Consider the following 57,671-nt stretch of genomic DNA (forward strand, 5'->3'; position numbering starts at 1 on the left):
CATCTACAACTATTGTGTGAAAACCAGCAAGGGCCGAGACATAGGCAATGCCTCGCCCCATTACACCAGCCCCCACGACCACAATCTGACTAATAGTCATGGTACACCCCTTTCTACTGATTTATTAAGGACTTTTCAATCATCGTTCTATAAGGCACATAACGTATATAATGCGATGTAACTTTTGGTTTCACCTAATGGAAATATTGTTGATAGCCGCTACGGCAGAACGCTTCGCTTTCCGCGGGCACGGCCTCAGCTTCCTCAGAAGCAAAAACCGCTTCTTCCGGGATCTTCGGACTCGTGCTGTTCCCGCAGGAGTCTACGCATTCTGCCTCCGCTGTTTAAGTGGTTCCTATTTTGCGAGAATATACATCATGAAACTATGATTATTGATTGAATAATAATCACAAATATATCAGCGGAGGAAATACATGGAGACTCCTGCGGGAAAGCGAAGACGCTGAGACCCCGCAGGGAGCGTCCTTTGTGAGCGAGGAGGCTCAGCGCGAGCCCGCGGAAAGCGAAATGTATTTCCGTAGCGAGTTATATGCACCCAACAATCATTTTTAGTTACGTCGCATAATATATCTTAAGCGATATTGAATCCGCAACAACACTTACGGATGGAGCCATTGTTAGACACCAAATGGATTTAATGGTTTCGAACCATAGTAGGATAGTACACTTTTATCTTCCATATATAAATCAAGCGTCTCGACACTTAGTTCTCTACCAAACCCAGACTGCTTGTATCCACCAAACGGCGTTCCAGGAAAAGCAGAGAAAGGACTATTCACCATAACAATTCCCGCTTCGATTTGGTGGGCAACACGTGTCGCTCTCGCTTGATTTGTCGTCCAAATCGCAGATCCTAATCCATATTCGGTATCATTTGCACGTTTTATTACTTCTTTTTCATCAGCAAACTTCTCCACTACTACTACCGGACCAAAAATCTCTTCTCGTACCGCTTTCATTTCTGGAGATACATCAGTAATAATCGTAGGTTCATACCAATACCCATTCTCAAATCCTTCTATTTTCATTTCCTTCCCACCAGTTAAAATGGTGGCACCATCTTCAACAGCTGATTGTACATAGGAATCAATCTTTTCCAGTTGTGCTCGACTAATAATCGAACCAACGTGTGTCCCTTTATCAAATGGATCACCGAGTTGCAGCTTTTTCGTCTTTTCTACAAACCCTTCCATGAAATCGTCATAAATGGACTCATGTACAAACATACGTGAACGTGCTTCACACGATTGTCCCGTATTAAAGAAGATTCCGAATAATGAACCTGGTACTGCTGCCTCCAAGTCTGCATCTTCAAAAACGATATTCGGTGATTTACCTCCCAATTCAAGTGTCAATCGTTTCAACGTTGAGGAGGCTTTCTCCATAATATCTCTACCAGTTGGGGTCGATCCGGTAAAGGCAACCTTATTTACATCTTGATGTTGGACTAAATAATCACCGACAACCTCACCTGAACCTGGAATCGTATTTACGACACCTTCTGGCACCCCTGCTTCATGGCAAATTTCATTTAAAATAATGGCTGTGATTGGTGTTAAACTAGCTGGTTTGACAACTACAGAACAACCCGCTGCAATCGCAGGCGCAATTTTCCACGCTGCCATCATCATTGGATAATTCCAAGGTATGATTTGCGCACAAACACCGACAGGTTCCTTATGTGTATAATTAAAAAATCCATATGGCATGTTATTTACTTCCCCACGATGACCAACAATAGCCCCCGCATAGAACTCAAAGTCTTCAATCGACTGATTGATCTGAACCTGAGCAGCACCAACCGATTTACCACTGTTTAACACTTCTATTTCTACCAATTCTTTAAAGCGCTCACGCATAATTGCTGCGATTTTATTTAAGACACGTGCTCGTTTTCCTACTGGATACTTTCGCCATTTGCCAAAATCAAACGCATTGCGAGCAGCTCGCACCGCTTTTTCTGCCTCCTCCTTATTTGCTCTGGCAACGGTTGCAATTGCCTCTCCTTTTGCAGGGTTAAACGTTTCAAAAACTTCGCCATTGCTATTCTCGACTCGTTCCCCGTTAATAATCATCGAATAATGGTCTCGCTTCATTGTTCCTACCTCTGTTATTCCCTCTTTTGTAACTGTTTGTGACATCTGTTTTACCTCCTTATATTCTCTAAGAAAATGAATCTTCACATAAGATTAGCTACCAGAAAATCTTGCTTTTCTTTTTTCAGCAAATGCTGTCAGTCCTTCCTGATGGTCATCTGACATACCAGCAATTCTTTGTGCATGTGCTTCTTGTTCCAAAAAGGTACTTATGTCATGATTCATGCTGTCTAACATATATCTTTTGATTAAAGAAAACGACTTGGTAGGCAATGCTGCTAATTGACTAGCAAAGGTTTTTCGTTTCTCTTCCCAATCTGATGGTTCTACCAGCTCCGAAATTAACCCCATTTCCAAAGCTTCTTCCCCTGTAATCGGCTTGCCTAATGTTGCAACCTCTAGCGCCTTTGAATATCCAATAATTCTAGGTAATAGGTACATAAATCCAGAGTCCGGAACTAACCCAACATTCATAAACGCACTAACCAATTTCGCTTGTGATTTCATCATTCGAAAATCAGCCGCTAATGCAAGACTCATTCCAGCTCCAGCTGCGGTTCCATTTATAGCTGCTATAATTGGCTTCGGTGTTTGTTTCATTGCTCGAATCATTGGATGATAACGCTCACGCAAGAAATCTGCGTGATTGGTAGATTCTTCTACATCCACTAAGTCTTGCCCCGAACAAAACGCTTTCCCTTCCCCCGTTACCTCAACACATCTGACACTCGAGTCTTTTCCCGCCACTTTTAAGGCGGTCGTTATTTCTTTATTCATCGCCTCTGTCATCGCGTTATATGCAGATGGCCGATTTAACGTAATTGTGGCAACCTTATCGTTCACCTCATATCTAATGGTTTGAAACTCCACGATTACACCCCCTTAAATGAAGGTAACCGTTTTTCTTTAAAGGCTTGCATACCTTCTTTTTGATCGTGAGAAGCAAAGGATAAATAGAAGTTTTTCCGTTCCAATTTCTTCCCTTCTCTTACAGGTTGATCCTCCGCAGCATAAACAGCCTCTTTAATTAACCTTAGCGATATAGGAGCCTGTTCAGCTAGTTGATTTGCTAGTCTCATAGCTTCCTCTTCAACTAACTCTGGTGCTACGATTCGATTAATTACTCCATAATGCAACGCCTCTTGGGCTGACATTGGTTCTCCTAACCAGATCCATTCCAGCGCCTTGCGTCTACCCATCGCTTTCGTTAAAAATTGCGTTCCACCAGCACCAGGCATCACTCCGAGCTTTACTTCTGGAAATCCAAATTGTGCATTTTCTGCACCAATAATTAAGTCACAGTGAAGTGCAAGCTCAAATCCCCCTCCTAAGGCAAAACCATTAACTGCTGCAATGGTAGGCTTCTTCACATTGCTAATCTCGTCCCATATAGCAAATGGGTCTAAAAATTCTAAGGTAAGAGGCGTATCATCCATCATCTCATCAATATCTGCTCCTGCTGCGAAAGCTCGCTCATCTCCCATTAATAGGATGACTCGAATCCGATCGTCTTGGTCAAAGGATTTTAACTGACCTACAATCTCATCTACCATTTGCCGATTTAACGCATGTAATGCTTTGGGGCGATTGAATTGAATGATTCCAACTTTCCCCTCCTGCAAGACCTTAATAAATTCCTTATTCATCTATTTCCTCACCAATCATTAATGTGACAATGTCACCAGCAAATTTCATCACATCTTTTCCTGATGCCTTCCCCTCGTCTGTTTTCATCGCCTTTTGTAAGGAATCATGATCATCATAAAACATCTCACAAAGCAAGTAGTACTCACTCTTCCCCATTGGTGAACCTAAAATTTTGGTTACCTTCATATCTCGTAACCCAGGAATTTTTTTCGTAATAGGTGTATGCGTATTAAAATAGTAGTCATCAAACTTTTCTTGATCCTCCGGTTGCTTGTATAAAGCGATTAATTTAACCATTTTTAAAACTCCCTTTTAAAATTTATGATTTGGAATACGAAACTACTGGCTTCATAGCCTCAAAAGGATTTCTACAAGCGCTGCAATACAATATACTGCGACACGCCGTAGGGCCAAAAACATTTTCCATTGATGTATAGTCAGATCCACAAAATGGGCATTCGACAGTCCATTCATCACCTTGGTGGTAATTTTCTGGTGGTGGTGATATCCCATGTTTTTTTAATTGATTCTTTCCATGCTCTGTAATGGCTTCTGTAGACCATTGGTAATCAAAAGTAAATTGCACATCACAAACTTTTACCCAACTTACGTCTTCTACTGCTTGTTTAACGTTGGATTCAATTATTTCTAGTGCCGGACATCCTGCAAAAGTAGGTACCATAGTTATAAAGACATTATTTCCTACAAGATGAATATCATGAACCATTCCAAGGTCCAGTACACTAACAGAAGGAAGCTCAGGGTCATCCACTTTCTTCAATACGGAGTGAATTTCATTTATTCCTCTTTCTCTGAACATTGCTTTTCCCTCCCATCTGTAAGAAGTACTTACCAAAGTGAATAACCTTCATTTTGCATGCAATAAAAGCTCTAATCTTTTTACCATATAGCTGTTTTATCACTGTTATAGACTTCTGCGAAGGTTTCTAAAGCTTGCTCCAAATCCACTGTATGCTCACCATTTCTTCCATTGCCATATATTTGTTTGAGAGGCTTATTCGGTACATTCGTAATGGTATTGGTTACTTCTTGTAACCATTTTCCCTTCAACTCCTCACTACTTGTGATTATTGCATGCCTTTGCATATCTTCCGCACAATCTCCTAGCTCCAATACATCTCCAAATTCATCCCATGCCTCGACAATTCGCAGTTCCATTCTCTCCTGCGCCTCATCCGTAGATTTCTGAAGCTGCTTCATCCACATTTTCCAATGGGCTAAATGATAGGTTTGTTCCATTAAGGCTTTCTTTGCTACATTAGCTAACGGTTTATAGGACCCATCTGAAATCGCTTCCAATTTAATCTGTTTAAACGTTTCATAAAAATAATTACGAACAACAGCTAGCGCCCAATCAAAATACGGTTCTCCATGATAAGCACCTTCACCATTCCGTTTTTCTAAATAACATCCGTTTTTTCTGTCCTTCGGTTGACGTTCATGGGCCAATACATCTGCCTTTCCTTCCCCAAGTTGTTCAAGTAGCTCATAGAACATTACCGCATGCCCCATTGTATTCTGTGTGATGGATGAATACGCAACATCCTCCTCAATATGGGGAGCAAGGCCTAGCCATTCGGAACCGCGGAACGAGATAATAAAGTCATCATCAGCAAGTTGATAAATTAGTTCCGTCACTGCTTTTAAATAAGAAGGATCCTGTTTCGCTTGTTCGGCTGTTTCAACTAGCTTCACTTTTCCCCCACCTCTTTCCAGGATAAAATCTCTTTTTCATCCAACATCCCCTGTTCTTTCTCCTTCCACTTCTTTCGCAAGTAACCATACCCCTTCGTAGTGCGATAATCCTTATTGTCTATACGTTTTGTCCATTGTTGCCTCTCCTCACTCGTCATTTTGCGTATGTCTGTTTGTTTTACAACCCATACATCAAGTACTTCTTCACGTCGCATAAAGTTTTCCTGGGCCATTAGTAAGGCCATTTCTTCGTTTGGTGCCAGCAAACTAAATTGGTGCTGCATACCTGCTTTTTTCCCCCGTCTACTAAATACCTCATAAACTTGGTAAAAGTCTGCTTCTTTGGTCATTCCTTCTCCCCCCTTTTCTCCTAGGACTCTACTGTTTTAGGAACTAACGCTTGTCGTACCCAGCGGTTATTTTCATAAGCGATTTCTCGCAAACGCAAACGTTCTTTTGACTTCGGACCTTTATTACGGATAATTTGTTTAAATTCATCCCAGTTTGGTTGCTCGTATATCCATTGTTGTTTTTCCTTATCATAATGAACAGTTTCATCTGGCACGGTTAATCCCAATGAGAACACACGAGGTAAATATTTATCTAAAAACGCCTGCCTTAACTCTTCATTCGTACTTTTTCGCACACGATATTTAATCATAATATCTTGTTTGGAAGACCCTGTTGTTGCAGCAGTACTAGGACCGAAAAACATTAGCAATGCCGGCCACCAACGATTTAATGATTCTTGTAAAATATCTCGCTGGTATTCTGTCCCTTCAGCTAATGCCATAATAATGGCCTCCCCATGTTGAGCATGGAATACTTCCTCCTGACAAATACGCTGAAGTGCTCGTTGATAAGGTCCGTAAGAGGCATCAAGCATATTCGTTTGCGACATAATGGCAGCTCCATCAACCAACCAGCCAACCATACCAGCATCTGCCCAGGTTTTCGTTGGCATGTGGAAAACATTATGAAACTTCAAATCTCCTGATAATAGATCCTCGATAAGATCCTCTCGCGTTTTCCCATATGGCTTCATTAAGTCTTCGGCAACTCGTAATAAAAGCTGTCCATGTCCCATTTCATCTTGAACTTTGGCCATAATTCCTAATTTCCTGCGCAGTGTTGGGGCTTTTGGAGTCCATTCCTTCTCCGGTAATGCACCCATAATCTCACTAATTCCATGCATTGATATGAGCTTAATGAGTGCTTGCCGATACTCTTCTGGCATCCAATCATCTGCTTCAATCTTTTCTCCAGCTTCAATTCGAGCCATAAACTGTTGATACTTATCCTGGTCTTTTTCCACGTAGGCAGTTGTTTTGGAATCCCCATCCTCCACATAGTTATACATCCCAATCTCCCCTTATCACGTTTATGTAACGTTATACTAACAAAATGTTATATAATATTCAAGAATAAAACTAATATTCTAAAAATAGTTTACAATGACAAAGTGTTGTTTATATTACACAATTTATTCTCCCCGTAAAATTTTTATTATAAAATTTATCCCAAAATCTATAAAAGTTCGTGATTCTTTATTTAATCTGTAGTAGACTAATCTTTACATACAGTTAAAGAGTGGGATTAAGAACAGAAAGGAATAGTTATGGAAAAACAATTCAACACACGATCAATGATTTTCACATTATACGGGGATTATATTCGCCATTATGGCAATGAAATATGGATCGGTAGTTTAATTCGATTGCTTAAAGAGTTTGGTCATAATGAACAATCGGTTCGTGCTGCAATTTCACGCATGAGCAAGCAAGGATGGGTTCAATCTGAAAAACGTGGAAATAAAAGTTATTACTCGTTAACCGAACGAGGAAAGCTACGTATGGAAGAGGCTTCTAAGCGTATTTATAAATCGGAAACTCCGACATGGGATGGCGCTTGGAGAATGCTTGTATATACGATCCCTGAAGAAAAAAGGCATTTGCGAGACGAACTAAGAAAAGAGTTAGTTTGGAGTGGGTTTGGGTTACTTTCTAACAGTTGTTGGATTACTCCTAATCCACTTGAAGAACAGGTACATAGTTTAATAGATAAATATGAAATTGGTTCATATGTTTCTTTTTTCCGTGCTACATATGAGGGTATGAGTACGAATAAAGAGCTAGTGGAAAAGTGTTGGGATCTAGAGAATATGAATGAAAGATACTCCCAGTTCATTCAAGAATATAGCCAAAAATACATCCTTGATAAAAACAAATTAGAAAAAGGAGAAATGAGTGACGGCATTTGCTTTGTTGAATGTGCATTACTGGTACACGAGTATCGTAAATTTTTGTTTATCGATCCAAGCCTCCCACAAGAATTACTTCCAGATAAGTGGTTAGGTGATTCTGCTGCTACCTTATTTAACGATTATTATCAAATGCTTGCAAAACCAGCGAAGCATTTCTTTGAATCAGTCTTTGAACAAGGAGTACCAATCGGGAATTAAATACAATCAAGAATGAGAATACAACTTGCTAAAGCCCTACATCCTCAAGGTTGTTCCTGCCACGGAACAGCCTCTTTTTTTCAAAAAAGCGCTTAAATTCTTGTTTCCTTAGGATAACTCTATTTCCCCGTTCGACAACACCCCTCCATATAACAATAAATATAACCTTCGATTAAAATCAGTTATATATTTTACCTGTTGACAATTTTTTATTGTTTAAATATTCTTTATATAATAATAAAATTACATTCGTATTAATAACGTTATATAAATAACCTTGTTATTTGTGGTTAATAAGTTGAAAATGATTACGAAAATGTAGGAGTGAATTGGAAGATGAAGGAAAAAGTGTATGATATTATAATCGTGGGAGCAGGCCCAGTTGGATTATTTACTGCGTTTTATGCTGGAATGAGAGAGGCAACTGTGAAAGTAATTGATAGTATGCCCGAAGTGGGTGGTCAGCTAGCAGCATTATACCCAGATAAATTCATTTATGATGTAGCAGGTTTTCCAAAGGTAAAAGCAAAGGATTTGATCGACCAATTACATCAACAGGCATTAACATTTTCTCCATCATTTTGTTTAAACGAATCCGTTCTAGAAGTGGAACGATTGAATAACGAAATGTTCCACATTCAAACTACTAGTAGTTCACACTATTCGAGGAGCATTATCATTACTGCTGGTGCCGGGGCATTTCAACCTCGAAAATTAAAGCTAGATAATGCCTCGCAATTTGAGGGAATATCCTTACACTACTCTGTAAAAAATCTTAAACAATTTCAGGATCAACGTGTACTCCTGTGTGGAGGTGGGGACTCTGCTGTAGACTGGGCATTAGCATTAGAACCCATTGCAAAGGAAGTAATCCTTATCCATCGCCGAGATAAGTTTCGTGCCCATGAGCATAGCTTAACCCTCTTAAAAGAATCAACTGTAAAAATTCGAACCCCATTCGAGATTGAACAACTCTTTGGGAAAGGTGGAAAAATGGAGCAAGTATCCATTAAGGAAGTAAAAGGTGATCAACATGACTTACTAGACATTGACGCTATCATCGTGAACTTTGGTTTCATCACCGATATTGGTCCGATTAAATCTTGGGGATTGGAAACAGAAAAAAGTTCTATTCAAGTGAACAGAAAGATGGAGACTAACATTCCTGGAGTTTATGCAGCTGGAGATATTTGCGGTTACGACGGTAAACCAAAATTGATTGCAACCGGATTTGGTGAAGCAACGGTTGCTGTAAATCACGCCAAGAAATTTATTAATCCCAAAGCAAAGATTAATGTTCATAGTACACACTTATTTGCTTAGTACAAATCTAGGACTTAAGTAATACCCAAGGAAAATTCGTATCAACTCCCCGAATTTTCCTTGTTACGTAATATGATCGTTTCGTTAGGTAATAGTTTTATCTTTATGGAGAAATAGTGTTCCTCCAAATAGAAAACCGCTCCGGCATTCCTTCGCTTCTCGTAGTGTTATTGTGAAACGTTTATTTTTTCTACTGGAACCCCTTCTTTATCAACAATGCACGGTAATTTCTTTCTCAGTATTTTTTTCATAGCAAGTTTCGGAATTCTAATTAGCTTAGCTTAAACAAAAGAATGATTCTATTTATTATTCATGCAAATACATATTTAATATTCTTTTTTCAGAAATTTTTCAGAAACATTCTGTTAAACTATGATATGATAGAATTAGGAATTTTTTCCTACATGGGATAGAGAGGAGACCTAGCATGCGTGTAAAACTATTTATTATTCTACTGTTTCTAACATCGCTTACAGTTGCAGTTACATCTGGCCAATTGATAATAGAAACGAAAACATATGTAGTGGCGCTTGGCTTCTATTGGTTGTTCTCTACACTTTATTCCCATTTAGCAGTAATTGTTAAAAAAGGAAATGTCTCCATGGATTATGGTGTGACATATAGTATTTCTATGGGTATATTTGCTGGGCCACTAGGAATTTTCATTCTTGAAACCCTTTATCGTTTTACCGTATATATCATTCGAAAAGCAACAAAAACTGCCGATGAAGAGGAGTTTTACCATTCTCTTTATAATATTGGCTCATTTGCTTTAAATAGCTCCATTGCCTATTATTTGTTTCATACAATATATCCTATCTTTGAAACGGTACCACTTGGATTTTGGATAGTTATGATCATACTAGTTACGATCATGTCGTTATCTTCAGACATATATCTGATTATCTTATTTTCACTTATGGGAGATATCAAAACGACGAAAGATGCGATTGACTTTATTAAAAGTAGAAGCATATTAGATATGGGGAAAATTATTTTCTCAAACGGATTATTACTTATGTTCTTACAGTCCGAACAATGGGAAATGTTAATTGGACTTTTCCTATTAAATTATCTTGTTAGCAGGTCCTTTATGGAAAAAAATCAGAGTATACAGCATAAATTGGAACGGGATAAATTTGAACAAATGGCATACACCGACTTTTTAACCGAAGTTTATAACCGAGCTTACATGGATAAAACAATGGTCCAATTAAATCAATCTGGTGAACAGCTTGGAATTATTGTTACCGATATTGATTCCTTTAAACGTATTAACGATACCTATAATCATGCTGTTGGTGACCGTGTCATCCAACATTTTGCCGCAACAATTCAGAGTTACCTTGATGATACTGATTTCCTATTCCGAAGTGGTGGAGAAGAATTTACAATTTTCCTTAGAAATCGAAGTTATCAAGAATGTGTTACCCTCATCGAACAAATGAAAGATGGTATTATGCATAAACCAGCAGCTGCAGAGTATAAGTCGAATGAGATTTTACTTCAGCATACCGCCTCTTTTGGACTATATTACTATAAAGCTTGTGATGCAATGGATATCAAAAAAGCATATGTTCATGCTGACAATTTATTATTAAAGGCGAAGGATTCAGGTAAAAACCGTTTAGTTTCCAAAAACGGACTAACTGATTTACCGTTATCTTTACGTTATACTACGAATAATTAGCTCGATATCAGCTCTTCAGAGTGGGGAATGGGATACATTAATCATGCAATATTTTCTCCCCACTTTTGCTGTACTGCAAATTGCTTCCGTTTACTGCAAATGTTTCGGAACTTGTTTATCATGCCCTTTATTGGTTACTTCGGTAAAAATGTCGTCTTCAATTTTCTTTTGATCGATTTGTTGTTTCATTTGATTAATTTGTTCACTCATCTCAATTATTTTTGCATTTGTTGGAATTTGCGCGGACACTTGATTAATTAAATCAATTAGCTGTTTGAATTCTTTTTTTGTTACCGGTTCCGCATCAGGTTTCAATTTGAAACCCAGTTGGCCGTTTGGTTCCAATGTGGCATATTGCACATCTTCAATTTTGGTTACGTTTCTTTGACGCAAATTTCCTTCCAATTGATCTACCGTTAAACGTACCTTTCTTAAATTCTGCTCATTTAGTCTCCCATCTTCAATGATGACTTTCGAATTACCTGAAATGAACTTCTCAAATGGGTTGCCTTTTATTTGCAAATATTCCATGAGTACTAAAGTGATTACCAATACCCCTCCAGCTCCAACTGTTCTCCAAATATTTTCTCCAGCAACTGGTTGAATAAGTAATGACCCGATTCCAATCATGATAACCGTTTGTGGTAATGTCATTTGAGAAATAGACTTTCTTCCTGCCACTCTTAATAGAATCGTACCTGCGACAACTACCACAACAGCTTTCCAAATCCAATCCAAGTCCATCTTATCTACCCCTTTACAAATTCTATAAGGATAGTTTCTCAATATAGGGATTATGTATGCATTAGATTGTTCAAGCACGTGTTGGTAGCCTTGTGCCTGCGTTACCTCGGCACAAAGGCGGTGAAGTTTACTCGTTGAAGTTCCTTAGCTAGTCTCTGGGCGCTGGGCGATGAAAACGCCACGTCCTGTCCGTCGAAGCTGGACGTGGCTGTTCCTACCAATAATTTATCCACAGGGATTTAATTTTATAATTTCCTAAGAAAGAATAAAAAAGGGTCGCCCTACATAAGGCAACCCTTCTCTTTATCCTACATTCTTCTTTTTAATTTGCTTACTACGCAATTGTCCACAAGCCGCATCAATATCCGCACCATTTTCCCAACGAACTCCACAGTTAATTCCATTATCTTTTAAGATCTCAAAGAATCTCTGGATTGATTCCGAATCACTACGTTGATATTGGTTATGCTCTTCGACGGTATTATACGGGATCAGATTCACATATGACAGATGACGCTTCTCTTTTAAGAGCTTAGCCAATTGTCGTGCTTCCTCCTCATGATCATTAACATCTCTTAGCATAATATATTCGTAGGTAATCCGACGATTCGTTTTTTCTAAATAATAATCTACTGATTTCATAAGCTTTTCAATTGGGAATGCTTTGTTGATTTTCATGATACTTGTGCGTAGCTCATTATTCGGCGCATGCAAAGAAATAGCTAGATTTACTTGAAGCCCTGTATCAGCAAATTCATAAATCTTATGCGCTAAGCCACTTGTAGAAACCGTAATATGTCTTGCACCAATATTCAACCCGTGGTCTTCATTAACAACTTTAATGAAGTCTACAAGGTTGGTAAAGTTATCAAATGGTTCGCCGATACCCATAACTACGATATGACTTACGCGCTCATCTTTTCCTTGAGCATCCAAATGTTTTTGTACCTTCATAATTTGTTCTACGATCTCTCCGCTCGATAGATCACGCGTTTTACGCAATAAACCACTAGCACAGAACGTACAACCAATATTACAGCCTACCTGTGTTGTAACACAGACAGATAGTCCATAATTAAAACGCATCAATACGGTTTCAATTAAATTACCATCATCTAAGCGGAATAAGAATTTAATGGTTCCATCTTTTGATTCTTGTTTAATTTCTTCATCTAATGTTTCAAGAACAAAATTTTCTTCCAACAGAGCGATGGTTTCTTTATTAACGTTCTTCATGTCTGAAAAGCGATAAACACGTTTTTTATAAAGCCAGTTCCATACCTGGTCTGCACGGAATCTTTTTTGACCATGTTCTTCTAGCCAACTTCTTAATTGTTCATATGTTAATCCATAAATGGATGTTTTACTCATTGTATACCCTCGTTTCCAATAAAGTGAATCTTAATCAGTGGAAAAAATAATACTACCTATCTATACTACATAAAAATTGCCCATGTAGCAAACTGTTTTTTAAAATTTAAGCATTTATCAAAGCTCTCTGATAAAAAATCCCTAAAGCTCAGGTAGAAATAGAGAAGTAGGATACATTCCTATAGATGCTCTTTAACTATCCAGCAAAAAATAAACCCGTCCACAGACGAGTTTATGATTCCATTCGCATAGGAAATGGAATTTACTTATTATACCTTTAGCAGGTAAATATTTCCCATTCTAATTCCAGATTATTTTCTCATAAGATTAGAGTTCCCAATATCATCCTTAGATATACCTGTCGAATCTTTCTAGGCTTTTATACTAATTTTCGCATCTACCTCCACCTATGGTAAATCAGTTGCTCCCATTAAATATCGGTCACACTCACGAGCTACTTCTCTTCCTTCATTAATGGCCCAAACAATTAAACTTTGACCACGTCGCATGTCTCCTGCTGCAAAAACTCCATCCACATTTGTATGATAGTTTCCATACTCCGCTTTTACCGTAGAGTTTGCGTCACGCTCAATTTTTAGTTGGTCAAGCAATCCTTGTTCAGGGCCACTGAATCCTATTGCGATTAACACCAAATCTGCTGGCCAAATTTTTTCTGTTCCAGGTATTTCTTCACGGTATCTATTGCCATTTTCATCAAAGCGTAACCTTACATTTACCGTATGGACTTCTTTGATTTGTCCATTCTCGTCACCAACAAATTTCTTTGTCATTACTGCATAGGCACGAGGGTCATCCCCTTTTTTGCTAGCAGCTTCTTTATGTCCGTATTCAACTCGATGAATGATTGGATATTGTGGCCAAGGATTGGTTTCTCGATCTCGAACAGATCCTTTCTTATCATAGATGTCAAACTGTGTTAAACTCTTGCAGTTATGCCTTACCGCAGTTGCTAAACAATCCGTTCCAGTATCTCCACCACCAATTACAATCACATTTTTATCTGTAGCAGAAATATAATTTCCATCTTTCAACTCTGAATCTAGTAAACTTTTCGTATTTGCCTGAAGAAAGTCCATTGCCGAGTGTACACCCTTCAAATGGCTTCCCTCTACCTGTATGTCCCGATGTACGGTAGCACCACCACATAAGATAGTAGCGTCGAATTCTTTTTCCAATTTAGAAACTGGGTAGTCTTTACCGATTTCTGTATTGGTTACAAATGTGATCCCTTCTTTTTCTAGTAGTTCCACACGACGTTTCACAATGTCATAGGGTAATTTCATTTCTGGAATTCCATACGTTAATAATCCACCAGCTCGATCATTTCTCTCAAACACGGTAACCAAGTGTCCTGCTTGATTTAACTGTGCAGCAGCAGCCAGCCCAGCTGGACCAGATCCCACTACTGCAATTCGTTTACCAGTTCGTTTCTTCGGAGGTTTTGGAACCACCCAACCCTCCTCAAAACCTTTTTCAATGATAGAACGCTCAATCGTTCGTATGGCAACAGGCGGCTCGTTTATCCCTAATACACAAGCTCCCTCACAGGGGGCAGGACATGCTATACCCGTAAACTCAGGGAAATTGTTCTTTTCTTGCGCCCTTTCCAATGCTTCCTTCCATTTTCCCTCGTAGACTAATTGATTCCACTCTGGAATAAGGTGATAAACGGGACAGCCAGTTGTTACCCCATTAATTTCCATACCAGAGTGACAGGTCGGTACGCCACAACTCATACAACGTGCGCCTTGGATTTGAATTTCCGTTTCCGTCATAGGTGCTGTATAATCCTTCCAATCCTTAATTCGAACGGAAGGCTCTCGTTCTTTTCGTGCTTGACGTTTATATTCCATAAAGCCGGTTTGTTTTCCCATAAAAAGCCCCCTTCACTCTCATTAAGCTGCTATTTTCTTTTCAATTCGCATTCAGGTTTTCAGTTCCATTTTTTCTTTCTTAAGCTGTACTTGTCTTGAATACGTTCTTACTTCTTTAAATCCGTTTTTACTTTCCTCAAATGCAATCATTTCTGCATCAGATTTCTCGAAACCACGATCAAGTAAAACTTGAATTCTAGCTTGTATTTTAGCGTATGTTTTTGGAATGATACGGACAAATTTGCCTACATATGATTCCCAATACGCTAAGATCCTCTCAGCATGAGCACTGTTCGTATATTCTACATGCTTTTTGACTAAATCATATAATTCTCCAATTTCTTGGCGATCGGCCAATGCTTCCATTTTTACTAATTCGGTGTTTACGTTTTGACGAAATGCATTGTCTTCATCCAGCACATATGCTACTCCACCAGACATACCCGCGGCAAAGTTTCTACCAGTTGAACCTAAGACAACAACTTTACCACCGGTCATATATTCACAGCCATGGTCTCCTACCCCTTCGACTACAACATGAGCCCCACTGTTTCGCACACAGAACCTTTCTCCAGCAATTCCTCGAATATATGCTTCACCAGAAGTTGCTCCATAAAATGCTACATTCCCAATGATAATATTCTTTTCTGGGGGAAAAGTCACAATAGGATCAGGATGTACGATAATTTTCCCTCCAGATAATCCCTTTCCAACAAAGTCATTGGCATCCCCAATTAATCGCATTGTCATACCTTTAGGAATAAAAGCACCGAAGCTTTGGCCAGCAGAACCATTAAAGTTCAACTTAATTGTATCCTCTGGTAGTCCTTTTTCACCACATCGCTTAGTAACTTCGCTACCCAATAATGTACCTGTTGCACGGTGGATATTGCGAATTGCTGTAGTAAACTCAACTTTCTTTTCGGTTTTAAATGCATGGCTACAATTCGGGATAAGCTCTTGATAATCCAATGTTTTTTCAAGGCCATGATCTTGTTCTCTGACTGCATAACGGTTAACATGATCAGCTACATCTGGCTGATAAAGTAGAGCAGATAAATCAATTCCTTTTGCTTTCCAGTGATCAATAGCATCATTAACCTCTAGCACATCCGTGCGGCCGATCATTTCGTTTATCGAACGGAACCCTAGCTCAGCCATAATTTCTCGTGCTTCTTGAGCTATAAACCGCATAAAGTTCACCACGTGATCTGGATCCCCTGCAAATTTTTTGCGTAACTCGGGGTTCTGAGTCGCAATACCAACCGGGCAAGTGTCCAAGTGACAAACCCGCATCATGACACAGCCTAACACTGCTAATGGAGCGGTTGAAAAACCAAACTCTTCTGCACCAAGCATAGCAGCAATGACAACATCACGTCCTGTCATCATTTTACCGTCTGTTTCAACAGCAATACGATCTCGAAGGCCATTTAACAATAGGGTCTGATGCGTTTCTGCTAAACCAATTTCCCACGGCAACCCAGTATGCTTAATACTTGTATTTGGCGCAGCACCAGTACCACCATCATACCCACTAATCAGAACGTGATCTGCTCTTCCTTTCGCAACACCAGCAGCAATTGTTCCAACTCCTACCGCTGAAACAAGTTTCACACTTATTCTGGCAGTTGGGTTGGTATTCTTTAAGTTATAGATTAGCTCTGCTAAATCCTCAATCGAATAAATATCATGATGTGGTGGCGGTGAAATTAGCTCCACTCCTGTTGTTGAGCCACGCACCTCTGCAACCCATGGATAAACTTTCTTTCCAGGTAAGTGGCCACCCTCGCCTGGCTTTGCGCCTTGAGCAACCTTTATCTGTATTTCATCTGCATTCACTAAGTAATGACTAGTAACGCCAAACCTTCCTGATGCCACTTGCTTAATGGAACTTCTTCGTAAATCTCCATTCTCATCCGGGGTAAACCGATCCGGTGATTCGCCACCTTCACCAGAATTACTTTTTCCACCAATGCGATTCATGGCAATAGCTAGTGCCTCATGTGCTTCCTGGCTGATTGCTCCATAAGACATAGCCCCTGTTTTAAACCGGGCACAAATCGAATCGATGGATTCAACTTCTGTAATTGAAATCGAATTTCTTTTTTTAAATGTTAATAAACCGCGTAACGATTGGAGGTTTTGCTTATCATCCGTTAGTGAATCTGAATATTCCTTAAAAAGATCGTAGTTTCCACTTCGACAAGCATGTTGAAGCTTAAAAATGGTACGTGGATTGTATTGATGATCCTCCCCGTTCTCTCGGTATTGATAGTCATCCCCGACAGCTAACACTTGGTTTCCGCCTCGATATTCTTTAAATGCTTGTTCATGTCTCATAAGGGTTTCCTTCTCAATGAGATCCAATCCAATTCCACCAAGACGTGATGCTGTTCCGGTAAAATATTTTTCAATTACATCACTTTTAATTCCAATCGCCTCAAAAATTTGTGCTCCTCGATAACTTTGAATCGTAGATATTCCCATCTTTGATAAAATCTTGATAATTCCGTCTGTTACGCTCCAAACGTAATTGCCAATTGCTTTTTCTACGGTTATATCTCCAATGTCTTCATTACGCACGAAACCATTTATTGTTTCATATGCAAGGTATGGGTTAATCCCTTCTGCACCATATCCAATTAGCGTGGCAAAATGATGAACCTCCCTAGGTTCTCCAGATTCCAGTAGGATACTAACCTTTGTCCGAACTCCACTTCGTATTAAATGATGATGCAGTCCTGATACGGCTAGTAATGCTGGCAACGCTGCTTTTTCCTTATTGACACCACGATCTGTTAAAATTAAAAAAGTTGCTCCGTCTTGTATCGCTTGATTTGCTTGTTCAAAAATACGCTGTAAAGCATTTTTCATAGAGCCTTCCTTTGCATCAAACAGGATGGATAGACTTTGCGAGGCATAAGACGCTTCTGTTAGTTGCCGTATTTTTTCTAATTGATCATTTGTTAATAGCGGTGTATCGATCCTAATGTGCTTACAACTAGCTGCAGTTGGATTTACTAAGTTTCCCTCTGCCCCAATTGTCGTACTAGTCATTGTTATTAATCTTTCCCGTATCGCATCTAAAGGTGGGTTGGTTACTTGGGCAAATAATTGTTTGAAATAATTATAGAGTAACTGCGGCCTCTTGGATAATACCGCTAAGGGGGAATCGTAACCCATAGAACCAATGGGATCCTTGCCATCTGTAACAAGCGGCTTAATAATTTTTTCAATTTCTTCTCTTGTATATCCAAATGCAAGTTGCTGCTGTAGCCTTTCCTCCTGATTAAGGGAAGGGCTCATCTTTTTTGTCTTTGGTAGGTCTTCAATATGCTTTAAATTCGTTAACCAATCTTTGTACGGATGTTCCGATGCAACTTGTAACTTTATATCCTCATCTGGAATGATGACTCCTTTTTCCAAGTCCACCAACAGCATTTTACCCGGTTGTAATCGGTCTTTATATAAAATGTCATCTGCAAAGATATCTAACGCTCCAACCTCAGATCCAAGAACAATCATTCCCTGCTTCGTTACATAATAACGTGCTGGACGCAGCCCATTCCGATCTAAACACGCTCCTATTTGTGTTCCATCCGTATACACCACAGCGCTTGGTCCATCCCAAGGCTCCATTAAAGTACTATGATATTCATAGAAATCTCTTTTTTCTTCTTTAATAGATGGATCATTCGCCCAAGGTTCAGGAATCATCATCATCGCTGTATGTGCAAGGGATCGTCCTGATAAATGCAAAAACTCAAAGGTGTTGTCAAATATAGATGAATCACTTCCGTCAGCATCCATGATTGGCAGGATCTTTTGTAAATCCTCTTCATTAAAATTATCTGATTCACATAGCTGTTCTCTAGCCCGCATCCAATTTACATTACCGCGTAATGTGTTAAATTCCCCATTATGGATCGTATAACGATTTGGGTGGGCTCTTTTCCAACTGGGGAAGGTATTCGTACTAAATCGTGAGTGAACGAGTGCTAGTGCGGATTTAAAGTCGGGATGGTTCAAGTCAATGTAGAAGGAATCTAACTGTTCTGGTACAAGCATTCCTTTATAAACAATTGTACGGGTTGATAAACTACTAATGTATACATCTTCGTATTCCGGATTTTTCGCTACTTCTTGCTCAATACGTTTCCGAATGACATATAATTTGCGTTCGAATGCCATTTGGTCTGGAAGTTCCTCAGACTTTTGAACAAATACTTGACGTATTGTTGGCTTACTTTTTGCAGCAACCTTTCCTATGAACGATTCATTTAATGGAACAGGCCTCCACCCTAAACATGTTTGCCCTTCTTCTTGAATGATTGATTCAACAAGCTGTTTACATTCCATTCGCATATCGAGATTGTTCGGCAGGAAAAACATCCCCACTCCATATTCTCCTTTTCTCGGAAGGTGGATGTTTTCTTTTAAACATTGTTTCTGAAAAAAACGATTCGGAATTTGCGTTAAAATCCCAGCGCCATCTCCAGTACTCGTATCTGCAGACTGGCCACCTCGGTGCTCCATATTACATAGGATATTAATAGCGTTTTGAACAATGTTATGTGTCTTTTTACCATTTATATTTGCGATCATCCCAATTCCACATGCCTCATGTTCAAAATCTGGATGATATAATCCCTGTTTCTCAGGGTAGCCGTTTCGTGTCATCACAACAGCTCCTTTCCATGGTTATAGAAGGTGTGTCCATTTCGAATCGAAAATGAACACACCAAATCAAATAACTAAAAATTAGCAATTTAATTAAGTATACCATAAAATCCATCTTTACACAAAATTCAGAAATTTATATTTATGCTTAATCCTTTCATCACAGCGATTGTAAACGCTACCATAGGGTGGTGGAATATTCAAACTTTCTTAATATTATTCATTTGTTTCTTATAGGTATGGATAATCTAGATTAACTTTTTACATCCTATCCATGAAGCAGTTCATTAGACTACATTAAAAATTAGTCGTATCATTTTAATGAGATTACATTTACTAACAATCTTACTTATTGTAAGTATCCTATAGGAGTGAAGAAAATGAATAAATCCTTTCAAAATATACCTTTATCCGTTTTGGATTTAGCCCCTATTAATGAGGGAAGCAATCCAAGTGAATCCTTTAAGAACAGTGTAGATTTAGCGCAGCATGTTGAAAATTGGGGATATAATCGATACTGGCTTGCGGAGCATCACAATATGCCTGGTATCGCTAGTTCTGCTACCTCTGTCATTATGGGACATATTGCCGAAAAGACAAATCGGATTCGAGTTGGGGCTGGAGGTGTTATGTTACCTAACCACGCTACACTCGTTATTGCCGAACAATTTGGAACCTTAGAATCGCTTTACCCTGGAAGAATCGATCTCGGATTAGGACGTGCTCCAGGTAGTGATCAAGCTACTGCCTATGCACTCCGTCGCACATTAAATATGAGTGTAGAGGATTTTCCGATGCAAGTAAACGAACTACAAGATTACTTTTCGGATGAACCAATATCTCGGGTAAAAGCAGTTCCAGGTCAAGGGTTGCATGTCCCGATTTGGCTCTTAGGGTCAAGTGGATTTAGTGCACAATTGGCTGCACAAAAAGGATTTCCATTTTCATTTGCGAGTCATTTTGCACCAGGGTATTTATTTCAGGCATTGAAGCTTTACCGAGATAACTTCCAGCCATCGGAGCAACTAGATAAGCCATATGTAATGCTTGGTGTAAATGTAATTGCAGCAGACACGGAAGAACAGGCAAAATATATCGCAACTTCTCAGCAACAGCAATTTTTAAGTATACGAAAAGGGAATCCAAGTAAACTACAACCACCTGTTGGTAACCTAGAAGAGCGATACTCACCACTGGAAATTGCTGCATTGAGTGAAACACTCGACTCTAAAACCACTATAGTTGGGGATAAAGAGATGGTAAAAGATGGGCTTGAAAGCTTCATTAACGAAACAGCGGCAGATGAATTAATTATTAGTTCTCAAATTTACCATCACAAAGACCGCCTACGTTCCTATGAAATTGTGTCTGAGTTAATGGATTAAGAATATAAGAGTAAACGAAAGCCACGATCCCATTTTATTTTGGAATCGTGGCTTCTTTACGTTATGACTCATGCTTACTTTTTTCCTTTAATAATTCCTTTACTTCCTGCAGTTCTTTTTGAACTTCATCTAATTTAATATCGGTAGGCGATGGCGTTTCCTCTCTATTCGCCTCTTCTACGTTACCAACAACAACACCAACAAATAGGTTCACGATGACAAACGATCCAACCAATATGAACGTGACAAAGTACCACCATGAAGCAGGGTCAGCAATCAATATCGGTCGCATGACTCCACTTGCCCACGATTCTAAGGTGATAACTTGAAATAGCGTTAATAGCGAATCGTGTAATGAACCAAAGTATTCTGGAGCAATGGAAGCGAACATCATTGTACCGATTACCGCGTAGATATAGAAGAATATTCCAAGCAAAAGCATAATTGTTCCCATCGAGGGGATCGTTTTGATTAGTGCATTAACCATTTTCCTTAGAGAAGGTATTACAGAAATTGCTCGTAGCACACGAAGAACGCGTAAAATCCTTAATACAGTTACATAATGGCCTCCAACTAATAAGTGACCACTTGCAACGATAACAAAATCAAACACATTCCATGGATCTTTAAAGAACGATCCGATTGATTTACTTCCGATTAGACGAATGATGATTTCAATGGTGAAAATCCAAAGTAGAATTTGGTCCACCAAAAGAAACCAATCTTTAAATCTATCAATAAAGTAAGGGTATGTTTCTAACCCCACTAATACAGCATTCACAACAATTAAGCCGACAATCACATTGGTAAATAGAGGATTTTCGGATAGTTGGGCAGATCTTTTTCTTATCGTAGACATAAGTTACGTTTCCTCCTTACCAATCTATTTTACTTACTTTTATTCATTCTGTCATCTGAATCATTTATTTATCTCAAACAATATTTTTATGAGCTTTTTTTACTGCTTATGATCAGATTTTTGTCGAATAGGAGCACATTGTCTTCTTTTATGAGCGATTTTCTCGATTTATGAGCTAAAATGAAAATTTATGATCAAATTCCCTGTAACCACCACAGCATAAACAATCCATAAACATCCAGCTTACCAAACAAAAAGACTAACTGGTCCGCTAACCAATTAGCCTTTTCTATAAGTATTTTACAATTATTATTTACCCTTTTACACGACTTGCAACGTCCACTGTGCGTTTAGCTTGATGCTTCACAGCTGCTTCTACATCTTCGACCATTTTTCCATCTTGACTCTGCGTTACACTCGTACCGTATGGGTTACCACCCGCACCAAACAGAACCGGGTCTGTATAGCCAGGAGGAACGATGATAGCACCCCAGTGCATCATCGACGTGTATAAAGAAAGAATTGTTGCTTCTTGCCCCCCATGCGGGTTTTGCGCTGATGTCATTGCGCTTACTACTTTATTTACCGTTTTACCGGAAGCCCATAGCCCACCTTGCGAATCAAGAAATTGCTTCATTTGCGATGCAACATTTCCAAAGCGTGTCGGTGTACTAAATATGATCGCATCCGCCCATTCAATAACATCAGGTGTCGCTTCAGGAACATCTTTTGTTGCGTCGTGATGTGCTTTCCATTCTGGATTTTGAGCTATTGCTTCTTCAGGTGCTAGCTCAGGAACTTTTACTACTTTCACCTCTGCCCCTGATTCTTTCGCCCCTTCTTCTGCCCATTTCGCTAGCTGATAATTTGTACCAGATGAGCTATAATAAATGACTGCTAAATTTACATTTGCCATGTTTTTCGTCTCCTTCGTTTTTTTATTAGGAAGGATTTTCTAGAAATCCATGGTAAAAGTTTCTCCTAGTATCGGTTATTTTATTCCCATCTCACAAAATGGCTTCCTACAATATCTATTCATTTAAGTGAGCTAGACCTACAGCGATTTGGGTACCTACTACAGCATTATTTTTTACCAACGCAATATTAGCATCCAAGCTTTTTCCACCGGTTAATTCTTTTACTTTTCCTAGTAAAAATGGTGTCGCTTCTTTACCTTTTATACCTTTTTCCTCTGCCTCTTGCAATGCTGAATCAATCGCACGCTTAATCACATCTTCAGGCATGGCATATTCTTCTGGAATTGGATTTGCAATTACGGCGCCTCCAGATAGGTTTAAATCCCATTTCGCTTTTAATGTGGTAGAAATCTCTTCTACGGAGTCGGCACGATAATTTACGGAAAACTCACTCGAACGCGTATAAAATGCCGGTAATGTATCTGTTTGATAACCAAAAACGGGTACACCTTTGGTTTCTAAATATTCCAATGTTAAGCCAAGATCTAAAATGGATTTAGCACCAGCGCAAATAACAGCTACATTCGTTTTTGCGAGCTCTTCTAAATCTGCAGATATATCCATCGTAGTTTCTGCTCCTCGATGTACTCCACCGATACCACCGGTTACAAAAATAGCAATATCGGCCAGTTCAGCACAAATCATTGTAGCAGCAACCGTGGTGGCACCTTTTTGCTTCGTCGCTAGTAAATACGGCAAATCACGGCGAGATGCTTTGGCGATATCAGAACTATTTCCGAAAGATTCTAACTCTTCATCGGAAAGACCGACTTTAATTTTTCCATCAATAATCGCTATCGTAGCAGGAACAGCTCCATTATCTCGAACAATTTGTTCCACTTCACGTGCTGTTTGTACATTTTGTGGATATGGCATACCATGTGAAATAATTGTTGATTCTAGTGCTACAATCGGTTTCCCTTGTTCTTTTGCTTCCCTTACTTCTTTTGATAATTCAAGATAATTTTTCATGATAATTCCTCCATGTCTTTAAATAATTGATCCGATGATAAATTCTGCCTAACCGTAAAAGGAGATTGCAATGTCTTTGCTGCATTTGCAATTCCTGCCTTAGCACTATCAGGAAGCGATTTTCCATCAAGCCAAGCATAGATGATGGCGGACGAAAACGCATCTCCCGCTCCAGTTACATCCACGATTTCTTCAAGCTCGATTGCAGGAATATGATAAATACCCTCTGAATCATTCCCAATCATGACTCCTTTAGCTCCATTTGTAATAACCACATTTTCTACCCCATGGGATAACCATTTCTCAACGGCCTGTCTCCATTGATCATTGGATTTAAGTTCTATCGAGAAATAGGCCTCTGTTTCATCACGATTCGTAATGAGCCACGTTAATCCATTTAAATCCTCCGGCAATCTCTCCATTTTAGGAGCAGATACCGCTACGAACACAACGGGAATTGACTGGTTCCGGGAAAATTCAATTAAATAATTTAACGCTTCTTTTGGACAATTTAAGTCAACCATCAAACATGCTGCTTGGCTCATCTGAGGAGCAAGATTTTTTAAAATATCAGGTGTGATTTGTTCATAAATGTCCATATCAGCCAACGCAATAACTAACTCACCAGACCTATCTAAAACGGCAGTATAGGACCCGGTAGCTTCCTTTGTAAATTTAGCTACATAATCTACGTTCATATAAGGGGAAGATGCTTGCTCAATGAAGGTCCATTCCGCATCAGATCCACCCGCTGTAACTAGAATAACCTCTTTCCCTAAACGTCCTAAGTTTTCCCCAATGTTGCGCGCGACTCCCCCAGCATTTTGTGTTGAATGAACTGGATTCGAAGTAGCAAATTTAACTTCACCGTTTATATAAAATTTTCGATCCACGTTAGCCCCGCCTATGCATATAACGGGATTTTCTTCATTTAAAATATATGCCTTCCCGCGTATATAACCTTTTTTGACGAGTCCAGATATCAAATTAGCTACAGACGGCCTCGATAACTCTAGCTTTCCTGCTAGTTCTTGTTGAGAGATAAACGGATCACTTTTAATTAATCGTATTACAGATTGTTCATTGTGGTTTAATTGCTCCCACTTATTTTCCGTCACTAGCATCACCTAAACTTTTGTTTATTTTTTAAACTTTTGTTTATAGTTTAGCGTAAATCATTCCTTTAGTCAATGTCTAAAACGACACGATTTCAACATTGGATTAGATTAGGAATAACAATTTTCCAAACACGAAAAACCTTGGCTATCGTATTCATGTTACGAAATCCAAGGCTTTTCTTTGTAATGAACAAGTATTTTATTGCTCTTCTGCTCCATTTTGATGAAGTGGTGGTGGGACTAACCAGCCCTTCTCCTTATTAAGTCGTAGAAGCTTCATTGCAAACGTCGCTTTTTGTGTATGGAATTGCCCAAACATAGATGCAATGTCCTCCCGGATGCACTGCCCCATCGCTTGACTACATGTAACCAATCCTGCTGCTGTATCAGCGGATAACGTTGCCGCAATTTCAGGATCCATGGCACGTGCTCCGGTTGGAATATCTTCTAATTCTGCTTTTGGACGCTCAGGCGGAGTAGGAGGTAAACCAACACCATTCTCTTTCAAAAGTGTTTCCATTTCTTGAATATGCTGTTTACCCATATCAATTGCCTCATCCATAAATTTTATTAAATCTTGATCACCTGCGTGATTTCGTAATGTTTGATGGCCAACAACCATCCCTTTCATTGCATGTACTGCAGCCCATACCCCATATACCTCACCATAGTGCATTGGCTCATCTTTTGGATTACCACTTAATATACCCATCTCTTTCCTCCTCATCATGTTTTCCACTATTTTCTAATAGCTCATCCTTATAATCCCTTTATTACATTGTTTTATACTGTAATTTTCGATTTTTATGAGTGGTCATCTCCACAAAATGAACGGTATAATGGAAGAAAGTATTTGTTGTTGGAGGTGAGTAAATGGATATCGAAACCATCCTTTCCAGGTTAAAGAACAGAGAACCATCCATATTAGGTTATGAAGAACTAAAAAAGTCAGCTGTATTACTTCCTCTCGTAGAGGTAAATCGAGAGACTCATGTATTATTTGAAGTACGCTCCATGAAATTACGAAGCCAACCTGGAGATATATGTTTTCCAGGTGGAAGAATTGATAAAAAAGACATGTCACCAAAGCATTGTGCTGTCAGAGAAACGACAGAAGAGCTGGGGATAGACAAAGGAATGATTAAAGATATCCTGCCACTTGATTATATTGTCTCTGATTTTGGGAGAATCATTTATCCTTTTGTAGGAAGAATTACCAATCCTAATATGATCATACCTAATGAAGCCGAAGTAGGGGAAGTTTTCACTGTACCGCTTCACTACTTTATGCACACTCCACCAGAGTCATACAAAGTAAACTTCCAAGTTATTCCTGAGGAAAACTTCCCTTACGAATTAATTGTTGGGGGGAAAGACTATAACTGGCAAGTACGACATATTCATGAATTATTTTACAAATATGAGGATCGTGTCATATGGGGATTAACCGCCAAAATATTAACGCATTTCTTGGATCTGGTTAAAACAAAATAAAAGACCGACGATTGAAGCTGTAAGTTCCTGCTGAATAAGTAAGGATAGGGATCGAGAAGGTTGAGGTAGCTTCGTTTGGAGGGGCAATCTTTCTTCTAAGAAACATTTATTTGCGTCCCGTCGGAATGCTTCACGAAATCAGCTTGTAGACTTGGATGAATACTAATATGAATGTATCCTCTGAGTAACATAATCAAGCTGACAACATTTCAAAGAACTGGGTGACTTCGACGTTCAACACAAGGCGTGTTGGTATTTAGTCGAAGCTTCACCTTTCTTAAAGAATCAATTTATCTAATTATATTCACCTTTCTTTTTATCACTCTAGCCAGCCCTTCTCTTTAGACTTAGCAATTGCTTCAATCCGATTACTTACTCCTAACTTATCTAAAATCGTGGATACATAGTTGCGAACTGTACCATTTGATAAAAATAATTGTTTGGCAATTTCTTTTGTCGTTTTTCCTTCCGAGATCAACTTAATAACTTGCTCCTCCCTGTCTGTGAGAGGACTTTCTTGCTCATAAGCTAAATCAACTAGCTCTGGGGCATAAATTTTCCTACCATTCATAATAACACGTATTGAATCTGCCAATTCTTCACTCGGACCATCCTTTAATAAATACCCACTGACATTTGCTTTTCGTGCTCGTTCGAAATAACCCGATCGTGCAAACGTTGTAAGAATGATAACTTTACAAGGGTGGTCCCTTAATTCCTCCGCTGCATCTAACCCACTTTTAACTGGCATTTCAATATCCATAATACAAATATCTGGCTGATAGTGCTTCACCAGCTTTAAAGCTTCATCCCCGTTTTTCGCTTTCCCGACAACTTCGATATCTTGTTCTAAGTCAAGTAATGATCCCAACGCACCTAATAACATTCCTTGATCTTCTGCAATAACAATTTTAATCAATCTCACCCCTCCTTCGATTCTTGAATAATTGTTGGGACCTGAATCGTCAGCCTCGTTCCCTTTAAATTTGATGAATAATCTAGATTGCCATTTACAAATTCCAATCTTTCTTGCATTCCTTCAATCCCATGTCCTTTGTTTTCTTTATCTTTATCAATACCTATCCCATCATCTTCTACATGAATCAAGAGTTCTCCTTCTCGATTTTCAAATGATACCTGACATAAGGTAGCTTTACTATGCTTGACTACATTTGTAATTGCTTCTTTTAGGCACATGCTAAGTACATTCTCGACTAATAAAGGAATATTGGATAGATCCAATTCCCCTATTACTTTGAATTCCATCTGAGCTGCTTCCACTACCTGCTGGACTCGCAATACCTCATCCTGTAGTTTTGCATCTTTCATATTGGAGACTAGTTCTCGAACTTCTTTAAGAGCGGTTCTTGCCGTTTGATTGATATCATTTAGTTCTTGCAACGTTCTCATTCTATCAATATCTACGAGTTTCTTCGCTAAATCACTTTTCAAACCAATCAACGATAATTTTTGCCCTAATGTGTCATGTAAATCTCTTGCAATACGTTGCCGCTCCTCTACGACCATTAATTGAGAAATTCTCTTATTCGCATCTGCTAACTGACCTTCTAGCTCTTCTTGTCTATTCCGGCTAAACAAACTAATGGGCAAAAGGATAACACCAATAATGGTTAGTACAATAAATGGGAGCTGAGAAAAGAATGATTGGCTTTGAATAAAAAAACCAACCGTTACAGCAGCTATTGATGTTGTTAAATGAATGATATATAGCGTGATAAAACCTGCTTTATTTTGAATATTTCCTATGAAAAAGGCTAAAAAAAGCGCAAAATAAACGTACCCAAAATACAATGTCATACCGATGCTGATTGCCATCTCCATTCCTACCGAAACATAAACCGTCCACCCTTTTTTGATGAAGGATAGTCTATATGTCGTAAAGAATAAGACAATCATAATAATACCGATGATAATTTCAACAGCAACAGATGATCGAATGATAAAGTAAAATGGAAGCAGGCAAAAAATGATCCATGCATATAAGCTAAGTCCTGTATTTTTCGGGAAAATATGATACCAATTCCGCATTCGCCAACCTCCCTTAACCGCTGCAAGTCTTGTATATATTCAGTATAACAAAGAATACATAGATAAAACCCTCCAACTGCACCAGTGAAGGGTAATTCCTGTTTTCAAAAAGAATATTTCTTTTCAAGAAAGAATTTTAATGAACCGTTGATGTATGATGCGTCATAACTTAAAAATTGGTATTCCAAATAATAAGCTGATATCGGCAAAATTAAACCGTCAATGAGAAAATGCAAGATCCATCTATCCATCATAGGGGCAAAATAGCGGAACCACGATCCTCATCAATGACGAGGTGGATCCTCATTCCGCTAAATCGCCGATATCATTCTTTTGGAGCATGGTTTTGGATCCTCATTCCTTTATTCACCTATATTTAGTAAAATTTACACTGATTTATGACTAATAGAGGAACGAGGATCCTCATTCACCTGGTTTGGGCTGTGTTTTTGTCATTTAGCGGAACCTCGATCCTCATCAATGACGAAGTGGATCCTCATTCCTTTATATATAAGCTCAGGCAATCGGCGGAAAGCGAAATGTATTTCCGTAACATTATATGCACCCAACAATCATCTTTGAGTTACGTTGCATTTTACCCATAACACGCAATAAACAAAGGGAAATATTTATTTTTATTAATAACTTGGGTGGTTTGGTTTCATTTGTACATTACTTTTTCTACTACGTAAAATAGCTTTTACTTCTTTAAAGCTTATAAATGACTTACTTGCTTCGTCATAGAGACGAAACCGAATTGATTTCAAACTCGAAAGCAGAGTTATTGTTGTTGCTTTTTGAAGTGGTGGAGTAGAATCATGGGCTTTTTCTAGGTGATAATTAGGTACCCTTGGGCTTAAATGATGGACATGGTGGTATCCAATGCTTCCGGTTATCCATTCTAACACCTTCGGAAGTTTGTAATAGGAACTCCCATCCACAGCAGCTTTTACATAATCCCATTCCGCTTCGTTTTCAAAATAAGAGTCTTCAAATTGATGTTGGACATAAAACAACCATATTCCAAGAAACCCTGCAATAAATAGAATAGGGGCCTGTACAACAACAAACGCTTGCCAACCTATTACCCAAATTAAAATGGCATATATACCTAAAATAGATAAGTTAATTACATACGTATTAAAACGTTCTTTGCGCTTTGCACCTTTTCGATTAAAACGATTTGATATCAAGAATAAATAAATTGGCCCGAGTCCAAACATGACAAATGGGTTTCGGTAGAGACGATATACTAACCTCTCCCAAAATGACGCCTCGACATACTCTTCGACAGTCATCACCCATACATCTCCAGTTCCACGCTTATCCAAATTGCCACTTGTAGCATGGTGGATTGCATGAGCACGTTTCCATTTTTCAAATGCAAAATGCGTAATGATACCAGTTATTGTGCCCAGAATCCGATTTGCCTTTTTATTTTTGAAAAAGGACATGTGTGTACAATCATGAAAGATGATAAAAATACGAACAACAAAGCCTGCTGCTACAACCGAAAGTATTAGAGACAGCCAAATAGAAATCGATAGACTTTGGTAGGACAGAAACCAAAGAAGGAAAAATGGTGGTATCGTATTTATTAACTGAAAAATACTTGCCCTTGTATCGGAATTTTCAAACCTTGAAACACTTTTACGAAGTTGTGCTTGTTTTTTTCTACTCATACGTTCCTCCTAATAAAGAGAGTTTTCTCACTGATTACTCTTATTTTAGGAAAAAACAGCACTAAAAATAAGTCATATTTGTCAGGAATTATATATGACAAATGTCATATTTGCTATTAAGAGACCGTCTTTTGAGTTTTTACCGGATGGTCCATAAACTTAAAATAAGGTAGCAGTATACCAATGAAAGATACCAAGCAAATGATTGTACCAATAAGAATATATAATGGGCGAATTCCCCACCATTCACTGAATAGACCACCAACCAAAATCCCAAGTGGCATCATTCCACGTATAATTAACAGCCGAACCGAAAACACCTTACCCATTAAATGATTAGGTACAGTTTGCTGGCATAGTGTCGTATTATGTACATTAAAAAAGGCAATAACGACACCCGCAATAGTTTCTGTGATAATTGCAAAATCAATCGAGTGGGTAATCCCTAAATTTATGTACGTTAACCCTCCGATTACTAATGCCCCCAGCATCATTAATCGTCTGCTAGAAACCAATATTTTTCCAACAAGCAACGTCCCCACAACATATCCTAATGGAAACCCAGCCATAAAATATCCATACATTGCATAATTTTCACCCAGTATGTCTGTAACGTACGGTAAATTAATCACCATGGTGACACCCACACCGAACTGAACAAAGGCGAGAAAAAATCCTAACCAAACTATTGTACGTTGTTTAAAAAAGTAACGGATTCCTTCGTTAAACTCATCCACCCAACGCTTCCTGATTGTGCTCTTTTCCCTTCTTTCGTTCACAAATAATACGAGAAACCCACTTGTTACTAGTAGAAAACAAATTAGAAATAAGGTTGTTGATATCCCGATATACTCGATTACGATCCCAGCCGTTACAGGTGCCATAAATGTCATCAACCGAACCGTTCCATCGACATATGCATTAGCCTGTATTAATTGCTTCTGCGGTACAATTGTAGGGAGTATGGCTTGATTTGCAGGAACATAAATCGGGGTAATCAATCCGATTAAGAGCTGGACTACATAAATATGCCAAGGTACTAAAACATCTCCTAAATGAGCCAGTAAAGGAAGTACAAATATTAGCCCCCTACTCCATAACGCTATAATCATTACCCATTTTCTACTCCACTTATCAATGTAAGGACCTATCACAAGTTGGAGGACTAGTGAGGGTAAAAAGTATAGTAACCACATACTCCCTAGAGCCATTGTTGAACCAGTTAACTCATAAACTAATAAGGAATTACAAAAAGTACCGAAAGCTCCACCGAGTTCCGAAGTAGCATTCCCAATCCAAATAAAAGTAAACGACCTATTTTTAAAAACTCGCACAAGAACACCTGTTTCTATCGTTTTATATTATAGTAACATAATAGAGCTAAGAATAAATTATATTTTTCGAAACTTTTAAAGTTTACAACCACAGCTTCTCCTCAATAGACTTTGACAAGGGCGTTTCAAACATAAGTTATCAATGGTTGAAGATCCATTCACAGTTGATGAAAAATGCGACGTGGATCCTCATTCCGCTAAATGGCCGAAGTAGTTCGTCTGGAGCTTCTTTTTGGATCCTCATTCCTTTATTTACCCTTTTCTAGTACATAATTCACTGATTTATCTCTAATAGTGGAATGAGAATCCTCATACCCCTTGTTTGATTAGTTTTTTGTCACTTAACGGAACCTCGATCCTCATCAATAACGACGTGGATCCTCATTCCGCTAAATGGCCGATATCATTCACCTGGGACATGGTTTTTAGTTCCTCATTCTGTTTGTCTAGTCCTCACAGTTTTTCCTCCGTCTTCTAACTTTCTAAAGAAACAAAGTAATTAATGCGAAATAGTTACATCTTTGGCATGAAAAAACTCCAAAAAAAATCCGATCGAATTCGAATTCTAATAAAAGAATTTCAAATCGATCGGATTCCCTTTAGTCTAAAGCCATTCTACCTGCTATTGCTTTACAATGGAAACAATATTTTGTTCACTTTGTGTAATTTCCCCTTCTTTAAGAAGCTTGATTTCTTCGCCCTCCTGAAGGTTTGTAAACACAATTGGAGTGATAATTGATGGTACATTTTCTTTAATATAATCTAGGTTAACTTGTAATAATTTTTGTCCAGCTTTAATTTCTGCGCCTTCTTCAACGAAGGATTCAAAGCCTTCACCATTAAGTTTAACCGTATCAATACCGAAGTGAATTAATATTTCACGTCCTGAATCAGATTGAATACCAATTGCATGTTTTGTTGGGAAAACATTTACTACCTTTCCGTCCACTGGTGAAACTACGGTATCATCCATTGGTTCGATCGCAAAGCCATCTCCCATCATTTTGCCTGAGAATACTTGATCAGGAACTTCCGTAATTGGTAATAGCTTACCTTTTATAGGGCTTGCTAAGTTAAATTCAGCATTCTCATCAACGGTTACTTCAGCTTGTTTCGGTTCTTCTTTTCGTGCGCGAGGTGTTTTTCCACTAATGATATCTTGAATTTGTCCTTTAATGGAGTCAGATTGTGGTCCGAAAATAGCTTGAATATTATTTCCGACTTCCATTACCCCTGACGCACCGAGTTTTTTCAGTCTATTCTTATCTACATTATCTTTGTCATTGACAGATACACGTAGACGCGTAATACATGCATCTAGATGAGAAATATTCTCTTTTCCGCCTAGACTTTCTAATACTTCATATGGTAGATCTCCAACTTCTCCTGCCTCTTCTTCTCCTTCAACTTCTTCTTCGCGACCAGGAGTTGCTAGGTTAAATTTGCGAATTGCAAATCGGAATCCAAAATAGTAAAGGAAAGCGAATCCAATACCAACCGGAATAATTAACCAAGCATTTGTTGATAGTCCCCAGTAAAGTACATAGTCGATGAAACCACCTGAGAAGGTGAAACCTGCTTTAACATTTAGTAAATCCATAATGACAAAAGAGAAGCCTGCAAAAATACTATGGATTAAGAATAATACAGGTGCAACAAATAGAAATGCAAACTCAATTGGTTCTGTAATACCTGTTAAAAAGGATGTTAATGCTGCAGAACCCATGATTCCCGCAACTTTTGCTTTGTTTTCCGGCTTCGCTTCGTGATAAATAGCAAGTGCTGCAGCCGGTAAACCAAATAGCATAAACGGGAACAAACCAGCCATAAACGTACCTGCTTCTGGATCTCCTGCAAAGTAGCGTGTCATATCTCCTCGTACAACATCACCTGCTTCGTTAACAAAAGAACCAAATTCATACCAGAATGGTTGGTAGAAAATATGGTGCAATCCAAATGGAATTAACATACGTTGTCCAAAACCAAAAATGAATGCTGCAATGGTTGAACCTGTTTCTGTAGCTAATACAGAGAACCAGTCAATAACATTTTGAATTGGTGGCCATACGAAAAAGAAAATAACTCCAAGTAAAACCGCAGTTGCTGCTGTAATTATTGGTACAAAACGCTTCCCAGCGAAGAACCCTAAGAATTGCGGCAACTGAATATTATAAAAGCGCCTATACAATATCGATGCAATAATACCCATAATAATTCCACCGAACACACCCATTTGTAGGGTTGTGATCCCTAGCATCTCAATTGTTTCAACACCTCTAGCTTCAGCCATGATCCCCATAGTTACATTCATAATTAAGAAACCAATAACTGCTGCTAAACCAGCTACACCATCGCCGTCTGAAAGACCAATTGCAACACCAATTGCAAATAGCAATGGCAAATTATCAAAAACAATTCCTCCCGCTTGAGCCATGATTGGAATATCCAAAACATTTTCATGTCCAATCCCAAGTAAAAGCCCAGCAGCAGGTAATACGGATACTGGTAACATTAATGCTCTACCAACCCGTTGTAATAGACCAAAAGCCTTTTTAAACATGTTGTTTCCTCCTTGATTTTATATTCTGTTAAGGTATATGGTTATTTATTCCCGACAGCCAGTAAATTACTTAAAAAGCAAAAAAGACATGAGCAAAAAAAGATCTGATAGTTAAAATAGGATAGAAGAATCCCATCTACTAACATAATCTTTCTTCACTCATGCCTGAATTTAATCAGTTACACGTAAAGATAGTGTATATAAAGTTTTAACCTATTAAACGTTGTAAATGAATGGTTAAGTAAACTACCTCTGATTCATCTACTGGTTTCTGTAAGGTTTTCTGCATTACCTTAACGATTTTCCAAGCTAGATTATAGCATAGTGGATATTCCTTTTTCAACACATTTGCTAAGATAGTTTGATCTTTTGTGTAATTGCCGCTTGTTGCACGATCAATCGCATGGCGTATATGTTGTATAAGCCGATAATAATTGATCGTTTTACGATCAATTTTAATTTCCAATCCTTCTTCCACCATTTTAATAAGGTGGAATACCAGTTCAGAGTATTGATTAATCTCACTCACTTTTCTATCCGTTACCGAGCTGTGAATGTGTAAAGCAATCAATCCGATTTCTCCTTTTGGCAGCTCTACTCCACTATATTCCTTTATCATTTCTATAATATCCTTCGCAATTGAATATTCCTGTTGATATAAAGCTTCTGTTTCCACTAAGAAAGGATTTTTTATAAAAATCCCTTCCTTCGCTCGCTTGATAGCAAATGCAATATGGTCAGTAAGCCCAATGTGAATATGTTCATTAACGATTTTCCCCATTTTATTCTCAATATGACTCAGCACATCATGCATAAATGGTATAAAGTCTTCTTCGATATAAGGCAATAATTGTTTATATTTATCCTGCTCAGCTTGATCTTCTAGCCGGAACACCTTCTCTGCTGCTTCTGGGTCTACCTTCTGCCCTTCTTTTTTATTAAAACCAATTCCCTTACCAATTAATATTACTTCTTTATTCGTAGTGTCTATTGTGATAACTACATTGTTATTTAAAGCTTTTTTGATCCGCATCTATGTCACCTTTTCCAATACTTGCCTACATGTAAACGATTCATTTTTCAAGTATAACAACTAAATAATAAGATGTCGAAAAAGAGAGAAAAGCGCAAGCGCCCTTGACAGAGACGTACGGACTGGGACTGCGGTTACTCGTCCCACCGAAAACCTTTTGCGCCTGGTGATGCCAGGTTGCTCCATGTTGCCACGGAAAGTGGCTATTTTATAATTTCCCATGCAGAAAAAAGGCAACTAGATACGATACTAGTTACCTTTTCAGGACTATTGCCAAGTCACCTCAACGGGAAGGATAGGTGAAATTTTCTCAAGAAAGTTTTCCCTTTCCTCTTCGGTCATCCATAAATGAATAACCCCCTCGTCCTCACTTGTTCGAATAAGACGACCGATTCCTTGTCTTAATCGCAATAACATATATGGTAGTTCCACTTGCTCCAATGGATGTTGAACATGCTTTCGCTTTGCCTGGAAAACAGGATCTATTGGAGGGAAAGGCAATGACGAAATAATTACCTGGCTTAATGACTTACCAGGAACATCTAGCCCTTCCCACAAATGGTAGGAACAAAGCACCGTACTTTCATCCAATTGAAAAGATTTTACCGTTTCACTAATTTCTTGATCGCCCTCGTATACTATCGTAAACGGAAAATCTTCCTCCTTGGCCCAAGCTCGAAAGTCATTCATTTCCTCAGCGGTTGAAAACAAAATTAACGATCGCCCGTTATTGGAAACCAATTGATCCCTCATCTTTTCCCACTTATTCCCGTCATCCAAATGACCGTAGATTCTCATTTTATCCTCATAATTAAACGGAGAGGAAACCGTAAAGGAATCATACCTTTGAATCCCTAAACTGGTAGCCAAATAAGAAAAATCATCATCTTGTGCTAGTGTAGCAGATGAAAACACAAATGGTATATCCTTGGAAAACACTTCCGTTTTCAATACGTCCTCTACTAAACGTGGCATCATTACTAATGATGTCGTCGATTCGTTTTCTTCGATCCAAAAAATCCCTTCATCACTTTTTAAGAATATAGAGAGTCCATGGAAAAAGAACTCTAAGTACTCCTCTATTATTTTGATATGGTATTCATCAATCGTAAACATTTCCGAATCAAATACGAGTTGATCAAGTAATTGTTCGACCTTTTCATACAATCCCTCAGCCATCTCTACCATTTCATCGGTTATTTGCAGCTCTTTTCGTTCCGAACCCGCAACCGGGATAGATGATGCAATTAGGAAGTCGAACCAATCATCATGTTTCGCTAAAATATCTTCCATCAATACGAGGGACTCCTCTCGCACATCTTGCCCCATATAGCCAGTAAGTACTTTTTCTAATGTTTCCACATTGAAACGGTATGTTAACCCTTTTTGGGCAGCAAACTCCAATAAATGTCCTTCATCAAAAATCACCGTGCTTGCTTCTGGAAGCAACGGAATTTGACCTTCTCGTTTTCGAGAATCCTTTGTCCACACATGTTCCATATAAAAATCATGCGAGCAAATAATTAAGTCTTGTGCATGTCGATAATATTCCCGATTCAGTGTTTGTCCACTACGATGTCTCCAATCACATGTTGAGCATTGCTGCAAAGGGTCCCAAGCTATTTTCTCCCATGTTTCATCGGATACCCACGGATACTCCTTCCTGTCCCCATAGCGCTCAAACGACTTTTTGGAGGCGCTATTGTCGAATACGTAATCAGGCACTTGGTCATGTACACGGATCACGTCTTCATCATTTGTTTTATCAACGAGTGTATCGAGCTTGCGGACACAAACATAATTTTCTCTTGCCTTTGCTAGCCGAACATCAATAGTTAACCCTAATGCTTGTTCTAACTTTTCGATATCTCCACCTTTTTTTACAAGCTGCTCGATTAAGGTTTCATCAGCGCAGGAAACAATCGCGGGACGCCCTTTGTAACGTGCATAACAAATTGCATAAAGAAGATAGACAAACGTTTTACCTGTTCCGACTCCCGCTTCTGCAAAAATGGTTCGTTTATGTTTAAATGCCTGTTCTAGCTGAAAAGCCATAAAAATTTGTTCATCCCGCAATTCATAGCCTTTTCCAGGCAATATGTCATAAAAAACGTCGCCAACGTAGTCACCTAGTCGGTCGAAAAAATTTTCTGTTTTGGATACCGTAAAAGGTAATGCATTTGTTTTAGTCATGGAAAACCCCTTCTTCAATCTAACGTCAGCTCTATATTATACGTTAATTGTTTCACACCTGTCACATGATTAAACTAATTATGAAAAGATAAACGTAGCATTCTAATTTATTTTTTCATGAATTATCGCTAAAATAAAGGTAAGAATTATTTTTGCACTCTCAGAGAGGTTGTTCTGTTTGGATATATCAATCGGTTCATTACTATTTTTATTTGCTGTCATGTTATTAACTGGTGTTTTAGCAACGAAATTTTCCACAAGACTTGGGCTACCTGCATTGGTTTTGTTCCTTATTGGGGGTATGATCCTTAATAATTATTTGTATTTTGATAATGTTGAACTTACACAATTAATTGGGATTATGGCACTAATCATCATCCTATTTGATGGTGGTACCCAAACAAAATGGGAAAATATACGTCCTGTAATTGGTACGGCTAGTGTACTAGCAACACTTGGGGTATTACTTACTAGCGCAATTGCTGGTTTAGCAGCCATGTACATTCTCGACTTCTCCTTGCTTGAGGGACTACTCTTTGGAGCAATCGTTGGTTCTACGGATGCTGCCGCTGTTTTTTCGGTTCTAGGTAATAAGAATTTCAATCAGCGTCTTACTGCTACACTGGAAGCTGAATCTGGTTCGAACGACCCAATGGCTGTTTTCCTTACTGTAGCTTTAATTGAATTAATTCAACTACCAGACAGTTCGATTTGGATTGCAATCGGAAGCTTTTTTATTCAAATGGGGCTAGGACTTATACTAGGTCTCTTACTAGGAAAAATTACTGTATTTATTATTAACCATATTAAGCTTGATACCTCAGGTTTGTATCCGGTTTTAGCCATGGGTGCTGCGGTCTTCACCTATGCAGTCACCGATTATTTAGGTGGAAGTGGATTACTCGCTGTATATGTAATGGCTGTATTTGTTGGCAATAATGATCTAACCTATCGATTTACCATTATTCGCTTTAACGAAGGTTTCGCATGGATGATGCAAATTGTTATGTTTACCTTGTTAGGTTTCTTAGTATTCCCGACCGAATTACTTGATGTTGTTTGGGAAGGTATCTTGTTAGCAATTATCTTAATGTTTGTTGCAAGACCAATTGCGATTTTCATTAGTATGGTAATCATGAAATTTAATGTAAAGGAAAAATTATTTATTTCTTGGGCTGGCTTAAAAGGTGCTGTACCGATCGTACTTGCTACGTATCCAGTTCTAGCTGGTTTAGAAAATAGTAATTTAATGTTTAATGCTGTATTTTTCGTTGTGCTTTTTTCAGCTTTAGTACAGGGCACTTCGTTATCCTGGTTGGCAACAAAGCTAGGGCTTACGATTAATGAAGAAGATGCTGCCATTCCTAGTCTTGAGCTTATCCACTTAGGCACTACGGAATCTGAAATTATGAAGCTAACCTTAACGAAGAAAAATGCTGCCGTCGGTATTGCACTTACCGATTTAGAATTACCAGACGATACGCTAATTATAGGGATCACTAGAGGGAAAAAGTTAATTACCCCAACCGGGAATTCCGTGATCAAACATGGAGATACTTTATTTGTATTGAGTGACAAAGAACACCGTGAAGAAGCTAAGAAAGTCTTACTTGGATAATAGCAGGTGCCAGGCACTTGTCGAATAATTCGACAAGTGCCTGGCACCTATGTTTTAACGTTATATATAAATCCCTTTGTTGAACAAGCCAACTTTTGCAGAGCTTTCAACAATCCTGCCCAACTTCGATTCCATAATTGTACCCCCATACAATTATAGAAGTTACTTCAATTGATTTGCATTCTCCACTTCGCGCATGGTACCTTCCTTCATAAATCGATCATGCCAAGAGAATGCCTTTTCCAGCACATGCGGAGTCTGCCCACCCCGTTCAAGTGCCTCTTGGTAATATTCCCAAAGCTGCGCACGATAGGTTGGATGTGCACAATTCTCAATAATTAGTGGAACACGTTCCCTTGGTGCTAAACCACGAAGATCCGCATAACCCTGTTCGGTCACAACAACATCCACATCGTGCTCGGTATGATCGATGTGAGAAGCAAATGGAACAATACTAGAAATATCCCCATTTTTAGCAATTGACTTTGTAACAAAGATCGCTAATCGAGCATTTCGTGCAAAGTCACCAGATCCTCCAATTCCATTCATCATTTTTGTACCAGTAACATGAGTCGAATTCACGTTTCCGTAAATATCAAACTCCAAAGCCGTGTTAATGGAAATAAGACCAAGACGACGAATGATCTCTGGATGATTCGAAATTTCTTGAGGTCGCATCAACAATTTATGTCGGTAGTTTTCGAAATTAGAAAACACTTGCTTCATTTTTGGTTCGGATAATGTAATCGAACAGCACGAAGCAAAGCTGACTTTTCCAGCATCGATTAAATCGAATACTGCATCTTGCAATACCTCTGAATACACTTCCAAATCTTTAAACTCCGAATCTACCATTCCATGAAGGACCGCATTTGCTACCGAACCAATACCTGATTGTAATGGTGCTAGTTTCTCTGTTAGTCTTCCTGCTTCTATTTCCTTACGCAGAAATTCTAATAAATGGTCCGCCATAACTTTCGTTTCTTCATCTGGTGGTACAATGGTTGATGGAGAATCGGTTTGATTGGTGAACACAATCCCTTTTATCTTTTGCGAATCAATTGGTATTCCCTTTACACCAATACGATCATCCGCTTTGGTTAAGGGAATCGGATCACGCTGCCCCTGTTTTCCAGGACTATATAAATCATGTAACCCTTCTAGCAATTCTGGTTGCGCCGTATTAATTTCCACAATAATAGAAGTTGCATTCTCAGCGAAAGCCAATGAATTTCCAATGGAGGTAGATGGGATAATCATTCCATCCTCCGTAATAGAAATCGCTTCCAAAATTGCATAATCAACTGTTTCGATCACTTTTGCCCTTAGAAGTTCAGATGTATGTGATAAATGATGATCGACAAATAAATGATCCCCAGCATTTATTTTCTTTCTCATTGTCGGATCTGCTTGGAAAGGTAATCGTTTGTTGATAATTCCAACCTCAGCAAACATTTTATCCACATCAGATCCTAGGGAAGCACCAGTAAACACATTTACTTTGAATTCTTCTCCTTTATTTGCGCGTTCTACCAACGCTGTTGGCACCGCTTTCACATCACCTGCACGAGTAAATCCACTTAACCCCAAAGTCATACCATCCTGGATCCATGATGCCGCTTCTTCTGCAGTAACAACTCGATCCTGTAATCGAGGGTCTTGAATGCGATCATAACTTTTCTCCATGCCCCATCCCTCTTTTCATACAGTTTAGAATTATTTTAACGTATGTAATGATGAGATAGGAGAAAGAGGAGTATTTAAGAAAATTTTCGTTTGAGCAACGATATATAACGGATAAAACAGCATAAAGTGCATAAGGCGTGCTAGCGCCGATAAAGCGACAGGACGTTGCCTGCCAGTTATATACAGGATAAATGTTAAAAACCAAGTAATTTTCGGAAATAACTGGAATAAGATTGACTTACTGGAATTCTTGTTTCATCATTCATTTCTAAAATAAATGTTGAATGTGTATCTGGATGTATTTCCATTATTTGATGGACATTTACGATAAAAGAACGATGACAACGAACAAACATATCTGGTGGTAAAAGATATTCAAATTCTTGTAGCGAATTTTTATGTGTACCAGCAAATCCGTTCGATACGACATGTGTCTTTCGATCCTTCACTTCAATATAATGCACTTCTTGAAAAGGGATAGGTTTCCAACCATCCTGCGTTTTTAACGTTACAACCGATTTCCCCTCTGTAAACGCTGGATATATTGCTGTAACACATCCCTCTAGCTTTCCATCATTATGAAACGGAACTGCCATACCATGATATGGCACCCCAAATATATTGCGATCAATAAACTCCGAAACTTTTTGCTCGGAATCTATGGCCTTATAGGCGATTGTTCCCTTTTTTACTGTATCACCTGACCTAATCTTTAAGTCTACACGCTTGCTGGGCCGATAATAAACATACTCCTTCGTATTTGATACAGCTATTGAAATCTCATCTGAAAATAACTCCCCAATAACATCTAACAATGCCGACATCGTTAATTGATTCATCTAATCCCCCTTTGTTCAGCAAGGGTGCCAGGTACTTGTCGAATATCCGACAAGTGCCTGGCACCTTTTCTTACATTTCTTGTAGTTCTAAATGGAAGGTTCCTTTGCTGTTTTCTTCGTATAGATTGGTAATTGATGTAGCGTAATTACTAATTTTCGCTTGAAAGCTGAGATTAGAATCTGGAACTTTTACATCAAAGTTATTTTTATATAATAGGGTTGTCACATCATGATAGTCTTCATGTGATACGATAAAATCAATTGTTAGCTTATTTACCTTTCGCCCATCCTTCTCTACGAATTGATGCATTATTTGTTCCGCTTCTATTTTAAAATCATTGATAAATAGGTTTTGCTTCATATTAGTCTACCACACCTTTTCTAACTATTTCGTAAATGTTTCCGGCATCACAGCTGCAATAACTTCTCCTTTTACACAGCAAACTCCTTTTGCGTATACTTCTGTAATTACTTTCCATTTCTTTGGATGAATTTCTTCAACCGTACCAACTGCTGTTAACGGAGTCCCTTGTGGTGTAGGACGAATATAATCCACATGCAAGGAGGCTGTTACAAATCGAGGTGGTTCCACTCCATCACCAGGTTCATGTCCATTTTTACGATGCAAGGCCAACGCTGCCGACCCCGTACCATGGCAATCAACCAGTGATCCAATTAGTCCACCATATACAAACCCCGGAATCGCCATATGTTCCTTTCTTGGTTGGTAAACTGTCATTGTTTTCTCTCCATCCCAACCCGTTCGAAGCTTTAGCCCTGCTTCATTCAACTTTCCACATCCATAACACCATGAATAGTCGTCGGAATAATCATCTTGAATCGCATGAACAATCTTCTCAGCCATCCTAATTCCTCCTCTTTTTGTCCAGTATAACACCAATGACTACAACCATCACAGTATGTGACACGAGATCCCTTCTTGTATAACATCATTTTCAACCACTTCCATACTAGTCAAAGCGCATCTATTTCACCTAATTACAGTCGACCATTACCTCCTTCTCTGAAAATAATTCAATCGATCGTATAACAGTAAATATTATTATTGGGGATTCTCGTACTCCATAAGAATGATTCCATCTATCGCTGAATAAAGTAGAAAATGAAAGCGAGGTGATAATGATGTATTATTCTCATCCTTACATACGTTCCAACTCAAACACGCAGCAAACCAATCATTCTATAAATGTGGTTGGGGAAGGAATGATCTCTGTTGAACCTGACCGAGCGATTGCTCTATTAGGTGTTGTTACGGAGGATAAAAATTTGAGTCAAGCACAAAGGAAGAATGCGGAAAATGCAACAAACGTCATCAACGCACTTCTTCAACAAAATGTTCCACGTACAAACATTCAGACGTTTGATTATCGGATAAATTTGAATTATGACTATAAAGAAGGGGAGCAGTTATTCCGCGGCTACCAAGTAACAAATCTATTACAAGTAATTATTGAACCTGTTGACAGAATGGGGACGATCGTAGACATAGCTGTTGAAAATGGGGCAAATACCGTTCGAAATGTCCAAATAACGGTTGCCAATAAAGAACAATTCTATGAAGAGGCATTAAAAAAAGCTGTAGAAAAGGCTCAGGTAAAAGCTAGTATTATCGCACAGGAGATAGGGGTAAGCATTCGTGCCGTACCGTTTAAGTTAAATGAAGTACCAACACGAGAGGATGGCAGACCACGTCCAATGGTGTTAGGGGTATCAACCGAAAACACAACAACCCCAATTGAAGCTGGTCAAATGCAAATCACAGCACAAGTCGAAGCCGAATTTAGATATTAAAGAAGGAACAATAGGAAGGGCCAGTCTCCCGGCCCTTCCTTACCCATGATTATGATGATGTCCCCAAAAGAAGTCCTCTTTATTTTCTTCAAAAGGGAAAATTTTCAATTCCTTCGCTTTATCTACATGCTCAGCAAATATTTCATCTAATAATTCATTTGCATCTTTACCTTCCGTTTCAATTCCTAGTTGAACAGCCGAATTATATATCTTAGCTTCATGGATTTCTTGTACAATTTCATGGGTATCCTTCCCATCTGTATCTACACCATATACTTTTGCTTCTTGTTCAAGCTGTGCTTGCATTACTGCTTTACGTAGTTCATCTTGGTCTTTCCCTTCCGTATCTACACCCAGCTCTTCCGCCTTTTGCTTTAACTTCGCATCATAAACTTCTTCAGCTAATTCTTTCGGCTCTTTCCCCTCTGTCTCAATCCCTAACTCTTCTGCCTTTTCTTTTACCTTAGCATGATGTACTTCCTTACCTAACTCCTTTAAATCTTTTCCTTCTGAATCAATTCCATATTGCTCTGCCGCTTCCTTCAACTTTACTTCTTTAACTTCTTTTGCAAGCTCCTTTAGGTCTTTCCCTTCAGGGTCTATACCAAGCTCTTCAGCTTGCATCTTCAACCAGCCTTCATGTTTTTTTAGGTGGCCATGTTTGTCTTTTTGATCTTCTTTTTGTTCCTCATCTTTTTTAAAAAAATCGAACAAACCAGCTTCCTGATCTTCATTTGCAAGAGCCTGTGAACCCTGCCATGTCATTCCGAAAATCAATGTAAAAGCCAACGTTAGCATGAAGCGTTTTGTCATTTCTATTCCTCCTATTTTCCATATGTATATTTTCATTTGGTAGTATTTCCAAAAAGTGAATAATAATGAAATATTTTTACCATGAAGCAAAATAATTTATGAACTATGTCTAGTCTTCCTGCTATTTCTTTGGTAATCTGTATAAAGGGGAAGTTAGTAAGCGTTTACGGTATGCCCGGTTACTGACACTATTTTTTCAACAGGGATGGGGGTTATTTCATGAGAAATATCGTTATTTTAGGTGGTGGCTACGGGGGATTAAAGGTTGCTACTGGATTATTAAATCAAACTTTGCCAGAAGATGTACAAATTACTATAGTAGATCGAAACCCATATCATTCTTTAAAAACGGAATTTTATGCCATTACAGCCGGGACAGTCGCGGATAAAGAAGTCCGTATGGAATTCCCTACTGATGATCGGATAAAATATGTATTTGCAGAAATCAATTCGATACTTATTGAAGAACGCAAAATACTGTTCACTGATACTAGTGAAGTAGTAACGTACGATTACTTAATTATTGCACTGGGATGTGAAGACAATTATCACGGGATAGAAGGCGCAATGAAATACACAGAAAGTGTTCAAAGCCTTGCAAGCGCTAGAAAAGCCAGTGTCGCCGTTGGTAATTTAAAGGCCTATGGTAAAGTTACCGTTGTTGGAGCAGGTTTGAGTGGAATTGAAGTTGCTTCAGAAATCCGCGAAAGTAGATCTGATTTAAATATTCGTTTACTCGATCGAGGAGCATCGGTTTTACGAGCATTCGACCCTCGTATTCAAGCCCATGTTGAAGATTGGTTTACAAAAAATGATGTAGAAGTCCTTCACCATGCAAATGTAGATTACGTGGAAAAAGATGGCGTATGTAATAATGGGGTATGCTATGTGAATGATGTTACCATTTGGACTGCGGGTGTAAGGCCGAACTATCTTGTAAGGGAACTACCATTTGAAAAAGATAATCAAGAAAAAATTGTTTTAAACGATTTTTATCAAGTGCCAACTCACGAAAATATTTATGTTATTGGCGACTGCGCATCCTCAGAACACTCTCCTAGCGCTCAGCTTGCAGGCGGGCAAGGTGAACAGGTTGCTACCATTCTTTCCTCAGTAATTAGTGGAAATGAGCCTAAGATGCCTAAACCACTTAAATTAAAAGGAACACTCGGTTCCTTAGGAAAGAATGACGGATTTGGAAATATGATGAAACAACCATTTACTGGATTATTGCCACGATTAGCGAAATCCGGTGTACTATGGATGCATAAACGCCATTAAATGAATTGAATTCACTTATAATTGCAAATAAGAAATTAGCTTGTGGTCCAAAAAAACCACAAGCTTTTTTAGTTAAGGGGGGGTTAGATTCACTTTGATTAAACCTGTACCCTAATCCGAATTCTCTTGTTTACCTTCCCTATTTTTACCTGTCATCAATAACGTCAGCGGTTTCTCCGACCCTGTAATTAGCTTATACATGAGGGATGACGTAAGTTTATAACTGTTCTCTATTTTTTCCGCAATAAAGGTTGTTCGTTCAAACAAACTCGAGCGAATATGATCAATCTGACGGAACGTTTTTTCCAGCAACGCTTCTTGATTTTCATAACGATTTAAAAGTTGATCCTGTTTTTCGTTATTCTGAGATAATTGCTCCGTTAATTTCTCTTGTAGTTCAAAAACTTCTTGCAATTGATTGGCTAGGTCTTTATAAGCTATTTGATAGTTATCAAGATGACTATGAATCTCTTGGTTAGATTGGCGAACGTGATCAATTTGATCCAACATTTCAGCCTTCGTAGCATCATTTTCTTCCATATAGCCTTGAAGCTTTTGATTATTAGACTCTAACATAACTAACCACTCCCGCACGTTATGTTCAAATTCTTCATGCTTAGCACTGCTCCGTTGTAATTCGTATAGTTTCATTTGGACATCTTTCCATTTAGCAGCTTCTTGATATTCAAACTTACGATGCCTTTCTTTTATAACATCCAAGCTTTTGGTCAGTGATTGATTTAGTTTTTGTTGCTCTTTTATTAATTCCGAAAAATAATCGGTTTGAAAATAACTTTGGTTCGGTTCTTCTATTTCATCATTCTTCTGAAAAACACTAGGATGGTCGCTTTTATTAATAAAAATACCCATAGGTGACATCCCCTTAATGTACTTTTATATATAGCTTATGAAGTTCACGATGGTACGGGACAGTAAACCAGTTTAAATTGGGAATTTGGGCCATAGAACTATCCATTTAGAAGCGTAACTAACTGCGTTTATATTTCCGAATATTTTAAAAGAATGTTATAATTACGATATACACAAGCGAACAGCTACACTTCATCACACCCCTACACGCTCATTTTTTCTGAATTATCATTTATTTTTCCTTTTGAAACATCTGAAAGGTGGTCATTCATGGACAGTATTAAAGAAACGATAATAGAGGTCGTTTATTCGATTTTACCGTTAACGGTTGTTATAACGATTTTACAATTCACGCTAATTTGGCTACCTACTGAGGTTTTCATCCAATTCCTCATTGGTGTAGTTCTTGTTGGCCTCGGACTTGTACTATTTTTATTAGGTGTTAATATCGGGTTGCAGCCAGTCGGAGAAATGATTGGGTCCGCTTTATCTAAAACGAAAAAATTGTGGATGATTGTTCTTTTTGGGGTTGTTTTAGGTATCGTAGTAACTATCGCTGAACCGGATGTCCGTGTTCTATCTTCGCAAATCGATAATGTTTCTGGAGGCGCTATCCCGAAAAGCGTCTTAATCTTATCTGTTGCATTAGGAGTCGGCATCTTCGTTGGACTCGCCATGCTACGCATTATATTTAATATAAGTATTGTTTACATTTTAATAACTGGATATGGTTTTATTTTCCTCTTAGCAGTCTTTACGCCTTCTACCTATGTTCCAATTTCCTTTGATTCTGGTGGAGTAACAACAGGTCCATTGACAGTACCGTTTATTCTAGCTTTGGGTGTTGGTGTCGCCTCTGTTTTGAGGGGTAAAACTGCTTCGAAAGATGGCTTTGGTTTAATTGCTTTAGCATCAATTGGTCCAGTCTTATCTGTACTCCTGTTGGGAGTGATTTACGGATGAACCTACACATTTTCGAAGGTTTTTCAGACGTACTTATCGAAGTTTTACTTGCACTAGCACCCCTTGCAGCTTTGTTTTTAATCTTTCAATTTTTCCTATTAAAAGTTAAATTACGCAAGCTCCTTGATATTGGAATTGGATTTTTATTTACATTTTTAGGACTTTCCCTATTCCTCCAAGGTGTACATGTAGGGTTTATGCCAATTGGTGAATTGATGGGAGAAAAACTTGGAAGTTTAGACTATACATGGATTCTAATCCCAATCGGGTTTGTACTCGGGTTTGTTGCTATATATGCCGAGCCTGCCGTTAGTGTCTTAATCCGCCAAGTAGAGAAAGTTTCCGGTGGATATATTCCACAAAAGGTTTTATTGTATACACTATCTATTGGTGTAGGATTATCAATTTCCCTTTCTATGGTTCGTATAATTTTTGGCTTTTCCCTATGGTTTTTTATTGTACCAGGCTATATAATAGCACTAGTTATGGTGAAATACTCCTCCAAAACCTTTACATCCATTGCATTTGATTCTGGAGGGGTTGCTACAGGACCAATGACAGCTACCTTTATTTTAGCCATGTTTGTAGGAATTGCTTCCGTTACAGAGGGACGTGATCCTCTTCTTGATGGATTCGGAATGGTAGCACTGGTTGCATTGGCTCCAATACTATCTGTGCTAACACTCGGAATTTTATATGGCAGAAAGGAGAAGGGTCAAGATGACAGAGAAGCTACGAGGTCAAAAGTTAATCGTTACAATCGTTAAAAAAGATAAAGCCAAAAAAGTAATATTGGCTTCGAAAAATGCTGGTGCTCGTGGCGGGACCACATTACTTGGTCGGGGTGTTCGTCTCAATGAAAAGTTACGGGTATTTGGAATACCTGTTGAACGAGAAAGGGCGATTATCTTAACCCTTGTTTCCGTTGATATTTTTCCTGATGTCATGCAAGCAATTACAAATGCAGCGCATTTAAACCAGCCAAGACAAGGTATTGGATTTGTTATAGATGCGAAGAAGGTAACAGGAATTTGTCATTTATTAGGAATGGAGATCGATGAAAACGACAAGGAGGTTGAGCCAACAATGAACGAACAAAGTGTTCTGTATGATCTAATTGTTACCATAGTTAACCGAGGAGACTCAGAGCAAGTTGTCGAGGCCTCCAGAAAAGCTGGTGCTGAAGGTGGAACAATTCTAAATGGCCGAGGTACTGGTGTCCATGAAAAAGCGAAATTGTTCAACATTCTGATTGAACCGGAAAAAGAAGTAGTATTAACGTTAATTAGTAGAGATAAAACAAAAAATGTTTTGGATGCGATAGAAGTAGATGCAGAGTTGAATCAACCAGGAAAAGGAATATCCTTTGTTTTGCAAGTTGAACAAACGGTTGGTATAAATCACATCTTGAATCAAATGGTTAACGAAAAATGGGATGAAAGTAAATAGGAGAGGGTATGTCCTCTCCTATATTTTAAAGGTCCTTCCTGCTTACATATTCATTTGGCTCATCTCCACCATGGACTGCATTGTTTTTAAATTGGCTTTTTCGGCCATTGCGATGCTCGCCATGATTTTTGTTTTCTTTAAACATGTTATTTTTTTCTTTTCCTTTATTATCGTTCGTTGCCATTCTAATGCCCCCTTCCATTCTTCGTGATTCTCCTTAGTTTTCGATTCCTATGTAAACTTATTCATTTATTATTTCTACAAAATATTTTCAACGTATTATCTGCCTAAATCAACATTATAAAACCCCCTATTGCAGTAAATACAAAGGGGGTTCCATCTCTTATCATTCAAGGTACGACACTTGTTGGTAGAAGCACCTTACAAACGCAGGTTGCTGTGAATTCATCGAGCCAAATCTCTCCATCACTCTAGATAATCATCATGCTTATTATATAGCACCAATTTATCTTATTGTAAAACTCGGAAAAATGTGCAGCAATTTGAATATTTAATGACAGATTTATCTCACGTCTTTATTTTTTCCCCATTGAAAACTTCGGATCCAACCTCTTTTGCTACGGCTCTTCCGGCAACACGCCCAGAAAATAAGCATCCACCTAAAAAGGTACCTTCCAATGCTCGATATCCGTGCACACCACCTCCACCAAAACCAGCAACTTCTCCAGCAGCATAAAGGCCTGGAATTGGTTTTCCGACTGAATCTAAGACGCGAGCTGATAAGTCCGTTTGTAGTCCTCCCAATGTTTTTCGACTAAGAATATTCAATTTCACTGCAATTAATGGGCCGTTTTTGGGGTCTAGAATTTTATGTGGAGCGGCAACGCGGATTAACTTATCTCCCTTATATTTACGTGCTCCACGAAGCGCAGTGATCTGTAAATCCTTTGTAAACGTATTATCCATTTCTCGATCCCTTGCTTGAATTTGTCGTTGGATAACTTCTTTATCTAATAAATGATTCCCCACTAATTGATTCATTCCATGAACAAGGTCCTCTAAGTTGTCTTCCACAATAAAGTCCTCCCCTTTGTTCATAAAGGCTTTTACAGGACCAGGTGGACCCGGTAATATTCGTGTTAGTAGTTTTTTAATACTTTTACCAGTTAAATCTGGATTTTGCTCAGAACCCGATAAAGCAAATTCCTTTTCAATCATCTTTTCCGTTAAAATAAACCAAGAATAATCATAACCTGTTCGCTGAATAGCTTCTAACGTTCCTAATGTATCAAAGCCTGGAAAATTCGGCGTAGGAAACCGATTCCCTTCTGCATCGAACCAGATGGACGAAGGTCCCGGTAATATACGAATACCATGCTTGTTCCAAATCGGGTTCCAATTTTTTATCCCTTCCGTATAGTGCCACATGCGATCACGATTAACAATCCTTCCACCTGTTTTCTCTGTAATGGAGAGCATTCGACCATCAACATGTGCAGGCACTCCTGCAATCATTTGTTCAGGGGCTTCACCAAGACGTGCGGGCCAATTTTTTCGTATTAATTCAAAATTAGCTCCAATTCCACCACTGGATACAATAACTGCATCAGCTTTATATTCAAAGTCCCATAGTACTTGACGAGAGCTTTCTTCACCTCGTTTTACATCATCAGGAACTAACACCGATCCACCGGCACCTGTTACAGTTCCACTTTCATCAATTAGATAGTCCACTCTATGTCGAGGTCGATAGTCGACTAAGCCTGTTTTTATATGCTCCCGAACACGTCTTTCAAATGGTTCTACGATTCCTGGACCAGTCCCCCAAACAATATGAAATCTTGGAACGGAATTTCCATGCCCTTCAGCTAGATAACCTCCGCGTTCTGCCCAGCCGACTACCGGGAAAAACTTCACTCCCATACTCCGCAACCAGGAGCGCTTTTCCTCAGCTGCAAAGTCGACATAGGCCTCTGCCCATTTCCTTCCCCAGTAGTCTTCATCTTCCAACCTGTCAAACCCTGCTGTTCCAAGCCAATCCTGCCAGGCTAGTTCCTTGGAATCCTTGATTCCCATCCGACGTTGCTCAGGAGAGTCGACAAGAAACAATCCTCCGAACGACCACCACGCTTGTCCACCAAATGACGCTTCTGGTTCTTGGTCTACTAACAACACTTTCTTCCCCTTATCAGCAATTTCCGCTGTAGCAACTAATCCTGCCAAACCAGCTCCAATTACAATAACATCATATTTCATCGATACACTCCTTTACGGATTATATTCTTAAAATTTTCTGAAATATCATTAATTTAAGTATATAGTTCTCATAGAATATCGTCAATTTCCTATGTAAGTAGTCTTGGAAAAATCAAAATTCAAAGAACATGTAGTATGAAACATGCTAGAATGGATATAGCATGAAACATCTTTTTGAATGATGACGTCTTATTAATGAGCTATTTAGTTAGGAGGAAACAGAGTGGGCCACTCGAAACCTTTCCATCCAACATACGATGAAGATGATATTCTAAAACAGAACCCAACAAAAGCAATCGAGATGATCATGGACACGTATGGAGATGAAATCAAACGCTTAATCTTCACATATATGAAAAACACTGCGGACACCGATGACGTTACCCAAGAAGTCTTTGTCGCTGTTTATCAAAAATTAAATACGTTTCAAGGGAATTCCACACTAAAAAGCTGGATCTATTCTATTGCAATCAATAAGTGTAAAGATTATTTACGAAGCTGGCATGCTCGGAATAAACGCTTAAAGGAAAGACTAACTCAATCCGTTCAAACATCAGAAAACAACAGCGAGACACCAGAAGATTACTTCATGAAGCAAGATGAATCCAGTCTTCTTTTGAGACAAGTGATGGAGTTACCAATTAAATACCGAGAAGTCATTACGTTATTCTACTTTAAAGAGCTCTCTACAAAAGAAATTAGTCTAGTATTAGAGATGAAGGAAGCCACCGTAAGAACAAGGCTAGCTCGAGGCCGCGATAAATTGAAAGACTGCTTATCGCAAGAAAGAGGTGGTGTAAACCATGGATAAGCAATTAAAAAAGCTAAAAAAGCAGTTTGAAGCAGACATTCCAACTTCCTTTACTGAAAAAGATAAGGAGGCTGTTTTTGAAAAGATAAAAAATAGAGAGATCAAACAACCGAAAAAGGTATTTCCCCTATTTCCAAAAGTATTAACAAGTTTCGTTGTTGCTTCAATCGTTCTAATCGTTGTGATCACAATAAATAACAATCCGAGTGATTTTAGTAATTCTATGAATGATGCAACCGATACAGCCGAGAAAAACGAAATGTCAAGTTTAGCAAGGGAAGAAGTAGAGATGGAAGATAAGCGTAATGACACGCTAATTATGGAAGAGTCTGAGGAGGAAGCCAATGAATCGAATGATTTGGATTTAGCTCAAGAATCTCAGGAATCGAATCAAATTGAAACAACAATCGAACCGTCTGATGAATTAATGAACATTTATACTAGCTATAAAGCCTCCTTAGATGATAATTTATTACAGGGACTTGACCCAATTGACGTATTTAAACTGTACTATCATGCTCAAATCCAAGGCGATCAAGAGGTACAATACGCATTGTATTTGCAGGGTGAAAAATATGGTACTCCGGATAAAGAAGCCTATTTTAACGACAGGAATTTATATGAAAACAATATGGAGGACTTGAAGGAATTCTATGGACAATTAAAGCAACTGACTCTATTTACGGAGGTTCAATTTGCTACAAATGAAGAAGAATATGCTTTGATTAACTTTGAAATAGAAGATAAAGATTGGCCGTCTAGTTTTCGGTTGATTAAAGATCCAGATACAAATGTATGGAAAGTGCAGTGGATGCCATTACAATAACTTGAACAGAAAAACCGCAGGTCACACTGCGGTTCCTTTGTTTACTTATGCTCTCGGTGCACTTTCAAATCCAATTTTTTTATGGGTCCCGTCACAGAATGGCTTATTGGATGAATGACCACAACGGCATAATGAGAAAGCTTTTTTTGTTTCAAAAACATTCCCCTCTTTATCAACTAATTCCACATCACCAGTCACTCGTAACGAACCATTATCCAGTACTTTGATTTGTGCTTTTTCACTCATTTATTTCACCCCTTTAAATAGGATACACACCCCAACGGTATATACAGAAATATCCCTTCATACTCAATCCTATGCATCAACCACATTCATTCATGCTATCCTATTATTTTTCGATAACCTTATTATCCATTTTTCCTATCTTTTCAATCTCTAAGGTTACGTTATCCCCGTTTTGTAGAAACTGCTGGGGATTCATTCCAAAACCTACACCGTCTGGAGTTCCTGTCATAATCATATCTCCAGGCTTCAATGTCATCAATTGAGAGATAAATTCGACTAGATAAGGAACATCAAATATCAGTTTATTCGTAGTTGATGATTGTCGCATCTCTCCATTTACATAGGATTGAATAGTTAAATTACCTGGATCTCCTACTTCATCAGCTGTTACGATCCACGGCCCTATTGGTGTACTAAGGTCAAGGTTTTTCCCCTGAAGCCATTGTGGTGTTCGTTTTTGTAAATCCCGAGCTGTGCCATCATTCCCAATCGTATATCCAGCAATATAATCGAGAGCGTTCTCCTTAGGTACATCTTTTGCTTCCTTTCCAATAACTACCGTTAACTCTACCTCATAATCCATTTTTTGTGTGAAAGAACTTTTCACCATGTTATCATCCGGCCCCACTAATGCATTTGGATATTTGGCGAACAATACTGGGTAATCAGGTATGTCACTGTCCATTTCAGCAGCGTGCTCCGCATAGTTTTTTCCAACACAGATTATTTTTTGTGGAGTAGGATTGGGTGTTGATAGATATACTTCTTCCCTATCCAGAAAAAATCCTTCCATACCATTTTCCTTTACGTAGGAGTAGGCTGCTTTTGCACGCTCAATTACAGAATGGCCAATTTGATAGAAGGCACTCGGGTCTGATGGAAGAAGCTGCTTGGCTTCAACTGTGTTACCTTTATATTCTATATAAGCCTCCTGTAGATCCACAATTTTATTCCCCTCTATAAAACCAACTCGAAGGGAACTAGGCTTTCCTTTCTGTTTATAGGTTACTAGTTTCATATATACACCTTCATTTCAATTTTTACATTGCGTTATTATTTTGTTGATCATATTCTTCCTTCAACAAGGAGTAAACAACGGTATCATGGTACATTTCACCATCAAAATCCGTTTGACGCAATACTCCTTCCTTCGTAAATCCATATTTCTCTAGAAGCCTTCTTGATCCTTGATTCCCTGCAAAAATATCTCCAACAATTCGATTTAAGTCTAACGCGTTAAAGCTAAATTCAAGGACTTTTTCAATAACTTCTGTCATGACGCCTTGGTTCTGAAAATCCTTTCGAATCACGACGCCCATTTCTGCTTTTTTATGCCATTTATTTAATTTGTGTAATCGAAATTGACCAATTAATTCTCCGCTTGCTTTATGAATGATAACCCATGGAATTTCTTTTCCCTGTTTAAACTTTTCAAGATAACCTTCCATATTCCTTCTTAAATCTTGTACGGATTCTACAGGGTTTGGTGTTATATATTTCATCGTTTCTCTATCTTTCATAAATACGTACATATCTTCTACATCTTCTAGTGTCATCGCCCGTAATCGATAATTTTTGGTTTCAATTGTTGGGATAGCTACTTTTGTCAACATGGACCTCCACCTTATTCACTATATGTCTCAATATATTTTGTTAGTCTCGTAATATTTCGTTTATTTTTTCCATAGTCTATTACAGTAGTAGGTAGTAAAGGCTTGCTAGTTATGGTTACCACTGTTTCCTCTGAATTCAACTCATCTAGCTTGATCATGATTTTTTCTCCCCATGATTGCCAGCTAACTCCTATTCTTCCTTGTATAATTCCCTCTGTTGGATCAGTTGTTAGCTTCTTACCATTATATTTTTCGATGGATTTCCTACAAAGATTCACCGTTTCATTAAATGGTCGTTGTATGATGATTTCCTGCTGCTGTTTCACACGCCCCCCTATTTTCCCTCCAGATGACCTTCTGAACAAATAATCGATGATTCCTAACGTTACGGCGATAAATAAACCAAACAAGAAACCTGTAACAATACTTTCACTTAATGAAACACCATCAAACATAAGGAACATGATGAATCCATAAAGGACGGAAGATAGCAGGAAGAAAACAATATATTTTTTCAAATGGTATCCCCCTTGGCGTCTAAATCATTTCGTATCATATAGTATGATAAAGACTTTTTAGAATTTTTTCAATTAACGCCACTAAATTTCTATTTGTTTCGATTGTATAAATGAAGCAGCACACTTTTTTAGAGCATTAGGTGGGGTGATGAAAATGTGGAAATAAAATGAAGTAAAGACGGTTGTCTTTTTCAGTTTCACTACTTCATTCATAGAATGATAACGAATTTCTAAACAGTAAAAGGAGGGAATTCCTATGAAATTATATTTAGATCCTGGTCATGGTGGCTCAGATCCAGGTGCTAGTGGTAATGGTCTATTGGAAAAAGAAATTGTGCTTGATATAGCGCTTCGAATACGATCCATTTTACAAAATGAATACGAAGATGTAGATATACGAATGAGCCGAACGAGTGATAGTACGAAAAGTCTACAACAACGTACAAATGAGGCAAACGCTTGGGGAGCAGATTATTATGTTTCCATTCACTGTAATGCCTTTAATGGATCTGCCTATGGATATGAAGATTATATTCACAGCACCTTATCCGATTCATCACAAACTGCTAGATATAGAGATATCCTTCATGAGGAAATCACAAAGGTAAATCAACTAAGAAATCGTGGAAAGAAAAAAGCAAATTTCCATGTATTACGTGAAACAGATATGTCAGCATTTCTTTCTGAAAATGGCTTTATCGATAATGATAATGATGCATCCCTATTAAGCGATCCTTCTTGGAGACAACAGGTAGCTCAAGGACATGTAAATGGAATTGCCAGAGCATTTAATCTACAACCAAAACAAGATGATGGCAATGGAACCATTTATCGTGTTATTGCTGGTTCCTTTCAATCCAGGTCGAACGCAGAACAACGAGTAAATTATTTAGTAGATCAAGGGATCCAAGCAACATTAGTAGCTGTTACAGTATCCGGGGAGCAATGGTACCGAGTGCAAGCCGGTGCTTTTACGCATCGAAGTAATGCGGAAAGAAGATTAAACGACGTGACACAAGCTGGGATTGGGGATGCTTATATATCCAGTACGAATAATTAGTCCCTTGTTATCTAGATCGATTATTTAAAAAAGTAACCGCTAATGCCCTAGCGGTTACTTCTATGTATACTTATAATTCAACTTCTTTCGGTTCGTCACCAACTTGATTTGTCATCAATCGAACCTGAATAGGTTCCATTTCAAGAATGATGTAATTGGGATCGTCTGGACTTTCAAACCAAGGCTCCATTTTTTCCGTCCACAACTTCTTCTTTAGATCTTCTGAATGATTAACAGAAACCTTACCTTGATAGTCTACATATTCATCCCCATATCCATCGCCACCATAGCCGATCAAAATATGGGTATATGGATTTGCTTCAATTTCTTCTATTTTATCGGTTTCTTTACTCGTTGCAGCATATAATTTTAAGTTATCATGGAAAAATGTCATGAATCTTGTATGGGGTTTATTCCCCTTTATCGTCGCCATCGTTCCTACAGCATGATTCTCTAATAGCTTCTCTACCTTTGTTCTTACTTCCTGTTGACTCAAATAGAAACACTCCTTACCAATTAGTTGATCATAGTATTTCTATATTTTCGTAAATTAATTCAAAAATGTCGGATTCATGCACATCAGAAGTTTACGCGAGAAGGTACTACAGACTAATATGAAAGTCGAGCGACTATGCTGTGTTGCAGATCATTTGTAAATATTCTCGAATTTCTTTTTCAATAACTTGATCGTTGTATGAATTTGCATAAATGACAGATTCAAATACTAAACCGTGAATAAATATGGTTAGTGAATTTGCACTTCTGTCAATATTAATGGGAATCGTAATATACCCACTATTTTCAAGCATCTGTACAATATCCTTTGCAAAATTAAAGTTCACTTCGCGGAATCTATCTTTTGTCACCTGGTATTCAGGGTTCATTGTCGCCATTACGGAAAATTTCATCCATATATCATTTTCCATTCTTTCTTCTTCTGTGTTGGCTTGAACAATCTGCTTTATCATACTTACTGCGTGCTCAAACGCCTCTAGGTTTACCTGTATGACCTTTTGCATTCTCTCCTCAAACCTTTGATAGATTAGATCCATTGCATACATATATATATCCTTTTGCTTTGGAAAAAAGTATTGAACAGAACCCAAAGATAATTCAGCTTCTTTTGCGATCTCACGTAATGTCGCTTTTTCGAAACCTGAATGATGAATGATACGAAACATTGCTTCTACAATTTGCTCTTTTCTTTGAGAATGATCTATTTTTTTAGGCAAAATGTAACCCCCTTGATTTTTTAAGTCAGTTGTATTATAATCTTTTTAAGTCAATTGACTTAATAAATATCTTACTTTATATGATTACTATGGTAACTTTTTCTGCTTGCTCTAGTAGGACTCCAAAGAATTAGGATGGATAGTCTTATCATTAGTAAAATTATAGATTAAAAATATTCGAATAACAAATCTACACATAAGTGAGGAAAATACGATGAATGCTTATTTCTTATTGGGATTATCCGTTGTAAGTGAAGTGATTGCTATCTCTATGCTAAAAGCCTCGAATGGATTTAAAAATATTATACCTACAATGGGGGTCATTATTGGATACACATTAGCCTTCTATGCATTATCTATTTCACTAAAAACAATTCCAATTGGAACAGCTTATGCCATATGGGCTGGTTTAGCTACAGCACTAACAGCACTAGTCAGTATTACGGTGTATAAAGAGAATTATAATAGCAAGAAGTCATTGGGTTTTATATTAATAATTGGTGGCGTAATTCTA

The 57,671-nt window shown here is 38.3% G+C and carries 54 protein-coding genes and 1 riboswitch (1 of these 55 running past the window's edge); of the genes, 15 read left to right on the forward strand and 39 right to left on the reverse strand.

Annotation, left to right across the window (positions count from 1 at the left end):
• The 9 genes from BMX40_RS19965 to paaA all read right to left on the reverse strand — a co-directional run.
• Positions 1–100 (reverse strand): 3-hydroxyacyl-CoA dehydrogenase NAD-binding domain-containing protein (locus BMX40_RS19965; RefSeq protein ID WP_244513573.1); only part of this gene is annotated, 100 nt, incomplete at its 3' end.
• A 538-nt stretch (positions 101–638) separates the two neighbouring features.
• On the reverse strand, positions 639–2,162 hold the full coding sequence (locus BMX40_RS13955) for an aldehyde dehydrogenase family protein (protein WP_244513559.1): 1,524 nt from the start codon (positions 2,160–2,162) through the stop codon (positions 639–641).
• 48 nt (positions 2,163–2,210) lie between these two features.
• Positions 2,211–2,987, reverse strand: a complete 777-nt coding sequence (locus BMX40_RS13960; RefSeq protein ID WP_090870961.1) for an enoyl-CoA hydratase/isomerase family protein — start codon at positions 2,985–2,987, stop codon at positions 2,211–2,213.
• A 2-nt stretch (positions 2,988–2,989) separates the two neighbouring features.
• Positions 2,990–3,763 (reverse strand): enoyl-CoA hydratase/isomerase family protein, encoded by a 774-nt coding sequence (locus tag BMX40_RS13965; protein WP_090870964.1) that lies wholly within the window; start codon positions 3,761–3,763, stop codon positions 2,990–2,992.
• Positions 3,756–4,061, reverse strand: coding sequence for an EthD family reductase (locus tag BMX40_RS13970; protein WP_090870965.1), 306 nt, complete (start codon positions 4,059–4,061; stop codon positions 3,756–3,758). The genes BMX40_RS13965 and BMX40_RS13970 overlap by 8 nt, the downstream gene beginning before the upstream one ends.
• Before the next feature lie 22 nt (positions 4,062–4,083).
• On the reverse strand, positions 4,084–4,584 hold the full coding sequence (gene paaD / locus BMX40_RS13975) for a 1,2-phenylacetyl-CoA epoxidase subunit PaaD (protein ID WP_090870966.1): 501 nt from the start codon (positions 4,582–4,584) through the stop codon (positions 4,084–4,086).
• Positions 4,585–4,664: 80 nt separating this feature from the next.
• On the reverse strand, positions 4,665–5,480 hold the full coding sequence (gene paaC / locus BMX40_RS13980) for a 1,2-phenylacetyl-CoA epoxidase subunit PaaC (RefSeq protein ID WP_244513562.1): 816 nt from the start codon (positions 5,478–5,480) through the stop codon (positions 4,665–4,667).
• Entirely contained in the window at positions 5,477–5,830 is a 354-nt protein-coding gene (paaB, locus tag BMX40_RS13985; protein ID WP_090870968.1) for a 1,2-phenylacetyl-CoA epoxidase subunit PaaB, read from the reverse strand. The genes paaC and paaB overlap by 4 nt, the downstream gene beginning before the upstream one ends.
• Positions 5,831–5,850: 20 nt before the next feature.
• Entirely contained in the window at positions 5,851–6,840 is a 990-nt protein-coding gene (paaA, locus tag BMX40_RS13990) for a 1,2-phenylacetyl-CoA epoxidase subunit PaaA (protein ID WP_090870971.1), read from the reverse strand.
• Between the two features lie 258 nt (positions 6,841–7,098).
• Here paaA and paaX point away from each other — a divergent pair, with 258 nt between their 5' ends.
• The 3 genes from paaX (at position 7,099) to BMX40_RS14005 (ending at position 10,954) form a co-directional block, all read left to right on the forward strand.
• Positions 7,099–7,941: a phenylacetic acid degradation operon negative regulatory protein PaaX gene (gene paaX, locus BMX40_RS13995; protein ID WP_090870972.1), complete on the forward strand. Its 843-nt coding sequence runs from the start codon at positions 7,099–7,101 to the stop codon at positions 7,939–7,941.
• A gap of 336 nt (positions 7,942–8,277) precedes the next feature.
• The gene (locus BMX40_RS14000) at positions 8,278–9,264 is read left to right on the forward strand and encodes an NAD(P)/FAD-dependent oxidoreductase (RefSeq protein ID WP_090870973.1); all 987 of its coding nucleotides are present in this window, start codon (positions 8,278–8,280) and stop codon (positions 9,262–9,264) included.
• 427 nt (positions 9,265–9,691) lie between these two features.
• On the forward strand, positions 9,692–10,954 hold the full coding sequence (locus BMX40_RS14005; protein WP_090870974.1) for a GGDEF domain-containing protein: 1,263 nt from the start codon (positions 9,692–9,694) through the stop codon (positions 10,952–10,954).
• 90 nt (positions 10,955–11,044) lie between these two features.
• Here the strand turns inward: BMX40_RS14005 and BMX40_RS14010 are convergent, their stop codons facing one another.
• From BMX40_RS14010 to gltB, 4 genes are all read right to left on the reverse strand, one after another.
• Positions 11,045–11,698, reverse strand: coding sequence for a DUF421 domain-containing protein (locus tag BMX40_RS14010; protein ID WP_090870975.1), 654 nt, complete (start codon positions 11,696–11,698; stop codon positions 11,045–11,047).
• A gap of 303 nt (positions 11,699–12,001) precedes the next feature.
• Positions 12,002–13,069, reverse strand: a complete 1,068-nt coding sequence (gene rlmN, locus BMX40_RS14015; protein ID WP_090870976.1) for a dual-specificity RNA methyltransferase RlmN — start codon at positions 13,067–13,069, stop codon at positions 12,002–12,004.
• 407 nt (positions 13,070–13,476) lie between these two features.
• Complete coding sequence (locus BMX40_RS14020) at positions 13,477–14,964, reverse strand: glutamate synthase subunit beta (protein WP_090870977.1); 1,488 nt, start codon at positions 14,962–14,964, stop codon at positions 13,477–13,479.
• Positions 14,965–15,015: 51 nt separating this feature from the next.
• Entirely contained in the window at positions 15,016–19,647 is a 4,632-nt protein-coding gene (gene gltB, locus BMX40_RS14025; protein WP_090870979.1) for a glutamate synthase large subunit, read from the reverse strand.
• A gap of 380 nt (positions 19,648–20,027) precedes the next feature.
• Here gltB and BMX40_RS14030 point away from each other — a divergent pair, with 380 nt between their 5' ends.
• The gene (locus tag BMX40_RS14030) at positions 20,028–21,032 is read left to right on the forward strand and encodes an LLM class flavin-dependent oxidoreductase (protein WP_090870981.1); all 1,005 of its coding nucleotides are present in this window, start codon (positions 20,028–20,030) and stop codon (positions 21,030–21,032) included.
• 61 nt (positions 21,033–21,093) lie between these two features.
• On the opposite strand, the gene BMX40_RS14035 is transcribed toward BMX40_RS14030, so the two are convergent.
• The 5 genes from BMX40_RS14035 to BMX40_RS14055 form a co-directional block, all read right to left on the reverse strand.
• Complete coding sequence (locus tag BMX40_RS14035) at positions 21,094–21,891, reverse strand: ion transporter (RefSeq protein WP_090870983.1); 798 nt, start codon at positions 21,889–21,891, stop codon at positions 21,094–21,096.
• A 313-nt stretch (positions 21,892–22,204) separates the two neighbouring features.
• Positions 22,205–22,807 carry an NAD(P)H:quinone oxidoreductase gene (wrbA, locus tag BMX40_RS14040; RefSeq protein WP_090870985.1) on the reverse strand — a complete coding sequence of 201 codons (603 nt, stop codon included), beginning with the start codon at positions 22,805–22,807 and terminating at the stop codon, positions 22,205–22,207.
• A 115-nt stretch (positions 22,808–22,922) separates the two neighbouring features.
• A complete protein-coding gene (locus BMX40_RS14045; protein ID WP_090870987.1) occupies positions 22,923–23,840 on the reverse strand; it encodes a pseudouridine-5'-phosphate glycosidase in 918 nt (305 codons plus the stop codon).
• Positions 23,837–24,964, reverse strand: a complete 1,128-nt coding sequence (locus tag BMX40_RS14050) for a PfkB family carbohydrate kinase (RefSeq protein ID WP_090870989.1) — start codon at positions 24,962–24,964, stop codon at positions 23,837–23,839. The genes BMX40_RS14045 and BMX40_RS14050 overlap by 4 nt, the downstream gene beginning before the upstream one ends.
• 193 nt (positions 24,965–25,157) lie before the next feature.
• Positions 25,158–25,670, reverse strand: coding sequence for a DUF3231 family protein (locus BMX40_RS14055; protein WP_090870992.1), 513 nt, complete (start codon positions 25,668–25,670; stop codon positions 25,158–25,160).
• A 161-nt stretch (positions 25,671–25,831) separates the two neighbouring features.
• On the opposite strand from BMX40_RS14055, the gene BMX40_RS14060 reads away from it, so the two are divergent.
• Entirely contained in the window at positions 25,832–26,452 is a 621-nt protein-coding gene (locus tag BMX40_RS14060; protein WP_090870994.1) for an NUDIX hydrolase, read from the forward strand.
• Between the two features lie 319 nt (positions 26,453–26,771).
• On the opposite strand, the gene BMX40_RS14065 is transcribed toward BMX40_RS14060, so the two are convergent.
• From BMX40_RS14065 to BMX40_RS14095, 7 genes are all read right to left on the reverse strand, one after another.
• Positions 26,772–27,371: a response regulator transcription factor gene (locus BMX40_RS14065; protein ID WP_090870996.1), complete on the reverse strand. Its 600-nt coding sequence runs from the start codon at positions 27,369–27,371 to the stop codon at positions 26,772–26,774.
• 2 nt (positions 27,372–27,373) lie between these two features.
• On the reverse strand, positions 27,374–28,501 hold the full coding sequence (locus BMX40_RS14070; RefSeq protein WP_090870998.1) for a sensor histidine kinase: 1,128 nt from the start codon (positions 28,499–28,501) through the stop codon (positions 27,374–27,376).
• 638 nt (positions 28,502–29,139) lie between these two features.
• Positions 29,140–30,183, reverse strand: coding sequence for a Delta(5) desaturase DesA (gene desA / locus BMX40_RS14075; RefSeq protein ID WP_090871000.1), 1,044 nt, complete (start codon positions 30,181–30,183; stop codon positions 29,140–29,142).
• 116 nt (positions 30,184–30,299) lie between these two features.
• The gene (locus tag BMX40_RS14080) at positions 30,300–31,517 is read right to left on the reverse strand and encodes an MFS transporter (RefSeq protein ID WP_090871003.1); all 1,218 of its coding nucleotides are present in this window, start codon (positions 31,515–31,517) and stop codon (positions 30,300–30,302) included.
• A 622-nt stretch (positions 31,518–32,139) separates the two neighbouring features.
• Positions 32,140–34,077, reverse strand: coding sequence for a glucose-specific PTS transporter subunit IIBC (ptsG, locus tag BMX40_RS14085; protein ID WP_090871005.1), 1,938 nt, complete (start codon positions 34,075–34,077; stop codon positions 32,140–32,142).
• Between the two features lie 208 nt (positions 34,078–34,285).
• Positions 34,286–35,110 carry a glucose PTS transporter transcription antiterminator GlcT gene (gene glcT / locus BMX40_RS14090; RefSeq protein ID WP_090871007.1) on the reverse strand — a complete coding sequence of 275 codons (825 nt, stop codon included), beginning with the start codon at positions 35,108–35,110 and terminating at the stop codon, positions 34,286–34,288.
• A gap of 267 nt (positions 35,111–35,377) precedes the next feature.
• Entirely contained in the window at positions 35,378–37,303 is a 1,926-nt protein-coding gene (locus BMX40_RS14095) for an ATP-dependent DNA helicase (RefSeq protein WP_090871009.1), read from the reverse strand.
• A gap of 178 nt (positions 37,304–37,481) precedes the next feature.
• Between BMX40_RS14095 and BMX40_RS14100 the strand changes: the two genes are divergently transcribed.
• On the forward strand, positions 37,482–38,921 hold the full coding sequence (locus tag BMX40_RS14100; RefSeq protein ID WP_090871011.1) for a potassium/proton antiporter: 1,440 nt from the start codon (positions 37,482–37,484) through the stop codon (positions 38,919–38,921).
• A gap of 162 nt (positions 38,922–39,083) precedes the next feature.
• On the opposite strand, the gene BMX40_RS14105 is transcribed toward BMX40_RS14100, so the two are convergent.
• The 4 genes from BMX40_RS14105 to BMX40_RS14120 all read right to left on the reverse strand — a co-directional run bounded on the left by BMX40_RS14105 (position 39,084) and on the right by BMX40_RS14120 (position 42,311).
• Positions 39,084–40,607 (reverse strand): succinyl-CoA:acetate CoA-transferase ScpC, encoded by a 1,524-nt coding sequence (locus BMX40_RS14105; protein WP_090871013.1) that lies wholly within the window; start codon positions 40,605–40,607, stop codon positions 39,084–39,086.
• Positions 40,608–40,801: 194 nt separating this feature from the next.
• Positions 40,802–41,446, reverse strand: a complete 645-nt coding sequence (locus BMX40_RS14110; protein WP_090871015.1) for a LytTR family DNA-binding domain-containing protein — start codon at positions 41,444–41,446, stop codon at positions 40,802–40,804.
• A gap of 70 nt (positions 41,447–41,516) precedes the next feature.
• Entirely contained in the window at positions 41,517–41,807 is a 291-nt protein-coding gene (locus BMX40_RS14115; protein WP_090871017.1) for a DUF3219 family protein, read from the reverse strand.
• Between the two features lie 24 nt (positions 41,808–41,831).
• Complete coding sequence (locus tag BMX40_RS14120) at positions 41,832–42,311, reverse strand: PaaI family thioesterase (RefSeq protein WP_090871019.1); 480 nt, start codon at positions 42,309–42,311, stop codon at positions 41,832–41,834.
• A gap of 275 nt (positions 42,312–42,586) precedes the next feature.
• Here BMX40_RS14120 and BMX40_RS14125 point away from each other — a divergent pair, with 275 nt between their 5' ends.
• Positions 42,587–43,258 (forward strand): SIMPL domain-containing protein, encoded by a 672-nt coding sequence (locus tag BMX40_RS14125; protein WP_244513566.1) that lies wholly within the window; start codon positions 42,587–42,589, stop codon positions 43,256–43,258.
• A gap of 39 nt (positions 43,259–43,297) precedes the next feature.
• Here BMX40_RS14125 and BMX40_RS14130 read toward each other — a convergent pair whose 3' ends face one another.
• The gene (locus BMX40_RS14130; RefSeq protein WP_090871024.1) at positions 43,298–44,071 is read right to left on the reverse strand and encodes a hypothetical protein; all 774 of its coding nucleotides are present in this window, start codon (positions 44,069–44,071) and stop codon (positions 43,298–43,300) included.
• A gap of 219 nt (positions 44,072–44,290) precedes the next feature.
• Here BMX40_RS14130 and BMX40_RS14135 point away from each other — a divergent pair, with 219 nt between their 5' ends.
• Positions 44,291–45,352 carry an NAD(P)/FAD-dependent oxidoreductase gene (locus BMX40_RS14135; RefSeq protein WP_090871026.1) on the forward strand — a complete coding sequence of 354 codons (1,062 nt, stop codon included), beginning with the start codon at positions 44,291–44,293 and terminating at the stop codon, positions 45,350–45,352.
• Between the two features lie 111 nt (positions 45,353–45,463).
• On the opposite strand, the gene BMX40_RS14140 is transcribed toward BMX40_RS14135, so the two are convergent.
• Positions 45,464–46,222, reverse strand: a complete 759-nt coding sequence (locus BMX40_RS14140; protein WP_090871028.1) for a coiled-coil domain-containing protein — start codon at positions 46,220–46,222, stop codon at positions 45,464–45,466.
• Positions 46,223–46,492: 270 nt separating this feature from the next.
• Here BMX40_RS14140 and BMX40_RS14145 point away from each other — a divergent pair, with 270 nt between their 5' ends.
• Genes BMX40_RS14145 through BMX40_RS14155 form a run of 3 tightly spaced genes read left to right on the forward strand, consistent with a single transcriptional unit; the run spans position 46,493 to position 48,634 of the window.
• On the forward strand, positions 46,493–47,185 hold the full coding sequence (locus BMX40_RS14145) for a DUF1538 domain-containing protein (protein ID WP_090871030.1): 693 nt from the start codon (positions 46,493–46,495) through the stop codon (positions 47,183–47,185).
• Positions 47,182–47,952, forward strand: coding sequence for a DUF1538 domain-containing protein (locus BMX40_RS14150; RefSeq protein ID WP_090871032.1), 771 nt, complete (start codon positions 47,182–47,184; stop codon positions 47,950–47,952). Before BMX40_RS14145 ends, BMX40_RS14150 begins: the two co-directional genes overlap by 4 nt.
• Positions 47,906–48,634 carry a P-II family nitrogen regulator gene (locus tag BMX40_RS14155; protein WP_090871034.1) on the forward strand — a complete coding sequence of 243 codons (729 nt, stop codon included), beginning with the start codon at positions 47,906–47,908 and terminating at the stop codon, positions 48,632–48,634. The genes BMX40_RS14150 and BMX40_RS14155 overlap by 47 nt, the downstream gene beginning before the upstream one ends.
• A gap of 25 nt (positions 48,635–48,659) precedes the next feature.
• Here the strand turns inward: BMX40_RS14155 and BMX40_RS20350 are convergent, their stop codons facing one another.
• Together BMX40_RS20350 and BMX40_RS14160 are read right to left on the reverse strand one after the other, a co-directional pair.
• Complete coding sequence (locus BMX40_RS20350) at positions 48,660–48,818, reverse strand: hypothetical protein (RefSeq protein ID WP_170840804.1); 159 nt, start codon at positions 48,816–48,818, stop codon at positions 48,660–48,662.
• Between the two features lie 156 nt (positions 48,819–48,974).
• Positions 48,975–49,076, reverse strand: a riboswitch (SAM riboswitch).
• A gap of 86 nt (positions 49,077–49,162) precedes the next feature.
• Entirely contained in the window at positions 49,163–50,851 is a 1,689-nt protein-coding gene (locus tag BMX40_RS14160) for an FAD-binding dehydrogenase (RefSeq protein ID WP_090871036.1), read from the reverse strand.
• A 223-nt stretch (positions 50,852–51,074) separates the two neighbouring features.
• Here BMX40_RS14160 and BMX40_RS14165 point away from each other — a divergent pair, with 223 nt between their 5' ends.
• Both BMX40_RS14165 and BMX40_RS14170 read left to right on the forward strand, forming a co-directional pair.
• On the forward strand, positions 51,075–51,662 hold the full coding sequence (locus BMX40_RS14165) for a sigma-70 family RNA polymerase sigma factor (protein WP_090871038.1): 588 nt from the start codon (positions 51,075–51,077) through the stop codon (positions 51,660–51,662).
• Complete coding sequence (locus BMX40_RS14170; protein ID WP_090871040.1) at positions 51,655–52,488, forward strand: hypothetical protein; 834 nt, start codon at positions 51,655–51,657, stop codon at positions 52,486–52,488. The genes BMX40_RS14165 and BMX40_RS14170 overlap by 8 nt, the downstream gene beginning before the upstream one ends.
• A gap of 45 nt (positions 52,489–52,533) precedes the next feature.
• On the opposite strand, the gene BMX40_RS14175 is transcribed toward BMX40_RS14170, so the two are convergent.
• The 4 genes from BMX40_RS14175 to BMX40_RS14190 form a co-directional block, all read right to left on the reverse strand.
• Entirely contained in the window at positions 52,534–52,734 is a 201-nt protein-coding gene (locus BMX40_RS14175; protein WP_090871042.1) for a CDGSH iron-sulfur domain-containing protein, read from the reverse strand.
• Between the two features lie 103 nt (positions 52,735–52,837).
• A complete protein-coding gene (locus tag BMX40_RS14180) occupies positions 52,838–53,752 on the reverse strand; it encodes a fumarylacetoacetate hydrolase family protein (RefSeq protein ID WP_090871044.1) in 915 nt (304 codons plus the stop codon).
• A gap of 22 nt (positions 53,753–53,774) precedes the next feature.
• A complete protein-coding gene (locus tag BMX40_RS14185) occupies positions 53,775–54,347 on the reverse strand; it encodes a GNAT family N-acetyltransferase (RefSeq protein ID WP_090871046.1) in 573 nt (190 codons plus the stop codon).
• Between the two features lie 11 nt (positions 54,348–54,358).
• The gene (locus BMX40_RS14190; protein ID WP_090871048.1) at positions 54,359–54,865 is read right to left on the reverse strand and encodes a hypothetical protein; all 507 of its coding nucleotides are present in this window, start codon (positions 54,863–54,865) and stop codon (positions 54,359–54,361) included.
• Between the two features lie 256 nt (positions 54,866–55,121).
• Here BMX40_RS14190 and BMX40_RS14195 point away from each other — a divergent pair, with 256 nt between their 5' ends.
• Positions 55,122–55,925: an N-acetylmuramoyl-L-alanine amidase gene (locus tag BMX40_RS14195; protein WP_090871050.1), complete on the forward strand. Its 804-nt coding sequence runs from the start codon at positions 55,122–55,124 to the stop codon at positions 55,923–55,925.
• 70 nt (positions 55,926–55,995) lie between these two features.
• Here the strand turns inward: BMX40_RS14195 and BMX40_RS14200 are convergent, their stop codons facing one another.
• Both BMX40_RS14200 and BMX40_RS14205 read right to left on the reverse strand, forming a co-directional pair.
• Positions 55,996–56,421, reverse strand: coding sequence for a pyridoxamine 5'-phosphate oxidase family protein (locus BMX40_RS14200; RefSeq protein WP_090871053.1), 426 nt, complete (start codon positions 56,419–56,421; stop codon positions 55,996–55,998).
• 133 nt (positions 56,422–56,554) lie between these two features.
• The gene (locus BMX40_RS14205) at positions 56,555–57,157 is read right to left on the reverse strand and encodes a TetR/AcrR family transcriptional regulator (protein WP_090871055.1); all 603 of its coding nucleotides are present in this window, start codon (positions 57,155–57,157) and stop codon (positions 56,555–56,557) included.
• A gap of 214 nt (positions 57,158–57,371) precedes the next feature.
• Between BMX40_RS14205 and BMX40_RS14210 the strand changes: the two genes are divergently transcribed.
• On the forward strand, positions 57,372–57,671 hold the 5' portion of the coding sequence (locus BMX40_RS14210) for a DMT family transporter (protein WP_090871057.1). Its footprint extends 24 nt past the window's final position; the window shows 300 of its 324 coding nt (coding positions 1–300); it begins with the start codon at positions 57,372–57,374; its stop codon lies beyond the right edge, outside the window.

Origin of the sequence: Oceanobacillus limi, assembly GCF_900111445.1 — a bacterium.
In the GTDB taxonomy this organism is placed as follows: domain Bacteria; phylum Bacillota; class Bacilli; order Bacillales; family Amphibacillaceae; genus Ornithinibacillus; species Ornithinibacillus limi.

Bases quoted from the DNA above. Each gene is read 5' to 3' on its own strand.
- BMX40_RS14000 (WP_090870973.1), top strand. From the start codon at position 8,278: ATGAAGGAAAAAGTGTATGATATTATAATCGTGGGAGCAGGCCCAGTT.
- BMX40_RS14125 (WP_244513566.1), top strand. From the start codon at position 42,587: ATGATGTATTATTCTCATCCTTACATACGTTCCAACTCAAACACGCAG.
- glcT (WP_090871007.1), bottom strand. From the start codon at position 35,110: ATGCGGATCAAAAAAGCTTTAAATAACAATGTAGTTATCACAATAGAC.
- BMX40_RS14070 (WP_090870998.1), bottom strand. From the start codon at position 28,501: ATGCGGAATTGGTATCATATTTTCCCGAAAAATACAGGACTTAGCTTA.
- BMX40_RS14175 (WP_090871042.1), bottom strand. From the start codon at position 52,734: ATGAGTGAAAAAGCACAAATCAAAGTACTGGATAATGGTTCGTTACGA.
- BMX40_RS14195 (WP_090871050.1), top strand. From the start codon at position 55,122: ATGAAATTATATTTAGATCCTGGTCATGGTGGCTCAGATCCAGGTGCT.
- BMX40_RS14105 (WP_090871013.1), bottom strand. From the start codon at position 40,607: ATGGAGAAAAGTTATGATCGCATTCAAGACCCTCGATTACAGGATCGA.
- BMX40_RS20350 (WP_170840804.1), bottom strand. From the start codon at position 48,818: ATGGCAACGAACGATAATAAAGGAAAAGAAAAAAATAACATGTTTAAA.
- BMX40_RS14050 (WP_090870989.1), bottom strand. From the start codon at position 24,964: ATGCTAGTGACGGAAAATAAGTGGGAGCAATTAAACCACAATGAACAA.
- BMX40_RS14140 (WP_090871028.1), bottom strand. From the start codon at position 46,222: ATGGGTATTTTTATTAATAAAAGCGACCATCCTAGTGTTTTTCAGAAG.
- BMX40_RS14095 (WP_090871009.1), bottom strand. From the start codon at position 37,303: ATGACTAAAACAAATGCATTACCTTTTACGGTATCCAAAACAGAAAAT.
- BMX40_RS14030 (WP_090870981.1), top strand. From the start codon at position 20,028: ATGAATAAATCCTTTCAAAATATACCTTTATCCGTTTTGGATTTAGCC.
- wrbA (WP_090870985.1), bottom strand. From the start codon at position 22,807: ATGGCAAATGTAAATTTAGCAGTCATTTATTATAGCTCATCTGGTACA.
- BMX40_RS14020 (WP_090870977.1), bottom strand. From the start codon at position 14,964: ATGGGAAAACAAACCGGCTTTATGGAATATAAACGTCAAGCACGAAAA.
- BMX40_RS13955 (WP_244513559.1), bottom strand. From the start codon at position 2,162: ATGTCACAAACAGTTACAAAAGAGGGAATAACAGAGGTAGGAACAATG.
- BMX40_RS14115 (WP_090871017.1), bottom strand. From the start codon at position 41,807: ATGAAGCAAAACCTATTTATCAATGATTTTAAAATAGAAGCGGAACAA.
- BMX40_RS14160 (WP_090871036.1), bottom strand. From the start codon at position 50,851: ATGAAATATGATGTTATTGTAATTGGAGCTGGTTTGGCAGGATTAGTT.
- BMX40_RS13965 (WP_090870964.1), bottom strand. From the start codon at position 3,763: ATGAATAAGGAATTTATTAAGGTCTTGCAGGAGGGGAAAGTTGGAATC.
- BMX40_RS14005 (WP_090870974.1), top strand. From the start codon at position 9,692: ATGCGTGTAAAACTATTTATTATTCTACTGTTTCTAACATCGCTTACA.
- BMX40_RS14035 (WP_090870983.1), bottom strand. From the start codon at position 21,891: ATGTCTACGATAAGAAAAAGATCTGCCCAACTATCCGAAAATCCTCTA.
- BMX40_RS14060 (WP_090870994.1), top strand. From the start codon at position 25,832: ATGGATATCGAAACCATCCTTTCCAGGTTAAAGAACAGAGAACCATCC.
- desA (WP_090871000.1), bottom strand. From the start codon at position 30,183: ATGAGTAGAAAAAAACAAGCACAACTTCGTAAAAGTGTTTCAAGGTTT.
- BMX40_RS14045 (WP_090870987.1), bottom strand. From the start codon at position 23,840: ATGAAAAATTATCTTGAATTATCAAAAGAAGTAAGGGAAGCAAAAGAA.
- ptsG (WP_090871005.1), bottom strand. From the start codon at position 34,077: ATGTTTAAAAAGGCTTTTGGTCTATTACAACGGGTTGGTAGAGCATTA.
- BMX40_RS14135 (WP_090871026.1), top strand. From the start codon at position 44,291: ATGAGAAATATCGTTATTTTAGGTGGTGGCTACGGGGGATTAAAGGTT.
- BMX40_RS14110 (WP_090871015.1), bottom strand. From the start codon at position 41,446: ATGAATCAATTAACGATGTCGGCATTGTTAGATGTTATTGGGGAGTTA.
- BMX40_RS14145 (WP_090871030.1), top strand. From the start codon at position 46,493: ATGGACAGTATTAAAGAAACGATAATAGAGGTCGTTTATTCGATTTTA.
- BMX40_RS14170 (WP_090871040.1), top strand. From the start codon at position 51,655: ATGGATAAGCAATTAAAAAAGCTAAAAAAGCAGTTTGAAGCAGACATT.
- paaB (WP_090870968.1), bottom strand. From the start codon at position 5,830: ATGACCAAAGAAGCAGACTTTTACCAAGTTTATGAGGTATTTAGTAGA.
- BMX40_RS14155 (WP_090871034.1), top strand. From the start codon at position 47,906: ATGACAGAGAAGCTACGAGGTCAAAAGTTAATCGTTACAATCGTTAAA.
- BMX40_RS14150 (WP_090871032.1), top strand. From the start codon at position 47,182: ATGAACCTACACATTTTCGAAGGTTTTTCAGACGTACTTATCGAAGTT.
- BMX40_RS14010 (WP_090870975.1), bottom strand. From the start codon at position 11,698: ATGGACTTGGATTGGATTTGGAAAGCTGTTGTGGTAGTTGTCGCAGGT.
- gltB (WP_090870979.1), bottom strand. From the start codon at position 19,647: ATGACACGAAACGGCTACCCTGAGAAACAGGGATTATATCATCCAGAT.
- BMX40_RS14180 (WP_090871044.1), bottom strand. From the start codon at position 53,752: ATGAAACTAGTAACCTATAAACAGAAAGGAAAGCCTAGTTCCCTTCGA.
- paaD (WP_090870966.1), bottom strand. From the start codon at position 4,584: ATGTTCAGAGAAAGAGGAATAAATGAAATTCACTCCGTATTGAAGAAA.
- BMX40_RS14055 (WP_090870992.1), bottom strand. From the start codon at position 25,670: ATGGGTATATTAAGTGGTAATCCAAAAGATGAGCCAATGCACTATGGT.
- rlmN (WP_090870976.1), bottom strand. From the start codon at position 13,069: ATGAGTAAAACATCCATTTATGGATTAACATATGAACAATTAAGAAGT.
- paaX (WP_090870972.1), top strand. From the start codon at position 7,099: ATGGAAAAACAATTCAACACACGATCAATGATTTTCACATTATACGGG.
- BMX40_RS14185 (WP_090871046.1), bottom strand. From the start codon at position 54,347: ATGTTGACAAAAGTAGCTATCCCAACAATTGAAACCAAAAATTATCGA.
- paaA (WP_090870971.1), bottom strand. From the start codon at position 6,840: ATGTATAACTATGTGGAGGATGGGGATTCCAAAACAACTGCCTACGTG.
- BMX40_RS13970 (WP_090870965.1), bottom strand. From the start codon at position 4,061: ATGGTTAAATTAATCGCTTTATACAAGCAACCGGAGGATCAAGAAAAG.
- BMX40_RS14120 (WP_090871019.1), bottom strand. From the start codon at position 42,311: ATGGCTGAGAAGATTGTTCATGCGATTCAAGATGATTATTCCGACGAC.
- BMX40_RS14130 (WP_090871024.1), bottom strand. From the start codon at position 44,071: ATGACAAAACGCTTCATGCTAACGTTGGCTTTTACATTGATTTTCGGA.